The organism is Stenotrophomonas sp. (assembly GCF_032056425.1).
Classification (GTDB): Bacteria; Pseudomonadota; Gammaproteobacteria; order Xanthomonadales; family Xanthomonadaceae; genus Stenotrophomonas.
The window spans coordinates 1-56027 of the sequence record NZ_DAMBCN010000005.1; the positions used below are offsets into that span (position 1 = coordinate 1).

The window sequence follows — 56027 nt, forward strand, 5'->3', positions numbered from 1 at the left end:
CAAGCCTACAGGGACGTACTTGCGGCGTCCCCGCAATCCGACACCGCCCCGCCATCCCACGGACACCCAGCTTTTGCCGTTGCAGTTGCCGTTGCAGTGAGCAGGTGCAGGGCGCAGCCCTGCAGACCACGCCCCCATCCACGCATGGCGTGGATCTACCCCATGGCCTGCCACCACTGCGCCAGCAGTTCCGGCCTGCGCAGCCGCTCACGCCACCAGCGCAGGGCCGCGCCATCCTCTCCGGTGCGCCAGGCCAGCCAGAAGGTCTCTTCCGCCTTGGGCTCTTCCACCTCGCGGATCACCAGCTCGCCACGCGCTACCGCCGCGCGCGCGCACGGCTCGGGCAGGAAGCCGAATCCCAACCCCTGGCATTGCAGCTTCAGCTTGCTGGCCATGTCCGGCACCGTCAGGATCTCCTGCCCCATCAGCAGGCCCACGGTGCGCGGCAGCAGGCGCCGCGCGGAATCGGACACCGCAATGGCGCAATGCTCGGCCAGATGCTCGCGGCCCAGCACACCCGGCACCTGCGCCAGCGGATGATCCGGCGCCACCGCAAACACGAAATCGACGCTGCCCAGCGGCTCCACCACGTAGCCCCCACCACTGGGCCCCTCACCCGCCGCCCCCACCAGCAGGTCGGCACGACGGTCCAGCAACGCCTCCCAGGTGCCCGACAGCGCCTCGCCGAACAGCCGCAGGCGCGTAGGCGCCTCGATAGCGCGGAACGCGGCGATATCCGGCCCGAGCAACCAGGTCGGGAACATCGAATCCACCGCCAGGCTCAGCTCCGCCTCCCAGCCCGAGGCCACCCGGCGCACCCGCAGCTCCAGCTCGCGGGCAGCACGCAGCAGGTGGCGGCCCTCGTCCAGCAGCGCGCGCCCGGCCTCGGTCAGCTCGGCGCGAGGGCCCACCCGATCGAACAACTGCACGCCCAGGTCTTCCTCCAGCTTGGCCACCGTGTAGGAAATGGTGGACGGCACCTTGTGCAGGGCCTTGCCGGCCCCGGCAAACGAGCCGCGGCGGTCGATGGCGTCCAGGATCTGCAGGGCATCGAGGCTGATCTTGAGCATTCGAAAATTTCGATGATGGCTGTCAAAACTATCCGTTTTTCAAACCCGCGGCGCAAGCAGATACTTCTCTCCAACGGGTAAACACAGCGGCCACCGGCCCACCCCGCCCCATCGAAACCATCGAACAAGGAGAATCATCATGCTGCAGATCCGCAAGAGCGCTACCCGTGGCCTGGCCGAGCATGGCTGGCTGTCGTCCCGCCACACCTTCTCCTTTGCCAGCTACTACGACCCGCGCTACGTCAGCTTCGGCCCGCTGCGGGTCATCAACGAAGACAAGGTGATCGGCGGCCAGGGCTTCGGCACCCACAGCCACAGCAACATGGAGATCATTTCCTACGTGCTGGGCGGCGCGCTGGAGCACAAGGACTCGATGGGCACCGGTTCGGTGCTGCGCTACGGCGACGTGCAGGTGATGAGCGCCGGCAGCGGCGTCAGCCACAGTGAGTTCAACCACTCGGCCTCCGATCCGGTGCACTTCCTGCAGATCTGGGTCTTCCCGGACCGCGAGAACATCGAACCGTCCTACCGCGAGACCCACTTCACCCCGGAAAGCAAGCGCGGCCAGCTGCGCCTGATCGCCTCGCCCGACGGTGCCGACGGTTCACTGCGCATCCAGCAGGACGCCCGCATCTTCGCCACCATTCTGGATGGCGAGCAGAAGCTGCACCATGCCCTGGCCACCGGCCGTGGTGCCTATGTGCAGGTGGCCCGCGGCCAGCTGCAGGTGAACGGCATCACTCTGGAAGCCGGCGATGCCCTGCAGGTCATCGACGAAGCGCAGCTGACCCTGGAAAACGGCAACGACGCCGAAGTGCTGGTGTTCGACCTGCCGCTGTAAGAGACGGAAAACCTGCGGTGCCGTATGGCACCGCAGGTGCAGCGGTTCACGCCCGCCAATGCGCCTGCGCCGGCAAGCGCGGCGCTGGGCACGTCGCTGCCGGATGCTGCGCATCGCGCGCCATCCAGTCGTCCACCACACCCGCCAGCAGGTCCAGCCGCAACGGCAGGGTGATGTGGTCTTCGCCACGCATTTCGATGTAGTGCGCGCGCGGATTGGCCTGGGCCAGTTCGCGCCCCTGGCTGACCGGGATGTGCTGGTCGCCCTGGCCATGCAGCAGCAACACACAGGCACGGGTATCGGCCAGTGCGCGGGCCACGTCCACGCGGTCCAGGTCCAGGTCCAGGCGCTGCCCGGCGGCGGCCACCACCTGATCGATATCCTGGCCGCCGTAACGCCAGCGGGCATAGCCGGCGATCATCTGCGCCTTCAGCCCTTCCGGCTGCAACGCCATCAGGTGCGGAATCATCGTGCGGATGGCCACCCCCGCGTTGGCGAATGATTCCATCGCCACCACGCCTTGCACCTGGTCGCCCAGCTTGTCCGCCGCGAACAGCGCAGTGGCCGCGCCATAAGACACCCCGAACAGGTACAGCGGACCGCGTATCTCGCCGCGCGCACGCAGTGCGGCAATCACGTCCACGACATCATCGGACTCGTAGGTGCCGTAGCCGGAAGGCCCGGCACCCGACTGGCCGTGGTTGCGCAGGTCCAGGGTCACCACGCGGTAGCCCTGCCCGGCCAGCTGCAGTGACCACGGCAGCATCGAATCACCATTCATCATCCAGCCGTGCAGCAGCACCACGGTGCCGCGCGGTGCCTGCGCACGGAACGGATGCGGCAACGCCAGACTCAGCCCGGTGTCCAGTGGCAGACCGTTCTGGTGTTGCTGCGGCAGGTAGTTGTAGCGGGCGCCGTAATCGCCCGGATCGAACACCCGCCAGAAGATCGGCACGCCCTCACGACCGGCAGCGAAGCCATGTCGGGTGGGGAGTGCTGCGATGGCAGCGGCCAGCCGCGGCTGGTCCAGCAGGGTCGAGACCCCGCCCGGCGCAACCAAACGGTCGCTGAGCGAGGTGGAACCGGCATTGATCGAGGAGGAGCATGCAGCCAGCCACAGGCCGGCGCACGCCAGCAGGAGCAGCAGCAGGCGCTTCATGGGCATCAAGGGAAAGGGACGACAGCGCGACAGGCTATCTGCGTCACGGCGTGTCATCTATCGCACTGTCATGACGAGTTGATGACAACCCAGCCACGGTTCAGCCCCCGCTCTGCCCCACGGCCGCGCTGTGACCGCCGCCGCAGTGCCATCGAACCTGCGTCTTCACGTCACCCCCATGTCATTGGCGCTGCCGACACTCCCGGGCTTTCCCACCGAAGGTCCACCCTCAATGCCCATGCGTGCGCCGTTCCCCCGCCTCTCCCTGCTGGCCCTGCTGATCGCCCCCGCCCTGGATGCCATGGCCGCAGCGCCTGCGGCCGACGCCAATACCGCCAGTACCGATGCGCGCACGCTGGACCAGGTTCAGGTGATCGGCCAGGCCACCAGCTACGCCAAGACCGCGGTCAGCGCAGAATCCCTGAACCGGCAGATGGCGATGAGCAGCGTGAACGATGCGCTGAACGAAGTACCAGGGGTGGTGGTCAGCGAAGCCGACGCGACCGGATCGTCGGTGTGGGGCACCCAGATCAGCATGCGCGGCTTTGTCACCAACCGCGATACCCAGCAGATCGGCACCACCATCGACGGCCTGCCCAACGGCGGCTCCGGCTACGGCGGCGGCTCGCTGGCCAACCGCTACATCGACACCCTGGATCTGGAAACGGTGGAAGTCAGCCAGGGCACGGCCGATATTTCCTCGCGTTCCAACGAAGCACTCGGCGGCACGCTCAACTTCCTCACCAGCGACCCGCTGCACGACAGCCGCCTGCGCTTCGTGGTCGGCGCCGGTGACAACGACGCCCGCAAGTACTACGTGCGCTACGACACCGGCCTGCTGGGCGGCCACACCCGCGCCTGGATCAGCGCCTCCTCGGCCGAAGTGAACGACTGGATCGACGGCACCGGCCATGCCAGCAACGACCATATCGCCGGCAAGTTCATCACCGAACTGGATCGCTGGACGCTGACCGGCTACCTGTCCTACAACGACGCCGACGAGCCGGAGTACACCAGCGTCACCCCGCAGGGCTTCGCCACCCAGCCCAACCGCGACAATCTGGTCGGCAGCCTCACCGGCATTCCCTACCTGGACCAGAACTACCGCTCCGGTTCGCGCGCCCTGCGCGAGAACACCTTCGGCTACCTGCGCGCCGCCTTCGACGGCGGCAACGGCTTCAAGGCCTCGATGGCGGCCTACGGCCACCGCATGCAGGGCCGCGGCGACTGGCTGCCGCCCTACCTGGCCGATGTCAGCGCCGACGGCGCCGGCCGCCCGGAATCGGAATACCTGGGCGGCCGCACCGTGTACGGCGGCGGCAACCTGGGCCAGATCTACTTCGTGAACCCCGACGGCAGCGCCGCCCAGCCGATTGCCGGCTGCACGCCGCGCGCCGGCTTCAGCGCCGAGTACGATCCGAACTGCTACGCCGGCAACGTGCTGGGTGCGCAGTCCTACCGACACACCCATTACGACAACGACCGCATGGGCGTCACCGCAGACGTGGAATGGCGGCAGACCTTCGGCAGCGTGGACAACACGATCCGTGGCGGCCTGTGGGTGGAGAAGTTGGACCGTACGGCGCGCCGCGACTGGCACCGCCTGCTCAGCGTCGGCCAGAACATCGGCTTCGACCACCAGCCGTACTGGGTGCAGTTCGATGATCGTTACAAGGTCGATGAGCAGATGTACTACATCGAGGATGTGGCGCGCCTCGGCCCGTTCAGCGCACGCCTGGGCGTGAAGCAGTTCTTCGTCGACCAGTCGCGCCGGCGCACCATCGGTGCCAACGAACAGATCAGCAGCGACTCGAAGTCCGACCCGCTGCTGTCCACCGGCTTCACCTGGGCCCCCGGCCCGGAAGGCATGGAGCTGTTCGCCGGCTTCTCGCAGAACTTCGCGGCCATCCCGTCCGGGGTGCTGGGCGAGACCGACCCGCAGCGCTTCCGCAACGTGGAACCGGAAACGGCCGACAACATCGAACTGGGCCTGCGCATCAGCCGCTGGCCGCTGACCGCATCGGTCACCCTGTACAACATCCGCTTCGACAACCGCATCGTCTACCTGCCGGCCGGCCTGGTCAGTGGCATCGACTACCTGGACGAGACCGATGGCGTGTACGAGAACTTCGGCGGCGTGGAAAGCAATGGCCTGGAAGCCGCGTTCGGCTACGGCTGGGACAACGGCTGGCGGATCAATGCCGCCTACACCTACAACCGCTCCACCTATCTGGGCAGCGGTGATGCCGCCCGCGATACCGAACTGGGCATCGTCGACGGCGCCAAGGTGATCGGGCAGGCGGAAAACACCCTGGTGCTGTCGGCCGACTGGCAGGGCGCGAACTGGAACTTCGGCCTGTCCGGGCGCTACCTGGGCCGCCGCTACCTGGATGCGGCCAACGTCAACACGCTGCCCTCGGCCACCGTCTTCAACGCCAACATCGGCTTCGACCTGCAGGGCCTGTCGCCGCGCCTGAAGGGCATGGGCGCCAACCTGGTGGTGAGCAACCTGACCGACAAGCGGTATCTTGCAGGGGTGGATGGTCGCGATTCCGCCTTCATCGGCGCGCCGCGTACCGTTGGCATCTCTTTCCGTGTGGATCTGTGAGCAAACCCGTGACGGATTTCGGCCGACGCCGGTTGTTGCAGGCCGGCGTGGCTGCCGGCCTTTCCCCGCTGCTGCCCAGCATTGCCCGGGCCGCGGCGATCGCCCCGGCGGCGCATACGCGCAGCCTGCAGGACCTGCAGCACATCGTGGTGTTCATGCAGGAGAACCGCTCGTTCGACCACTACTTCGGCACCCTGCCCGGCGTGCGCGGTTTCGGTGATCGGTTCGTAGCGCCGGCACCGCCGCTGGCCGGGGCCGAGGGGCCGCGCACGCTGTGGCTGCAGCCCGATGCCGACGGCAACCGGGCGATCGCGCCCTTCGCCCTGGATACGGCCCGGCACTTCGGCTACATGCGCGTGGAAGGCACCCCGCATACCTGGCCCGACGCGCAGCGCGCCTGGGACCACGGGCGCATGGCGCACTGGCCCCAGGCCAAGCAGAACCACGCGATGGGCTATTTCCAGCGGTCCGACCTGCCGTTCCAGTTCGCCCTGGCCGAAGCGTTCACCGTCTGCGATGCCTACCACTGCGCCATGCAGGCCGGCACCAACCCGAACCGCGTGTTCCTGTGGACCGGCCACAACGATGCCTTTGCACGGGCCGGTGGCCCAGTGATCGCCAATTCCCACGACAACTTCCCCGAGTACGGCGGGCACCCGCAGTCGTACCGCTGGGCCAGCTACGTGGAACGCCTGCAGCAGGCCGGCGTGTCCTGGCAGATCTACCAGGACATGGACGACAACTTCACCGACAACCCGCTGGCCGGCTTCGAAGCGTTCCGCCAGGCCTACCGCGGCGCTGAAGGACATGACCCGCAACTGCGCAGCCGCGCGGTCAGCAGCCGCGGTCTGGCACAGCTGCGCCAGGATGTGATCGACGGAACGCTGCCGCAGGTCAGCTTCATCATTGCCGACGCCGCCGGCAGCGAGCATCCCGGACCGTCCAGCCCCGCCCAGGGTGCGGCCTACACCGCGCGCGTGCTCGATGCGCTTACCGCCGATCCTGAGGTGTGGAGCCGTACCGCGCTGCTGCTGATGTTCGACGAGAACGACGGCTTCTTCGACCACATGCCGCCGCCGGCACCGCCGTCCGCGCAGGGCGATGGCTGGGCCGGCGCTTCTGCGGTCAGTACCGAAGGCGAATACCACCTGCATCCGGCGCCGGGCGATGAGAAGTACGACGACGCCGACCTGCGCGGCCGACCCTATGGACTGGGGCCGCGCGTGCCGCTGTATGTGATCTCGCCCTGGAGCCGCGGGGGTTGGGTCGACTCGCAGGTGTATGACCATACCTCGGTGCTGCGCCTGATCGAGCGCCGCTTCGGGGTGGCCTGCCCGGACATCTCACCGTGGCGGCGCGCGGTCAGCGGTGATCTGGTCAACGCGTTCGACTTCGCCCAGCGCGACACCCGGCCGTTCGTGCGCGCCCTGCCCGATGTCAGCGCGGTGGCCGCCCGCGCCGCCACCTTGCCTGGGCGTACCGTGCCGGCATTGCCGGACGATCTGCAGCCTGCGCGGCAGGAACGCGGCGTGCGCCCGGCGCGTGCGCTGCCCTATCGCCCGCAGGTGCAGGTGCAGTCGCGCGATACCGACAGCATCGGCCTGGCGCTGTCGTGCGAAGGCGCTGCTGCCGTGCTGCACGTGTACGACCGCCTGCGGCTGGAACAGATTCCGCGGCGCTATACCCTGCTGCCGGGGAAGCCGTTGCAGGACCACTGGCCGCTGGATGCACAGGGGCGCTACGACCTGTGGGTGCTGGGCCCGAACGGCTTCCATCGCCACTTCCAGGGAAATGCGGGTGCGCCTGCACTTCAGGCGTGGGTGCAGCACAGCGACGCCAAGCTGCGGCTGTCGTTGCGCAATCCGGGCACCACTACGCAGACGGTCCGCGTGAGCGCCGGTGCCTACGCCGGCCACATGCCGGAACAGACGCTGTCGCTGGCCGCCGGTGCCGAACAGGTGCTGGACTGGAATGCCGCACCCACTGCGGGCTGGTATGACCTGCACCTGCAGGCCGGTGAGCAGCAGCTGCGCCTGGCCGGTCGCGCCGAAGATGGTCGCCCCGGCAGCAGCGACCCGGCGATGGGCAGCCAGCCGCTGCGCTTCGAGCACAGCTGAATCCCTGCGCGGGCACGCGGCGCCTGCCCTGCGCGAGCGTTCGCTCAGGGCAGGCGCCGGAACAGGTTGGTCTGCAGGATCGGCGTGCCCTCGTGGGTGTAGAACGCCTTGGTCTCGGTCATCGTCGACGGGTCGGCCGCGATCGTGTAGATGCGCGTGGACGCGGGGGCGCCATGGTCGACCAGCTGCATCACCAAGGTGGACGGCGACGGCAGCTTGAGGTTGGCCTGGTCAGCGCCGTAGGTGCCCGACAGCGGGCCCGGCGTGCCATCCAGCGACAGCGTGCCGTCGGACTTCATGGTCTTGCCATCGTGCAGCACGATGTCCACGTGCGAGCTCCAGCGGCCGCCACCGGCATCCTTGAATTCCAGCACCACCTGCTTCGGACGCTGTGCTTCCGGCAGGGCCGACGTGGAGACGTCCAGCAACCAGCGGCCCAGCAGTGGCGACGGGGAGGCATCGGCAGCGACAGCAGCACCGGCCTGCAGTGACAGCGCGGACAGCAGCACAGCGGACAACAGCTTCATGCAAGTCTCCGTTCAAGTGAAGAAGGATCTGCGGCAACCCGTGCGCACACTGGAACACAGTTTCACCCAGCCGCCTGTTCACGCTCGCGCTGGGCGGGACGTCAGCCGTTCCAGCCCAGCCCGCGCGGCTCACTGCTGAACCCCGCCGCGCGCAGCGCGTCCACGGCAAGGCCGCGGTGAACCGGCTCGGCATTGATCCGCTGCAGCGTGAAGGACAGCCGCCGACCGCGCCGCAGGCCGACGGCCAGCGCCTGTGCCGCCGCCGTCCAGCGCGCTGCAGCGCTCTCGTCCGTGTCATCGATCCAACTGGACAGCTGGCGTCCCCCTTGCGGCAGGTACAGCTGCAGCCGACCTTCACCGATCACCACCAGCGCACCGGCGCGTCGCACCGGCCGCGAACCGGCCAGGGTCTGCGGCCAAGGCAACAGGCTGCCGAACGGGTTGGCCGGATCCAGCGCGGACAGCGCAACCCATCCGCCAGGGCCATCCGCACGTTCGGCACAGACACGCAGGTGGTCGATGTCTGCGCGCTGGGCGAACTGGGCACCGCCCATCCCCTGCACGAAGCGCCCGCGCAGCAGCTGGCCCGCGTCCTCCATGCTGCGCAGCACCGGCCGCAGTGCCGGGAAGCCGCCGGCCACGGCCTCGCTCATCGCCGCGCTGCGGGTGAGCACCGTGTAGCGGTCCAGCAGCGCTTCGGTCTGCGCCAGCGCACGCACCGTGTCATTGGCCCGCTCCTGTGGCAGCAGCGACCAGCGCCCGGCCAGCGTCGGCCCCGCGCTGCTGGCCAGCGCCAGTCCCGCGCTTCCCGTCGCCAAGGGCATGAAGGCAACGTCGCGACGCCGGCGGGAAACGGACATCGGCCGCGTCCGCGCCGGGCGCACGCCGTCGGGCGCGCGCAGCGGTGCCCACAGGTCACTGCTGATCTGCCCGCGCCACGCCAGCTGCCACAGCGCCGTCTGGAAATCCTCGCCTGCACTGCCTGCATCCCCGAGATGCGGCTGTACCTGCATCGCCAGCTGGTGGGCGAAGAACGCACCGCCTGCAGCCAGCACCTTCAGGATCGCCTGCTGCATCGGCGATGGGATGTCATCGCTGTCCATGAGCGGCAGGGTTTCGGCCGCACGATCGCGTAGGTGCAGCGACACCCGTCCATCATCATCGCCCAGGCGGCCGTGGCCGGCCCAGAGCACCGTACCGGTGGCCAGTAGTTCGTCCAGCAGCGCGGGCGTGTAGCCGGGCACCCGCGCAGGCAGCACCTGCTGCTCCCACAGCGATGCCGGCAGCGGCAGCCCCGCCAGTTGCGCGATCACCTGCAGCACGGCGTCGCTGCCCCAGCCAGGCGTGGCGTTCGGCAGCACACCCTGCCCTTCCAGCAATACGCCAACATAGGCGTCCACCGGTACCGGCCGCGTTGCCTCACGGGCGGCCTGCAGCGAGCGCAGCCGCAACCGCTGCAGCACATCGGCGGCCACCCATTCATGGGCCGCGCGCGGCGAAGGCGGGGCGGCGTTGCCAGGGGGCTGGCGACGGTCAAGGCCGAAGCGCCCCCGAATGATCCGGCCCTGCTCCTGCAACAGCTGCAGCGCATCGTCCACCACCGCCACGCCCAATCCAAAGCGGGCCGCCACGCTGCCGCTGCTGAAGGGCCCAGAGTGGCGCGCGTGCCGGCCGAGCAGGTCACCCAGTGGATCCACCACCGATGCCAGGAACACCTCGGCAATGTCCGCGGGCGGTTCGATCCCGAGGGCATCGCGCAGCCGTGCGGCGTCCTCCACTGCTGCCCACTGTTCAACACCGGCAACGGTCACGCGGATGGCACGCCCAGCAGCCTGCAACACCTGCAGCCAGGCCACCACCTGCGTGGGTTCGGTGATGCGCTGCGCGATGTCGCTGGCCGGCAATGGACCAAGCTCGCGCAGCAGGTCGGCCACGCCTTCGCTGCCACGCGCGTGGCGGGGCGGGTCCAACCGCTGCAGTTCACGCGCGACGGTGGCCACCACCTCATCGTCCAACAGCTCACCGAGGTCGACCTGGCCGAGCAGCTCGGCGAGCAGGCCACTGTCGAGCGACAACACCGATGCACGGCGCTCAGCCAGGGGCACGTCGGCTTCGTACATGAACTCGGCGACATAGCCGAACAACAGGTCCGCCGCGAAGGGCGACGGCACGGCCGTCTCCACTTCGACCACCTGGACCTGTCCGGCCTGCACGCGCAACATCAGTGCATCCAGCGCGTCCAGGTCGTAGACATCCTGCAGGCATTCGCGCGCGGTCTCGACCAGAATGGGAAAACCCTCGTGGCCACGCGCGATCTCCAGCAACTGCCCCGCACGCAGTCGCTGCTGCCACAACGGCGAGCGCTTGCCCGGCGTGCGGCGCGGCAGCAGCAGGGCACGCGAGGCGCACTCACGGAAACGCGCGGCGAACAACGCAGACCCGGTAACCGACAGCGTGATGGTGCGGCGCAGGCTGGCCGCGTCGAACAGAAAGACGCCCGCGCCCGGCGCAGCGCCGCTGCGGTCAGGCATGCGCACGATGATGCCATCGTCGCTGGCCACCACGGCCGGGTCGATGCCCGCCTGCTCGCGCAGCCGCGCGGCCACCGCCAGTGCCCAGGGGTCGTGCACGCGACGTCCGTAGGGCGAATGCAGCATCAGCCGCCAATCGCCCAGTTCATCGCGGCAGCGCTCGACCACCAGGCGCAGGTCGGTCGGCAGCACGCCGGTCGCCTGCTGCTGCTCGGCAACAAGCGCCAGCATGTTGCCGATCGCACTGTCGTCCAGGCCTCGCCCGCGCAGCCGTGCCAGCAGCGCCGGTGACGGCTCGCCGGCGACGCACGGATCGGCTTCCAGTTCGGCAAGGAACGCGCCGGTGGCCTGCCCCAGTTCGGCCGGGCGCCCCATGCCCTCGCCACGCCAGAACGGCAGCCGCGCCGAGCGCCCGGGTGCGGGTGTCACCACGACCTGGTCGAGGGTGATCTGGTCGATGCGCCAGGACGTGGCGCCGAGAGTGATCACATCGTTCACCCGCGACTCGTGCACCATCTCCTCGTCCAGCTCGCCCACCCGACGCGAGCCGGCCTGCTCTTCGCCCTCGGGCAGCACCACGGTGTACATGCCGCGGTCCGGGATCGTGCCGCCACTGGTGATCGCCAGCTGCCGGGCACCGGGACGAGCGGTCAACGTGCCTGTTTTCCGGTCCCACACCAGGCGCGGGCGGAAGCCCGCGAATTCGTCGGACGGATAGCGTCCGGCCAACATGTCCAGCACCGCATCGAACGCACTGCGGGGCAACGTGCGGTAAGGCGCCGCGCGGCAGACCCGTGCAAACCAGGCCTCCGCATCGAGTGGCTCCATCGCCACCGCGGCAACGGTCTGCTGGGCCAGCACATCAAGCGGGTTGCGCGGTGGATCGATGGCTTCGATGCGGCCCTCCAGCATGCTGTCCACCACCACGGCGGCATCGACCAGGTCACGTCGTGTACGCGGGTAGAGCAGGCCGCGCGACATACCGCCCACCTGGTGTCCCGCACGCCCCACCCGCTGCAGTGCACTGGACACCGACGGCGGCGCCGCCACCTGGATGACCAGATCCACCAGGCCCATGTCGATGCCCAGCTCGAGGCTGGACGTCGCTACGACGCAGCGCAGTTCACCCGTCTTCAGCGCCTGCTCGATGGCGGCGCGCTGCTCCTTGGACACCGAGCCATGGTGCGAGCGCGCGATCACCGCGTCGGATGCCGTGACGCGGTTCACCGTGCTGCCGGTAAATGATCCGTACGCGGTTGCGGCCGCACCTTCGGTGTCGCTCGCGTTTCCCGCGCTCGTGCGCTCGGCATGCAGCTCGTTGAGCCGCGCGGTGAGCCGTTCGGCCACGCCGCGCGAATTGGCAAAGACGATCGTTGAGCGATGCTGCATCACGTTATCGAGGATGCTGGCCTCCACGTGCGGCCAGATCGACCCCACGCGTGTGCCGGCCCCTCGCCCTTGCACCGGGCCGTGCATGGCCAGGTCGGTCATGTCCTCCACCGGCACCACGATCTTCAGCTGCAACTGCCGCTGCGAAGGCGGCTGCACCACCTGCACCGGGCGATCGCCGCCGAGGAAGGCGGCCAGGCCCTGCACCGGGCGCACCGTGGCAGACAGGCCGATGCGCTGTGCGGGCACCTGCAGCAAGGCATCCAGCCGTTCCAGGCTGAGGGCCAAGTGCGAGCCCCGCTTGCCGCCGGCCACGGCATGGATCTCATCGAGGATGACCGTATGCACATCGCGCAGGATCTCCCGCGCCTGTGACGTCAGCATCAGGTACAGCGACTCGGGCGTGGTGATCAGGATGTCCGGCGGACGCCGCAGCAGCCGCGCGCGGTCGCTGCTGCTGGAATCACCGGTACGCATGGCCACGGTAAGCGCAACGGCCGGGTCGCCGCGTTCACTGCGGCGCGCACTGATGCCCTGCAGCGGCACCTGCAGGTTGCGCTGCACATCGCTGCCCAGCGCCTTGATCGGCGACAGGTACAGCACGCGCGTGCGCGATACGGGCCTGGCCGCGGGGTCGCGGCGTGCATCGCCATCGCGCTCGGCGAACACCTGATCGATCGCGTGCAGGAAGGCCGCCAGCGTCTTCCCGGAGCCGGTGGGCGCGACCACCAGCGTGTGCTGGCCTGCAGCGATCGAGGCCCACGCCTGCTCCTGCACCGGCGTCGATGCTGCGAACGAGGAACGGAACCAGTCACGTGTGGCGGGATGGAAGTTCTGCAGGGAATCCAAGGCAGTGACGGTCGCTGTGTTCGACGGTTCGATGATACGGCGAAGCTGCACAACGCCGTGAAGAGCAGCGCGCCCGGCGAGCCGCAAGTGTCGAGACATGCATGCGACAGACAGCAGCACGCAGAGAAACGCGCACAACGAAAAACGCCCGCAGATCGGAAATCTGCGGGCGCTTTCTTGTATCTGGCGGAGCGAGAGGGATTCGAACCCTCGATAGAGCTTTTGACCCTATACTCCCTTAGCAGGGGAGCCCCTTCAGCCACTCGGGCATCGCTCCGGGGTTTTCGCCGCGTCTGGTGCGTTGCACCTCAGCGGGGCGTGAATCATAACGTTAATCAGACGCGAAGGTAAAGCTTTATTCGGCAGAATTTTCGTTGCCGGTGCTGCCGGCTTCGTCACCGCGCTGGATGCGCTGGTAGATCTCTTCGCGATGCACGGCAACGTCCTTCGGCGCAGTGATGCCGATGCGCACCTGATTGCCCTTGACGCCCAGAACAGTGACGCTGACCGAGTCACCGATCATCAGGGTTTCGCCAACGCGGCGAGTGAGGATCAACATTTTTGAGAGTCTCCATGGAACCGTGTGGAAGGGTATCCCCCACCGGCTTGACGCTCCGTCAAGAAGCGCCCCCACGACAAAGGGAAAAGATTCCGCAATGGTACCGTCAGCCGTCCCGCTCCTACAAGGAGGGGGACGGCCGGGCATTCATCACAGGCGGGGGCTGACCCATTCGACGACCGCGGACAGCGCGGTAGCAAGGGCGGGCCCGTCCTCGCCACCACCCTGGGCGAGGTCCGGGCGTCCGCCGCCCTTGCCCCCGATCTGACCAGCGATATGGGACAACAGTTCCCCGGCCTTGACCTTGCCCATTGCACTGCCGTTCACGCCAGCAACCAGGGCCGCCTTGCCATCCTGGGCACCGGCGAGCACGATCACCGCGTCACCCAGCTGATGCTTCAGGCGGTCGATGGCATCGCGCAACGCCTTGGTATCGAAGCCCTCCAGGCGCGCGGCCAGCACCTTCACCCCGGCCACTTCGACCGCCTGGCTGGACAGGTCAGCGGTGGCGCCGGCGGCAACCTTGGCCTTGACCGCTTCCAGTTCGCGTTCCAGCTGCTTCTGGCGCTGGCCCAGCGCACGGATCTTCTCAACCACATCGGCAGCGCTGCCGCCCAGCAGTTCGGCCGCTTCGGCCAGGCGGGCCTCTTCGGCATCCACGTAGTCCAGCGCGCCCTGCCCGGTCACCGCCTCGATGCGGCGCACGCCGGCCGAGACACCGCCTTCGGAGGTGATCTTGAACAGACCGATATCGCCGGTGCGGCCGACATGGGTACCGCCACACAGTTCGGTGGAGTAGTCACCCATCTTCAGCACGCGCACGTTTTCGCCGTACTTCTCGCCGAACAGCGCCATGGCGCCGAAGTCCAAAGCTTCCTGCATGCCCATGTTGTGCACTTCGGCAGCATTGTTGGCGCGCACCTGCTGGTTGACCTTGCGCTCGATGACCGCCAGTTCCTCGGCCGAGATCGGCTGGAAATGCGAGAAGTCGAAGCGCAGGCGGTCCGGGGCCACCAGCGAGCCCTTCTGCTGCACGTGGGTGCCCAGCACTTCGCGCAGGGCGGCATGCAGCAGGTGGGTAGCCGAGTGGTTGAGGATGGTGGCGCCACGGCGCTCGCCATCGACCTGGCCCGCCAGCACGTCGCCCACCTTCAGACCGCCTTCGGCCAGGGTGCCGACGTGGCCATGGAACTGGCCGGCGAATTTCTGCGTGTCGGTCACGTCCAGGCGCACGCCGGCGCCGCTCAGCACACCGGTATCGCCCACCTGGCCGCCGGATTCGGCATAGAACGGGGTCTTGTCGGTAATCACGATGACCGCATCGCCGGCGTCAGCCGAGGACACCGGGCGACCATCCTTCAGCACGGCCAGCACGGTCAGGCCATCGGCCTGCAGGCGGTCGTAGCCCAGGAACGAGGTCGGGGTGAGGGTCGCCACCAGTTCGGCCGGCAGGGTCACGCCGCCACCGAACTTGCCTGCGGCACGCGCCGTTTCGCGCTGCTGTTCCATGGCCGCGTCGAAACCGGCGATGTCCACGGTCAGCTCGCGCTCGCGGGCGATGTCCTGGGTCAGGTCCAGCGGGAAGCCATAGGTGTCGTACAGGCGGAAGGCGTCGACGCCCGGAATGACGCCGTTGCCGGCCTTGGCCGCCACGTCTTCGAAGATCTTCATGCCGGCGTCGAGGGTTTCGGCGAAACGCTCCTCTTCGGCCTGCAGGGCACGGGTGACGGTGTCCACGGCGGCCGGCAGTTCCGGGTAGGCTTCGCCCATCTGCTCGACCAAGGTCGGCACCAGCTTGCTGAAGAACGGCTGGCGCACGCCCAGCATCCAGCCGTGGCGCAGGGCGCGGCGGATGATGCGGCGCAGGACATAGCCACGGCCTTCGTTGGACGGCAGCACGCCGTCGACGATCAGGAACGAACAGGCGCGGATGTGATCGGCGATCACGCGCAGCGACTTGTTTTCCAGATCGGCGGTGCCGGTCAGTTCGCTGGCCTTGCGGATCAGCGCCTGGAACAGGTCGATCTCGTAGTTGGTGTGCACGTGCTGCAGGATCGCCGCCAGGCGTTCCAGGCCCATGCCGGTATCCACGCACGGCGCCGGCAGCGGCACCAGGGTGCCGTCGGGCTGGCGGTCGAACTGCATGAAGACCAGGTTCCAGATCTCGATGAAGCGGTCGCCGTCTTCGTCCGGCGAACCCGGGGGGCCACCGGCGATATGGTCGCCATGGTCATAGAAGATCTCGGTGCACGGGCCGCAGGGACCGGTATCGGCCATCTGCCAGAAGTTGTCCGAGGCGAACGGGGCACCCTTGTTGTCGCCGATGCGCACGATGCGCTCTTCGGGAATGCCGACCATGTCGCGCCACAGCGCATAGGCTTCGTCGTCGGTCTGGTAGACGGTGACCAGCAGGCGCTCGGCCGGCAGCTTCCAGACCTGGGTCAGCAGTTCCCAAGCCCAGGCAATGGCGTCCTTCTTGAAGTAGTCACCGAAGGACCAGTTGCCCAGCATTTCAAAGAAGGTGTGGTGGCGCGCGGTGTAGCCCACCTGGTCCAGGTCGTTGTGCTTGCCGCCGGCGCGCAGGCAGCGCTGCACGTCGGCCGCGCGCACGTAGCTGCGCTTTTCCGCGCCAAGGAACACGTCCTTGAACTGCACCATGCCGGAGTTGGTGAACAGCAGGGTCGGATCGTTGCCCGGCACCAGCGGCGCGGACGGCACGATGGTGTGGCCTTTGCCCTTGAAGAATTCAAGGAAATCGCTGCGGATCTGGGAGGTCGTGAATTTGACGGATGCGTTCATTGGGGGCTGGCAGTCTGCGGGCCGGCGACCCCGCACCGCCGGCCGCACTGGCCGGGGTCGCGACGGACCGCCGAAAACCTAAAGGGTAGCAGGCCCGGCGCCGCCAGTCTCAGTCATCCGGGTCGAAGCGGGTGGCGCGGCGGATGGTGTCGCCGTCGAAGCCCCGGCGGGCCAGCAGATCGGCGGCCTTGCGGCGCTGGGCCAGGTCCTGTGGACCGTCCTCGCCGAAGCGGCGGCGGACCAGATCGCGAGCGTTCTCCTGCCAATCGCCCTCGTAGCTGTCCATGGCGGCGCTGATGGCCGCACTGTCCAGGCCATGGGTACCCAGCTCAGCGCGCACGTGGATCGGGCCATAACCGGTATTGGCGCGCATGCGTACCAGGTTTTCGGCAAAACGGGCGTCGTCCTGCCAGCCGGCCTCGGTCAGCTTGGCCACGGCGGCCTGGGCCGCCTCGTCCTCGATCCCGCGGGCGGTCAGCTTGCGGGTCAATTCCTTGCGGGAATGCTCACGCCGCACCAGCAGGCCCAGGGCGCGCTGCACCGGCGTCTGCTCGCGGGGCCGGCGCTTGCGGCCGGTGGGGACGTCGTCAGCGTCGGACATCGGTTACTCCAAGGGTGGCGCCGTCCGTGGCACCCAGCCCATCCGTGGGCGATTCGAACCTGCGGGACAGGGCAACGTCACTGACGGCGCCGCCCTGCCCCACAGCAAGACTTACTCGTCGTCGCCGTCGTCGTCGCCTTCTTCGCGCACGGCTTCGGCCGGCTGGAACTTCTCGCGCAGCTCGGCTTCCAGCTTGGCAGCCACGGACGGGTTGTCGCGCAGATAGCCGCGGGCGTTGTCCTTGCCCTGGCCGATACGCTCTTCGCCGTAGCTGTACCAGGCGCCTGCCTTCTCGACCAACTTGGCGTCCACGCCCATGTCGATCAGTTCGCCCTCGCGGCTGATGCCCTCGCCGTACAGGATTTCAGTGATGACCTGCTTGAACGGCGGCGCCAGCTTGTTCTTGACGACCTTGATCTTGGTCTGGTTGCCGATGATCTCGTCGCCCTTCTTGATCGCACCGATGCGGCGGATATCCAGACGGACCGAGGCGTAGAACTTCAGCGCATTGCCGCCGGTGGTGGTTTCCGGGCTCTGGCCCGGCATCATCACGCCGATCTTCATGCGCAGCTGGTTGATGAAGATCACCAGCGTGTTGGAACGCTTGATGTTGCCGGTCAGCTTGCGCAGGGCCTGGCTCATCAGGCGGGCCTGCAGGCCCGGCAGCTGATCGCCCATTTCGCCTTCGATTTCAGCCTTCGGGGTCAGCGCGGCAACCGAGTCGATCACCAGGATGTCCACCGAACCCGAACGCACCAGCATGTCGGCGATTTCCAGCGCCTGCTCACCGGTATCGGGCTGCGACAGCAGCAGGTCGTCCACGTTCACGCCCAGCTTGGCGGCGTAGATCGGGTCAAGGGCATGCTCGGCATCGATGAAGGCCGCGGTGCCGCCCATCTTCTGGCATTCAGCAATGGCCTGCAGCGTCAGGGTGGTCTTGCCCGACGATTCCGGACCATAGATTTCAACGACACGGCCCTTCGGCAGACCGCCGATGCCCAGTGCGATGTCGAGCATCAGCGAACCGGTCGGGATGGCTTCGACGGGCTCGACCACTCGGTCGCCCATGCGCATCACCGATCCCTTGCCGAACTGCTTCTCGATCTGGCCCAGAGCAGCAGCCAAGGCGCGCTTCTTGTTCTCGTCCATCGTATTGGTCCTTGCAGAGGTCATGTCGTTGGGGGTGCTGTCTTTGGGGGTCTTCTTTGCCATGGGTTCACTTTAAGTCGGACGTATCGCACAGGCTGAGATTCTGCCCGGCGCTCTGAAAAGAATTATCGGACATCCGTACCAACCTCAGTGGAACCAGAGAATCGCCACAAAAGACCGCGGGGAAATGTGCAGTGGAACGGGTCAACGGTTGGGCCGCAGCAGGCCGCAGTACAGACCTTCGATCGCGAAGTCCTGGTCGGGCAGGACTTCGATCGGCTTGTAGTCGGGGTTGCGCGGCAGCAGACGGATGCGGTCCTTGGCGATCTTCAGCAGCTTGACGGTGATCTCGTCATCGATGCGGGCCACCACGATCTGCCCGGAATGGGCGTCGCGGGTGCGGTGCACACCGATCAGGTCACCGTCGAAGATGCCTTCGTCGATCATCGAGTCGCCCTGCACCTTCAGCAGGTAATCCGGCGCGGGCGAGAAGAACACCCGGTCCAACACCACGAAATCGTCCGAGCCGATGTCCGCACCGATCGGCAGACCGGCCGCGACACGGCCCAGTACCGGTAGCCGCAGGACGCTGTCGGGCAGCCCCGGCTCGGCCAGCTTTTCCACCGGCGGCGCCTGCACCAGGCGGATGCCGCGGGCCTGGCCCGGGATGCGACGGATCGCCCCGGCCTGTTCCAGTGCCTCCAGGTGGTACTGGGCCGCGCGTACGCCCTTGAAGCCGAAGGCGCGTGCGATTTCAGTCTGCGACGGCGGTGCGCCCTCGCTCTCGATACGCTCGGCGATCAACTGCAGGATCGCCTGCTGGGTGTCGGTCAGGTCCATGGTTAGTAGTATTACTACTAACAAGCAGGACCGCAAGTGCCGCAGACGACACGGCGACATCTGCGGTGCCGAGCCATGCTCGGCAATGTGGCGAATGGCTGGGCTGGGCTGGACTGACCTGGGCAAGAGCAGCCGAGCATGGCTCGGCCCTACAGGAATCGCGCAGCGATTCCGCGGTAAACACACTCATGTGTGTTTACCGCTTCTCCATATCGAGAACAGGATCCACACCCCGCACAGCCCCGCACCGACGAAGCCGCACACCCCCAGGGCCAGCAGCCAGCGGCTGGAGATGCCGCCCACGCTGTGCATCACGATGGACGAGCCGATGATGAGCGCGGCGGTGACGATGCCCATCACCAGCCGGTTGGCGGCCCGGTTCACCTGATCGCCGAAACCCTGCAGGGCGCTGGTTTCCACTTTCAACTGCAGGCGACCACGGCGCGCGGCCTGCACCAGCTTGCGCAGGTCGCGGGGCAGCTCTCCGGCCAGCTCGATCATGCCCTGCAGGGAGCGGCGGCCACGCTTGATCAGCGCCCGCGGGGCGTAACGCTGCAGCACCACGCGCTCCAGGAACGGCCGCGCCGCGCTGGCCATGTCGAACTCCGGGTCCAGCTGCCGGCCCATCCCCTCCAGGGTCAGGAACGCCTTGATCATCAGCGCCAGGTCGGCCGGCAGGGTCAGGCTGTAGCTGCGCAGCAGCTGGGTGATGTCGCCCAGCATCAGGCCAATGCGCAGGTCCTTCAGCGGTACCCCACGGTACTGGTCCACGAACTGGCTGATGTCGTGCTGCAGCCGGTTTTCATCCACCTCCACGCCACCGGCCCAGTCCAGCAGCACGTCGGCCACCCCCTGCGGGTCCTGCTCCACCAGCCCGTGCAGCAGCTGGGCGACCTGGAAGCGGCGCACTTCGGACAGCGCGCCGACCATGCCGAAATCGATCACCCCGATCCGGCCGTCGCGCAGGTAGATGATGTTGCCGGGATGCGGGTCGGCATGGAAGCTGCCGTCCTCGAGCACCATCTTCAACACGATATCGGCGCCGCGCCGCGCCAATGCGCGCCGGTCAAGTCCAGCGGCGTCCACCGCGGCCAGATCGCGGCCGGGAATGCCGTCCACGAAGTCCTGTACGTTCAGGCTTTCGCAGGTCCACTGCCAGTGCACCGAGGGAACCAGGATGTCGTCGCGCCCCTGGAAATTGCGGGCGATGCGCTCGGCGTTGCGGCACTCGGCAGCGAAATCCAGCTCGCGGCGCAGCGATACGGTGAACTGCTGCACGACCTCGCCCGGCCGGTAGCGGCGCAGGTCTGGAAGGCGCGCTTCCACGATCTCGGCCAGGCGCGCCAGCAGCCGCAGGTCGGCTTCGACCACGTCACGGATGCCGGGCCGGCGCACTTTCAACACCACCTCGCTGCCGTCATGCAGGCGTGCCCTATGTGCCTGCGCCAGCGAGGCGGCCGCCATCGGCGTTTCATCCAGGAAGGCGAACACCTGCGCCGGCGGCGCCCCCAGGTCGGCCTCCAGCTGTTCACGGATGGCCGCGTACGGCAGGGCGGGAACCGCGTTCTGCAGTTCGGACAGCTCGGCGATCCAGTCCGGCGGCAACAGGTCCACGCGGGTGGCCAGCACCTGCCCCAGTTTCACGAATGTCGGCCCCAGGTCCTGCAGGGCGCTGCGCACCCGCACCGGTGCGGTCATGCGCAGCTTCTGCTGGCCTTCCTCGTTCCAGTGCAGCAGGCGGCCGGCGCGCTCCAGCACGCTGGCCAGGCCGATGCGCCGCACCACGTCACCGAATCCATGGCGGATCAGGACCGCCGCGATCTCCTGCAGCCGACCCAGGTCACGGACTGTGCCCAGTGTTTCCCACATCGCTGACGCCTCCGGTCAAGTACCGGGCCAGCATGTCACAGCTGGGCGTCGATTCCGTGCAAGGCCGCCGCCACGGTCTGCCGCCGGATGGCATCGCGGTCACCCTCGAACTGGAACAGTTCCGCGCGTGCATAGCCGCCCCGCCGCTTCCAACCGATCCAGACACTGCCCACCGGTTTGTCCGGGCTGCCACCGCCCGGGCCGGCGATGCCGGTCACCGCCACCGCGATGCCCGCGCCGGAATTGACCAACGCGCCGGACACCATTTCCAGCACCGCTTCGCGGCTGACCGCGCCGAACTGTTCCAGGGTCTGCGCGCGCACGCCCAGCAACCGCTGTTTGGCCTCGTAGCTGTAGACCACCATGCCGCAGTCGAAGAACGCCGAAGACCCGGCGACATCGGTCATGCACTTGGCGATCCAGCCACCGCTGCAGCTTTCAGCGGTGACCAGCTGCAGCGCGGCGTCCTGCAGGCGCTGCCCCAGTGCGGCGGCCTGGGCGTAGAGATCGGCATCGGTAGGAAGGGACATCGGCAGGTTTCGCGGAAACGACGGCACGTTGTACCGCAGATCCGCGCCGCTGTCCTGCCGCATCAAGGGTCGTGGTGCAGGTAGCGGGCCTGCGCCGGCAGACGCAGGCTGACCAGGAAGGCCACGACCATCATCACGGTGACGTACCAGAAGAACAGCTGCTCATGGCCCAGCTGCTTCAGCCCCAGCGCCGCGTACTCGGCGCTGCCGCCGAACACCGCATTGCCGATGGCATAGGCCAGGCCCACCCCGAGCGCGCGCACCTGGGGCGGGAACATTTCGGCTTTCACGATGCCGGAAATGGAGGTGTAGAAGCTGACGATGGCCAGCGCCAGCACGATCAGCCCGAAGGCCGCCCACGGGCTGGTGACGTGCTGCAGGGTGATCAAAATCGGCACGGTGGTGAGCGCGCCGAGCGCACCGAACAGCATCATGCTGGTGCGGCGGCCGATGCGGTCGGACAACATGCCGAACAGCGGCTGCATGCACATGTACAGGAACAACGCTCCGGTCATCACGTAACTGGCGGTCTTGATCGGCAGATGCACCGTGTTCACCAGGAACTTCTGCATGTACGTGGTGAAGGTGTAGAAGATCAGCGAGCCGCCTGCGGTATAGCCGAGCACGGTGAAGAAGGCGGCCTTGTGATCGCGGAACAGCGCGCCCAGCGTGCCCGCGTCCTTGTCATCGCGGCTCGATTCGCTCTGGGTTTCGTGCAGCGTCCGCCGCAGCAGCAGTGCCACCACGGCCGCGACGGCGCCCAGCACGAACGGAATGCGCCAGCCCCAGGCACGGATCTCGGCCTCGCTCAGCACCGATTCCATGATGACGATCACCAGCACGGCCAGCAGCTGGCCGCCGATCAGGGTGACGTACTGGAACGAAGAGAAGAATCCGCGCTGGCCACGCAGCGCGACTTCGCTCATGTAGGTGGCTGTGGTGCCGTACTCGCCGCCCACCGACAGGCCCTGGATCAACCGCGCCACCAGCAGCAGCACCGGCGCCAGCGCGCCGATGGTCGCGTAGGTCGGCAGGCAGGCCACCATCAGCGAACCGCCGCACATCATGCTGACCGAGATCAGCAGTGACTTCTTGCGCCCCAGCCGGTCGGCAATGCGACCGAACAGCCAACCGCCGATCGGCCGCATCAGGAAGCCGGCCGCGAACACGCCAGCCGTGTTGAGCAACTGCACGGTGGGATTGGAGGCGGGGAAGAACGCTCCCGCGAAGTAGATCGCGCAGAATGCGTAGACGTAAAAGTCGAACCACTCCACCAGGTTGCCGGACGAGGCCGACATGATGGCGAAGACGCGATGGCGCTTCTCCGCAGCGCTGTACTGGGGCAGATCGGCGGCCGGGGCCTGCGACATGGGGAACTCCGAAGGGGGCCGTGGGGGCCGACCTTCGGATCATCCTCCCGCCATGTGCAAGACGGTGTGCAGCATCAGGCGGCTGGCGTGCGGTAATCGGCTGGTTGTGCGACGGGGTCGGATCCCGCAAAGCGACGGGGTCGGATCCCGTTGCAAGGCAACGGGCTCTGACCCCAGCCCGGCCATCACCACTCCGGCAGTTTTTCCGGCAGCAATGCGCGGATCGGTGCGCCATCGGCGCTGGCCGCCAGCTTCTCGGCCTCGGCGATCGGCAGATCGACCTGCAGCAACCAGCCATCTTCATCGGCCTGCTCGCTGCGGATGACTTCCAGCTGGTGCAGGCGCGCACGCAGACGCCCGGCACTGGGCGGCAGACGCAGCTCGCCGGTCACGTGCTGCAGGCCCAGACGCCGGCCCAGTACGGTCTGCAGCAGCTCCAGGCCCTGCCCGTCACGCGCTGAGATCCAGACCCGCTCACGACGTGCCTCGTCGGGCACGCCGTCCTGGCCGTCGTGGCGCACCTGCGCGCCGTCAATGCGATCGATCTTGTTGAACACCAGCAACTGCGGCAGGTCGCCTGCACCCACCGCGGCCAGCACCTCGTCCACCTGGGCGATGCGCTCTTCGCGGTGCGGATCGGCCGCATCGACGATATGCAGCAGGAAATCCGCCTCGCGCGCCTCGGACAGGGTGGAGCGGAACGCCGCCACCAGGTCATGCGGCAGGTCGCGCACGAAGCCCACCGTGTCGGCCAGCACCACGTTGCCACCGGGCACCGCAATGCGCCGCACGGTCGGATCCAGGGTGGCAAACAGCTGGTCGGCCGCGTACGCCTCGGCACCGGTCAGCGCGTTGAACAGCGTGGATTTGCCGGCGTTGGTGTAGCCCACCAGGGCCACACGCGGCAGTTCGCTGCGCACGCGCGCACGGCGCATCTGGGTGCGCTGCACTTCCACCTTCTCCAGCCGCTTCTGCAGCTGTTCCACCCGCTTCTGCAGCAGGCGGCGGTCGGTTTCCAGCTGGGTTTCACCCGGGCCCCGCAGGCCGATCGAGCCACCGCGCTGGCGCTCCAGGTGGGTCCAGCCGCGCACCAGACGCGTTGCGATATGGCGCAACTGCGCCAGCTCGACCTGCAGCTTGCCTTCGTGGCTGTGCGCACGCTGGGCGAAGATGTCCAGGATCAGACCGGTGCGGTCGATCACCCGGCGTTCCAGGAACCGTTCCAGGTTGCGTTCCTGGCCCGGGCTGAGTGCGTGGTTGACCAGGATCAGGTCAGCGCCGGTCGCCTCGACCGCCGCCTTGATCTCGTCCAGCTTGCCGCTGCCGATCAGGGTGGACGGATTGGGTCGGTCCAGGCGTGCAGTGATGGTCGCGGCGATGCTGGCCCCGGCCGAGCGGGCCAGATCGCCGAATTCTTCCAGCACATCCTCTTCCAGCTTGCCGAAGTGCGGCTGGATCAGCAGGGCATGTTCGCCCCGTTTCGAGCGGTCAAACATTCACCGCTCCATTGTTACTCGTCTGCTTCATCACCCGCCTGACCATTTTCACCCGACTGCACGTAGCCGCCACCGGGGCCGACCTTGACGTTACGCGCCGGCACCACCGTGGAGATGGCGTGCTTGTAGACCATCTGGCTGACGGTATTGCGCAGCAGGACCACGAACTGATCGAACGACTCGATCGTGCCCTGCAGCTTGATACCGTTGACCAGATACACCGAAACCGGCACGCGTTCGCGCCGCAGTGCGTTCAGGAAAGGATCCTGCAGCGATTGTCCCTTGGACATTGCATACTCCTGATTATTGTTCTTATTGGGTGGCCGACACGTGCTGCGCCCCCAGGCCGCACGCCGGACCATGATGGTACACGGCCCAACGCCCGTTCAGCGTGCGACGAAGGTCGCGACTGCGTCGGCCAGCCGCTCGTGGTCGATATGAGGGTCGAACCAGCGGGCATCAAGCTCGCCGCGCAGCCAGGTCAGCTGTCGCTTGGCCAGTTGCCGGGTGGCGAAGATGCCCTTGTCGCGGAAGCCGGCAGCCGTGCCCTGCCCGTCCAGGAACTCCCAGGCCTGGCGGTAGCCGACCGCACGCACGGCGGGCAGGTCCAGCGGCGCGCTCACGGCGGCCATCTGCGGCAGGGCGCGCAGGGCGCGCACTTCGTCCAGGAACCCCTGCGCCAGCATGGCGTCGAAACGGGCTTCGATGCGCTGGTGCAGCACGGCGCGCTCACGCGGGGCCAGGATCAGCTTCAAGGTGCGCACCGGCAACGGCGCGACACCCCGTTGGCGCTGCAGTTCGCTGATCGGGGTGCCGGTCAGCCGATACACCTCCAGCGCCCGCTGGATACGCTGCGGGTCGGTGGCGTGGATACGCGCCGCCGCGGCCGGATCGAGCGCCGCCAGGTCGTTGTGCAGGGCAGCCCAGCCACGCTCGGCCGCCTCTGCCGCCAACGCTTCGCGCACACCCGGATCAGCTTCCGGCATTGGCGACAGCCCCTGCAGCAGGGCCCGGAAGTACAGGCCGGTGCCCCCCGCCAGGATCGGCGTGCGGCCTCGCGCCACGATGCCGGCCACGACGCGTGCCGCATCGGCGGCGAACTCTGCTGCCGAATAGGTCTGCCACGGATCGCGCAGGTCCAGCAGGTGGTGGGGGGCCTGCGCGCGTTCGGCGGCGTCAGGTTTGGCCGAGCCGATATCCAGCCCACGGTAGACCAGCGCCGAATCGACACTGACGATCTCGCCGTCCAACTGCTTTGCCAGAGCGATCGCGGTGGCGGTCTTGCCGCTGGCGGTCGGCCCCATCACGGCGATCGCCAGCGGTCGCCGGTCGGCGGCCATCAGTCTTCGTCCGGCCAGCGGATCGCCGGGGTGGCGTCCACGCGCGGGGCGGGCACGTCCGCGACCGCCTGCCAGATCTTCAACGCATCGACCGTGGCGGCGACGTCGTGCACGCGCACGATGCGCGCACCGCGCTGCACCGCGATCAGGTGCGCGGCAACCGACGCGGCGACGCGCTCGGATGGCACCTGACGCCCGGTCAGCTCGCCCAGGCTGCGCTTGCGCGACAGGCCAGCCAGCATCGGCACGCCCAGTTCCAGGAAGCGCTCGCAACGGGCCAGCAGGGTCATGTTGTGCGCGGTGGTCTTGCCGAAGCCGAAGCCGAGGTCGATGACCAGGTGCTTCTTGGCGATGCCGGCCATTTCGGCGGCGAACAGGCGCTGCACCAGGAAGCCATGCACCTCGGCCACCACGTCGTCGTAATGCGGTTCGGCCTGCATGTTGCCCGGCTCGCCCTGCATGTGCATCAGCACCACCGGCACCCCCGCGGCGGCGGCGGCTTCCAGCGCGCCTTCCTGGCGCAGGCCGTAGATGTCATTGATCATGCCCGCGCCAGCGGCCACGGCCGCGCGCATCACCTCCGGTTTGAAGGTGTCGATGCTGATCGGCACCTGGGTGCGGGCAGCCAGCTGCTCGATCACCGGTAGTACGCGCTGCAGTTCTTCTTGGACCGATACCGGGGCGGCGCCGGGGCGGGTCGATTCGCCACCGATGTCGAGCAGGTCGGCGCCCTCCTCCACCAGTTTCAGACCATGGGCGACGGCGGCGTCAGTGCTGTCATGCGCGCCGCCGTCGGAGAACGAGTCGGGGGTGACGTTGACGATGCCCATGACCCGGGCACGATCCAGGCGCAGGATGCGGCCGGCGCAATCGAGCTGGGGAGAGATATCGAACATGGGCGATCCTGCAGGCAACGGCGCTTAGTTTAGTGCGGCAGGGCTGCGCCCTGCACCCTTGTAGAGTCGAGCCGTGCTCGACTGAAGCAACGGCAACAGCCGAAGCAACGGCAGCAGCGGGTTTCCTGTGCGATGGCGGGGTGGGTCCGGTTGCGGGGGACGGCGCAAGTACGTCCATGTAGCCTCGGTCGCGCCATCCATGGCGCTCACGCCCCCGCAACCGGACCCACCCCGCCTTCGACGGTTTCCCGCGATCCGTCGGAACGGTACGGGGTCGGATCCCGTTGCTGCGCAACGGGCTCCGACCCCAAATGAATATCGATATCTGACAGATTCATCCACGCATGGCGTGGATCTACTGGCCGCCGGCCAACTCTCGAAGGTGGGGAGGTTTCCGGATCAGAGGTTACCCAGGCGCGCATTGTCTACCGGGGCAGCCAACCACCCAGCCAGGTCTTCGCCAATCGCGTTGACGGTGCGGTCCACCACGGTGCAGGACCCCTTGAAGCCGGCAAAGGCGCCGCCGCGGGACACCCGGCGTGCCGTGACCGTTGCGATCTGGCGACCATCCTCATACAGCACGCCACGCACTGCAGCAGACTTGAAGTGCCCGGTAAAGGCGTTGCCTGCACTCTGCGCCTCGACCAGTTCGAGCTTCAACGAGCGGCCGCTGCCGCTGTCGGCCCCTACCGGCCCGGACACAATGGTGTTGCCGTGGCGGCTGGCGTTGGAAGCCAGCGACTGCGCAAGCGTGGCGCCGATGCTGCACTCGCTCTTGATGGCCTCGGCGATGATCGCCGATTCACTGAAAGGGACCGGCTGGACGACGCGGATTTCAGCGGCGGCGGCGGGCAGAACAAGCGTCGCCAGCCCTGCCAGGGCAAGCGGAAGCAGCAGTTTCATGGTAATCCCCTGTAGACCCGGCCTCCCCCTATGGCGGCCGTGGTGGCGCATCCTGACCCGCAGCAGCGGTAAGACGCAAGGCCCGCCCAATCCACGCATGGCGTGGATCTACCGTGTCGACCAAGGTCGACACCTACCCACGGCACACGGAATCTGTCAGAGGTGGGGCGGTGGCGGATTGCGGGGTGTCAGCCGCATGGATGCGGCTGACAAGCCTTGCTCTTGCTGTTGCTTGAGGCCTCGGCGGGCACAGGGCGCAGCCCTGCCGGCAAACCCTCAGCGCGGGCGGCGGCGCTTCCGGTCGACGTACAGGGTCTTGATGATGCTCAGGACAATACCAACGCCGATGCCGACGCCGCAGCCCAGCAGCAGGTTGTCCAGGGTCAGCCCGACCACGACACCCACGATCGTGGCGATGACCATTTCAACAGTGTGCGAGATCGGCTGCGGCGGGGGAATGGACATGCGGGCTCCAGCGAAAGACAGGGGTACGGGGTGTGGCGCGGAAACAACGAGGCCGGGTTGCCCCGGCCTCGTCTGCGTTCAGCGGTGGCAGGCCGTCAGTGTGACTCGGCCGGGCCGGCGATCGGCGGCAGCGGACGGGCGTCGCCGCCCTTGTCGTTGCTGCCACCATCCTTGTTGGACTTGTTCCAACCCATCGGCGGCGGCGGGTCGCGACCTTCCATGATCGCGTCGATCTGCGGCGCGTCGATGGTTTCGTACTGCAGCAGCAGCTGCGACATGGTGTGCAGCTTGTCCAGGTTGTCGGTCAGCAGCTGCGTGGTGCGTGCGTAGGCGTCATCGAGGATGCTGCGCACTTCCTCGTCGATGCGGCGCGCGGTGTCGTTGGACACGCTCTTGTGCTGGGTGACCGAACGGCCCAGGAACACCTCGTCGTCCTCTTCGCCATAGGCGATCGGGCCGAGCTGTTCGGACAGGCCCCACTTGGTGACCATGTTGCGGGCCATCTTGGTAGCACGCTCGATGTCGTTGGACGCACCGGTGGTGACCTTGTCGGCGCCGAAGATCAGCTCTTCGGCCACGCGGCCGCCGTACAGCGAGCACAGCTGCGACTTGATCGCCACGCGGTTCATCGAGTACTTGTCGCCTTCCGGCAGGTACATGGTCACGCCCAGCGCGCGGCCGCGCGGGATGATCGTGACCTTGTAGACAGGGTCGTGCTCGGGCACCAGGCGGCCGACGATGGCATGGCCGGCCTCGTGGTAGGCGGTGAGGGTCTTCTCCTCCTCGCTCATGGCCATCGAGCGGCGCTCGGCACCCATCAGGATCTTGTCGCGGGCACGGTCGAAGTGGTCCATGCGGACATCCTTCTCGTTGCCACGCGCGGCAAACAGGGCCGCCTCGTTGCAGAGGTTGGCCAGGTCGGCGCCGGAGAAGCCCGGGGTACCGCGCGCGATCACCATCGGCTCGACGTCGTCGGCCAGCGGCAGCTTGCGCATATGCACCTTCAGGATGTGCTCGCGGCCCTTCACGTCCGGCAGGCCGACCACGACCTGGCGGTCGAAGCGACCCGGCCGCAGCAGCGCCGGGTCCAGCACGTCGGGACGGTTGGTCGCGGCGATCACGATCACGCCTTCGCCACCTTCGAAACCGTCCATCTCGACCAGCAGCTGGTTCAGGGTCTGCTCGCGCTCGTCGTGACCGCCGCCCAGGCCGGCGCCGCGATGGCGACCGACGGCGTCGATTTCATCAATGAAGATGATGCACGGCGCGTGCTTCTTGGCCTGCTCGAACATGTCGCGCACGCGGCTGGCGCCGACGCCGACGAACATTTCCACGAAATCCGAACCGGAGATCGAGAAGAACGGCACCTTGGCTTCGCCGGCGATGGCCTTGGCCAGCAGCGTCTTGCCGGTACCCGGCGGGCCGACCATCAGCACGCCGCGCGGAATCTTGCCGCCCAGCTTGGTGAACTTGGACGGATCACGCAGGAAGTCGACCAGTTCGCCCACTTCTTCCTTGGCCTCGTCGCAACCGGCAACGTCGGCGAAAGTCACCTTGATCTGGTCTTCGCCCTGCAGCTTGGCCCGCGACTTGCCGAAGGACATCGCGCCCTTGGCACCGCCGCCGCCGCCCTGCATCTGGCGCATGATGAACAGCCAGAAGCCGATGATCAGGATGACCGGCAGGAAGTTCATCAGGATGGCCGCGAAGGAAATGCCGCTGGACGGCTGTTCCTGCACGATGTCCACGTTCTTGGTGCGCAGCACGTTGATCAGGTCGCGATCAGCCGGCGCGGACACCGTGGCCGTCTGGCCACCGCGGGTGGTGTAGGTGATTTCGTTGGTCAGGCCGCGCGAGTCGCCACCGAAAGTGACCTTCTGCACGTTGCCGCTGTCCACTTGGTCCAGGAACTGCGAATACGATGCGGCCTGCGCCCCGGCCCCGGAGGACTTGGGCGAGAAGCTCTGGAAGACCACCATCAGCACGACGGCGACGACCACCCATAGCAGGAGGTTCTTGGTCAAGTCGTTCATCCTCATTGGCTCCAGCGTTCCTCTTTCAGTGCGGGCATTGCGTTGGGGTCGAGCTTACGGGTCGAGCTTACTTCATGTGGGCGCGTTTTCCCTGACCCAAGGCGTAGACCTCGGGGGAACGCTTGCGCGAGGCTTCCGGCTTGCGGATGGAGACCTTGTCGTAACGACGGCGCATGTCGCGCACGTAGTCGTCAAAGCCCTCGCCCTGGAACAGCTTGATCAGGAACGCCCCACCGGTCTTCAGGTGGTTGTCGGCGAAATCCAGCGCCAGCTCGGCCAAGTGCATCATCCGCGGCTGGTCGACCGCGCCTACACCACTCTTATTGGGGGCCATGTCCGACAGCACAAGGTCTACCGGCTGATCGCCCAGCATGGCTTCGAACTGCGATAGGACGGCTTCTTCCCTGAAGTCACCGTGAAGGAACTCCACGCCAGCCAGCGGCGGCATGTCCAGGATGTCCAGGGCGAGCACACGGCCCGTGTCGCCAATCTGTCTCCGAACCTGCTGAGACCAGCCGCCCGGCGCGGCGCCGAGATCGACCACGACCATATGCGGCTTCAGCAACCGGTCACGTTCGAGCAGTTCTTCGAGCTTGTAGGCCGCGCGCGAGCGCATGCCTTCGGCCTGTGCCTTCTTCACGAAGGGGTCGGAGAAGTGTTCCTTGAGCCAGCGCTGGCTGCTTTTGCTGCGGGTAGCCATTGGAAATAGGGGGTTACGGGGTGGTCATGATACCCTGATCACCCCATTCAACCGTGTTTTCTGCATGCCCATCGCCCTGACCGCTTCCCAGACCCGTTTCCTGCGCGGCCAAGCCCACGATCTGAAGGCACTGCTGCAGACCGGCGGCAAGGGCATCACGCCCGCGTTCATCGCCGAGCTGAACGAGGTGCTGGAGCGCCACGAACTGGTCAAAGTGAAGGTGGCCGCTGAAGATCGCGACGCCCGAGACGTGATGATCGGCGAGATCGTCGAGGCGACCGAAGCCGCGCTGGTGCAGCGCATCGGCCATGTGGCCGTGCTCTACCGCCCCAGCAAGGAACAGCGCCAGATCGTGCTTCCGCGCGGCTGATCGCCCTGCCCCATGCAGCTGAACCACGAACCGCCTGATTACGCTTACAGCCTGCGCGCGGCCGATGGCCGTAGCGCGCGGGTGAATGACCAGTCCCTGTCCAGCAGCTTCTTCCTGACCCCGGACCAGCTGGCAACGGACTGGCCGGTGCTGCGTTCCGCCGATCTGCAGGTGGCCGATCTGGAGCCCATCCTGGCGCTGAACCCGGCGCTGATCGTTCTGGGCACCGGCGATCGCCAGGTGTTCCCGCCCGCCGTGGTGATGGCCGCGTGCCTGTCGCGTGGCATCGGCCTGGAAGTGATGAACAATCCAGCCGCCGCGCGCACGTTCAACATTCTTGCGGGTGAAGGCCGCAAGGTGGCCGCGGCCTTCATCCTGGAAGGTTGATACCGGAGCCGCCGGGCGTGGCCCGGCGCTACCCGTATCTGCCCGCGCTAGCGCGCCGGCAGATATTGCTGCGGGTCGACCGGCTTGCCGTTGTAACGAATCTCGAAGTGCAGCATGTCGCGGTTGGCGCCGGTGCGGCCCATTTCCGCGATCTGCTCGCCGGCTTTCACGTTCTGCCCTTCGTTCACCAGACGCTTGCGGTTGTGGCCATAGGCCGACAGCCACTGGTCGTTGTGCTTGATGATGATCAGTTCGCCGTAGCCCACCAGGCCCGCGCCGGAGTACACCACCACACCGTTTGCCGCCGCGCGGACCGGGGCACCGCTGCTGCCGGCGATGTCCACGCCCTGCTTGGTGGCATCGCCGGCCACATAACGCCCCACCACGGCACCATCGGCCGGCCAGCGCCAGGCGATGCTGCTTTTCACCGGGGTTGCCGGGGTCGCGCTGGGCGCGGGCGTTGCGCTGCTGCCAGTGCCGGTGGCTGGACGCGGCGCGGTGACCACGGTGGTGGGCGCGCGACCGCTGCCCGCGCCCTGCGGATACAGGCGGATGACCTGGCCCGGATAGATCTGCGAGGGGTTGTCGAGGCGGTTCCAGGCAATCAGGTCGGCCGGCGTGATGTCATGGATGCGGGCCAGCGCATAGATGGTGTCGCCCTTGCGCACCACCACGGTCTGCCCCGGCTTGGGCACTGACGTCTTTGGCGTACTGGCCGCGGCGCCGCCACCCGGGCGGACCACCGTGGCGGTGCCGCAGGCAGCCAGCGAGGAAACCAGCAACGCCAGCGCGCCGATGCGCACTCCCTTGCCCAGACCTTGTGCATTCATGCGAACTTCGACCTCCATACAAGCCAGGCAACCAGCGCCACCACCATCACGGTGGCGATCCAGCCCAGCGGTTCAATCCAGCGCCGCAGCGCAGCTTCAGCGCGCGGGCCGCCAATACGGATCACAGCAGCCAGAACGTACACGCGCTTGCCACGCCCGATCAGCATGCTCAAAAGATACTGTGGCATCGGCACACCGACGATACCCGATGCCCACGTGAAGACCTTCATCGGGATCGGCATGAAGCCGCCCAGCACGAGGAAGGTAAACACTGCCCACGGCGATTCGGCCATCTTCGCCTGCACGGTGGCAATGCCGTCTTCGATCGCGGGCAACATGCCCATCAGCTCGAACAGCGGCTTCACCGCCTCGAAGGCGTAGTGGCCCAGGGCGTAACCGATGACCGCGCCCACCATCGAACCAGCCAGGCTGAGCGTGGCAAACCACCAGCCGCGCTTGGGCTGGGCCACGCACATCGGCGCCAGCATCACTTCCGGCATGACCGGGAAAATGATCGCTTCGAAGAAGCTCAGCACGGTCAGATACGTCGGTGCGCGCTCGTGCGCCGCCCATTTCATCGCCCGCTCGTACAGCGGCCCGAAAATCTTCATGCAAGCCCGCTCCCTGGATTCAATCAAGCATGCCGGACAGCAGCGGCACGAAAGTGACCGGTGCCAGCACGCGCTGTTCAATACTGCCGTCGGCCTTGCGATCCAGCTGCACCAGCGACTGCCCGCCAGGGCCACCGACCGGCGCGACCAGGCGCCCGCCCACGGCCAACTGTTCCACCAACGCCTCGACCAGAGCCGGAGCCGCTGCGGTGACCACCACCGCGTCGTACGGGCCGTGCTCGGCCCAGCCCACACGGCCGTCGTCATGCTTGGTGCGGATGTTCATGCCCAGTGCGCGGAAGCGCTTGCGGGCCTGCCGCAGCAGGTCACCAATGCGCTCCACGGTGTAGACCTCCAGCCCCACCGCGCCGAGCACAGCCGCCTGGTAGCCCGAGCCCGTGCCCACTTCCAGTACGTTCTTCGGTGATACCTGCAGCACCGCCTCGGTCATGCGTGCGACCACCCAGGGTTGCGAGATGGTCTGCCCGTGGCCGATCGGCAGCGCGGTATCTTCATAAGCCCGTGACGCCAGGGCCTCATCGATGAACAGATGGCGCGGCACCACCCGGATGGCATTGAGCGTGGTTTCGTCGGCAATGCCGGCCTCGCGCAGACGATCGACCAGGCGGTCGCGCACGCGCTGCGAGGTCATGCCGATGCCAACCGCTTCCGGCTGCAGGCGCAGGCGCGGGCTCATGCCGGCTGGTCCAGCGCGGCGCTCAGGCCACCGACCCAGCTGGCCACCTTCTCCAGAGCCTGGTAGCGGGTCAGGTCGACCTGGATGGGGGTGATCGAAATGTGCCCGGTGCGCACGGCATGGAAGTCGGTGCCGGGGCCGGAGTCCTGCTCGCGGCCGGCCGGACCGATCCAGTACACCTCGTTGCCGCGCGGATCTTTCTGCGCGATGCACCCTTCGGCACGGTGGCGGTTACCCAGGCGCGTCACTTCAAATCCCTTCACCTCACCCCACGGCAGGTCCGGCACGTTGACGTTGAGGATGGTGTCGGCCGGCAGCGGGTCGGCCTTGAGCCGGGCGACGATTTCCACGGCGGCGCGCGCGGCGGTCTCGAAATGCTTCGGATCGTGGTTGCGGCTGACCAGCGATATGGCGACCGCCGGCAGGCCCAGGAAGCGCCCCTCCATGGCGGCCGAAACCGTGCCGGAGTAGATGACATCGTCGCCGAGGTTGGCCGCGTTGTTGATGCCTGACACGACGATGTCCGGTTCGAACTCGAGCAGCCCGGTCAGCGCCAGATGCACGCAATCGGTGGGTGTGCCTGCCACCGACACCGTGTAATGGTCGATGCGCTTGAGCCGGATCGGCAGATCCAGCGTCAGCGAATTGCTGGCGCCGGACCGGTCACGGTCAGGTGCGACCACCGTCACTTCGTGGCCGGCCTCGCGCAGTACCGTGGCCAGCATCCGGATGCCAGCGGCGTCGACGCCGTCGTCGTTGCTGACCAGAATCCGCATGTTCGATTTAACCGCTTGATTTTCCAAGAATTCGATTCCATCACCTTGCCGCGTGGGCGGGACCGGCAGCCGTCCCCTCGGGAACCGGCGATCTCGCAAGTGCGCCGGCTATTGTGCCGCAAGCAGGGCGCGGGTCCTACCCTGCCAGCGGTCACGGACGCGATTGAAACGCCATAGGCACCGCAGCGCCGGCGGTTTACCCTGTGCGCATGTCGCACCCAGAAGATGAAGACCCTGCCGCACTGTTCCGCGCGGCCATCGGCGAAGTCACCCCGCTGCGCAAGGATGCCGAACCGGCTCCGGCCGCGCCACGGCCCAAGCCGCGCGCGCGCATGGCCGAACGCGACGAACAGGAAGCGGCGGGCGAGTTCGCCCGTCTGCTGCGCGACAGCAGCCCGCTGGAGGCCGGTGATACCGCCAGCTACCGGCGCGAAACGCTGCCGCCGCGCATGTTCCAACGGCTGAAGCGCGGCCAGTATTCCGTGCAGGACGAGCTGGACCTGCATGGCGCCACCGCCGCGCAGGCCGAACTGCTGCTGCGGCAGTTCCTGCTGGAAGCGCACGCGCACGAGTTCGGCTGCGTGCGCATCATCCATGGCAAGGGCCTGCAGTCCGATGGCGGTGCGCCGGTGCTGAAGAACCTGGTGGACCGCCTGTTGCGGCTGCGCAACGATGTGCTGGCGTTTCATTCGGCGCCGGCCGGCCAAGGCGGCACCGGTGCAGTACTGGTGTTGTTGGCGCGGCGGTGAAGCATTCATCCACGCGTGGCGTGGATCTACTGGGCGCGATGGGCATGAATGCGCCGCACCACCGGGACCCTACCCCTGCGAGGCGTCCTCCACCGGACCCAGCTCATGCAGCACAGCCGTGGCATAGCAGCCTGGCGGCAGCGCAAAGGACAGTTCCAGCACATCGTCAGCCAGCCAATGGTGCTGCAGCAGCGCCGGGCGCAGGCGAAGTGCACGACGCTCCTGCTTCAGGCGGGCGTCTTCCAGGCCCGCACGCAGCGCCTTGGACTCGTCATCGTCCAGCGCACCCAGTTCCAGTTCGCGCGCGGCATCGGTGCTGCGCAGCTCGCCTTCACCCCACAGCGGGGCGCTGGGGTGGATGTCGAAGCGCGCCAGGCGTTCGGCCAGGGCATCACTGTACGGTTCGGGACCGAACACGCTGCGACTGCCGTCCAGCATCCACACCTCGCCCGGCAACGGCTGGTCCCAGTTGCCCTGCTCCACGCGCGCGGCCAGCACGCGGTTGAACAGCGCCGACCGGGCCGCCGACAGCAGCAGCGAACGCTGGTCCTTGCGCATGCGCCGACCGCCGAACATGGCCAGGGCCGCCGGCACGTTGCCGCCGTCGCGACCGAAGCGCTGCTCACCAAACCAGTTCGGCAGCCCGCGCTGCGCAATATGCTGCAGCCGTTCGCTGATCGCCGCCGCGTCACCCTGCACGTCGCGCAGGACCAGCTTGAACCGATTGCCGGCCAGGGCCCCGCGCTGCAGCTTTCGGTTGTGCCAGGTGACATCGATTACTTCGATCTCATCGCTGGCCAGTGCGGCCAGGTCAGGCGCCACCCGCTTGGGCAGGTGCACGCTGAAGCGCTGCGTGGTCACCGCGTGGCGGTCCTTCATGCCGGCATAGCTGACCGCCATCTCCGGCAGGCCGGCCCACGCGGCCAGCCGCTTGGCCACGTGCACGGTGTTGGCGCCGCGCTTGCGGATGTGCAGCAGCAGGTGCTCGCCCTCGCCCGTGGCCTCGAAGGCCGGCAGTTCGTCCACCTGGAAGTCTTCCGGCGTGCTGCGGATGCGTGCGCGCAGCAACGGCTCACCGAACGCCAACGGCACGGGAATCATGCGGCCACCAGCAGCACCACGGCCTGCGCGGCAATGCCCTCGCCACGCCCGGTGAAGCCCAGCTTCTCCGACGTGGTCGCCTTCACGCTGACGGCATCCAACGGCAGCTGCAGCAGATCGCCGATGCGTTCCCGCATGGCCAGCGCATGCGGGCCGACCTTGGGGCGCTCGCAGATGACCGTGATGTCGGTGTTGCCTACCCGCCAGCCGCGCTCGCGCAGCAGGCTGTCGCAGTGGCGCACGAAGTCGCTGCTGTCAGCGCCCTTCCAGCGATCATCGCTGGGCGGGAAATGCTGGCCGATGTCGCCCAACGCCAGTGCGCCCAGCATCGCATCGCAGAGCGCATGCAGAATCACGTCGCCATCGCTGTGGGCCAGGACGCCACAGATGTGCGGCACGTTCACGCCGCCAAGCATGATGTGGTCGCCTTCACCGAAGGCATGGACGTCGTAGCCCTGGCCGATACGGACAGGCGGGAACGGAGCGGTGCTCATGGATGCAACCCTTGCAGCAGGGCCGCGCGGGCGTTCAACCGGCGCGGCGGGAGAGTACGAATTCGAAACGGTCCAGATCGGCCGGCGTGGTGACCTTGAAATTGTCCTCGCTGCCTTCCACCAGCAGTGGGCGGTGGCCTTGGCGCTCCATGGCCATGGCCTCGTCGGTCACCTCGACATCGGCAGCGGCGGCATCGGCCAGCGCGCGGGCCAGCTGGTGGCGACGGAACAGCTGCGGCGTCAGCGCGCGCCAGAGGCGTGCGCGTGGCTCGGTGGCATCGATGCCGCCGTCGTCACCTGCACGCTTGAGCGTGTCGCGCACTGGCGCGGCCAGGATCGCACCGACCGGGTCTGCACGCCCCACTTCCAGCAGCCGACCCAGATCGGCCGGCGAAAGGTTCGGGCGCGCCGCGTCGTGCACCAGCACGAATTCATCGGCGCGCACGCTGTCAGGCAGCGCCTGCAGCCCGGCCAGCACCGATGCGGCGCGGGTGGCACCGCCGGTGCAGGTCAACACCGGCTTGCCGGCCCACTCGGTCCAGCCGGGCCAGTCGGCGTCTTCCGGACCCAGCACGACCATCACCCCGGCCACCGCCGGATGCGCCAGCAGCGCATCCAGGGTGTGGGCCAGCAGGATCCTGCCTCCCACCGGCAGGTACTGCTTGGGCAGCGGCGCACCGAAACGGGCGCCACGGCCAGCGGCCGGCACCACCACCCAGATGGCCGCGCTCATGGCACGTCCGCCGGGTGGTCGCCGGTCTGTGCCGCCACCGGAGCCGGTGCCGGCGGACGCGACGCGGCGTCCTCGACCACGCGATAGAACTTCTCGCCGGGCTTGATCATGCCCAGCTCGCTGCGTGCGCGCTCTTCGATGGCGGCCTGGCCTTCCTTCAGGTCCTTTACTTCCGCAGCCAACGCATCGTTGCGCTGCTGCAGACCTTCGTTGTCCCGTTCCTGGTTGGCGACCTGGGCTTCGAGCATCATCACTTCACCCGAATTGCCCGGGCCGAACCAGAAACGGTACTGCAGCCATGCCAGCAGCAGGGCCAGCACCAGCAGCAGCCAGCGCCAATCGCGCATGGGTTCAGCGCTTCAGCGAAACGAAGGCGTCACGACCGGCGTAACGCGCGCCGGCGCCGAGGGCTTCCTCGATGCGCAGCAGCTGGTTGTACTTGGCCACGCGATCGCTGCGGCACAGCGAACCGGTCTTGATCTGGGTGGCGGTGGTGGCAACCGAGATGTCGGCGATGGTGGTGTCTTCGGTTTCGCCCGAACGGTGCGAGACCACGGCGGCATAGCCGGCACGGTCGGCCATGGCGATCGCTTCCAGGGTTTCGCTGAGCGTACCGATCTGGTTGACCTTGATCAGGATCGCGTTGGCGGTGCCCGAATCGATGCCTTCCTGGAAGATCTTCGGGTTGGTGACGAACAGATCGTCGCCGACCAGCTGCACCTGCTTGCCGATGCGATCGGTCAGCAGCTTCCAGCCGGCCCAGTCGTTCTCGGCCAGGCCATCTTCAATGGTAATGATCGGGTACTGCGCAGCCCAGTCGGCCAGGAAGTCGACGAACTGCTCGGAGGTCAGGCGCTTGTTCTCGCCCACCAGGTTGTACTTGCCGTTTTCGAAGAATTCGCTGGAGGCCACGTCCAGGCCCAGCAGCACGTCTTCACCGGCGGTGTAACCGGCCTTGCCGATCGCTTCCAGGATGGTGTCCAGCGCTTCGACGTTGCTGCGGAAGTCCGGTGCGAAGCCGCCTTCATCGCCCACGGCGGTGCTCAGGCCGTGGCCCTTCAGCACCGACTTCAGCGAATGGAAGATTTCGGTGCCGGCGCGCAGCGCTTCGGAGAACGAGGTGAAGCCGACCGGCAGCACCATGAACTCCTGGAAATCGACGTTGTTGTCGGCGTGCGCACCGCCGTTGATGATGTTCATCATCGGCACCGGCAGCGACGGCGTGGCGCCGGTCTTGCCGGCCAGGTACTGCCACAGGGCCTGCTTGCTGGACGCGGCGGCGGCGTGCGCGGCAGCCATGGAAACACCCAGCAGCGCGTTGGCGCCCAGGCGCCCCTTGTTCTCGGTGCCGTCCAGATCGATCAGGCGACGGTCCAGGCCGGCCTGGTCGGTCGCTTCAAAGCCCTTCAGCGCGTTGGCGATGGCGCCATTGACGTTGTCGACGGCCTTGCGCACGCCCTTGCCCAGGTAACGGGTCTTGTCGCCGTCACGCAGCTCCACCGCTTCCTTGGTGCCGGTCGAGGCGCCGGAGGGGACTGCGGCGCGACCGAACGAACCGTCCTCCAGGATGACTTCGGCTTCCAGCGTGGGGTTGCCACGGCTGTCGAGGATTTCACGGGCGTGGATGCTGCGGATCGTACTCATGGTCGGGCCGGTTACCTGTAAGGAGAGGAGGCGACAAAACGAATGCCGCGTGATTATCCCCGGCTGCCCGCCGCTTGCCAAATGATGTCGCCGATCACGACCGGATCCTGGCCATGCGCCAGCATCGGCACGGCCACGATCATGCCCAGCAGGGCCAGCAGCAACGCCGCCACCGCGGCCATGCCACGCCCACGCCGCAGGCGCCACGCCAGCACCGACGCGGCGCCACTGCCCAGCGCGGACACTGCCAGCACGCCGATGGCCGCAAACAGGGCCACCTGCACCGATTCCAGCGCATGGCTGCCATCGCCAGGTGAACCGATGGCCGACAGAAACACCAGCAGGCCTGCGCCCAGGGCCGCCCAGGCCAGCACGGCCAGGCCGAGCGCGCACAGGCCCCAGGGCCACGGACGGCGCGAAGCGGGCGCGGAAGATGTTGGATTCATGAGGTGAATGGGCTCCCCGCCCGGGTGAGGATCACAGCTGGATCAGCGCGACCCCGCCCAGCAGCAACGCCAACGCAATCAACAGCAGGCCTGCCAGCATGGCCGCACCACGCGCACGACGCAGGCGCCAGCCCAAGACGGTCGTGACCGCGCTCGCCACGCCCGACACGACGGCCGTGTTCAGGCACGCCCAGGCCAGCGTGTGCTGCCAGCGCGGCGCGGCGCCGTCTCCGGGCATGCGCATGCTGCCCGCTGCCAGCAGTACGGCATAGGCCAGCGCCGCCCACATCAACAGGCTGAAGGCCACGGCCACCCAGCCCCACGGCCACTGCCGCCAGTGCCGCCGGCGACGCTGGGCTTCCAGCGCCGCCCACGGATCACGACTCACGCGAAGCGCGAGAAACCGTGCTTCTTGGTCACCGCATCGAGCTCCATCAGGGTCTCGAGCAGGGCTTCCATCTGGTCCAGCGGCCACGCATTGGGGCCATCGGACAACGCCTTGGACGGGTCCGGATGGGTTTCGGCGAACAGGCCGGAGATGCCCACGGCCACGGCGGCACGCGCCAGCACCGGCACGTGTTCGCGCTGGCCACCGGAGCTGGTGCCCTGCCCGCCCGGCAACTGCACCGAATGGGTGGCATCGAACACCACCGGGCAGCCGGTATCACGCATCACCGCCAGCGAACGCATGTCGCTGACCAGGTTGTTGTAGCCGAAGCTGGCACCGCGTTCGCAGACCATGATCTGCTCGTTGCCGGTGGACTTGGCCTTTTCCACGACCGGCTTCATGTCCCACGGCGCCAGGAACTGGCCCTTCTTGATGTTGACCGGCTTGCCGGCGGCACACACCTTGCGGATGAAATCGGTCTGCCGGACCAGGAATGCCGGGGTCTGCAGCACGTCCACCACCGAGGCCACTTCGTCCATCGGAGTGTATTCATGCACGTCGGTCAGCACCGGCACGCCGATCTGCTTCTTCACTTCGGCCAGCACCTTCAGGCCCTCTTCCATGCCCGGGCCGCGGAAGGCGGTGCCCGAGGTCCGGTTGGCCTTGTCGAAGCTCGACTTGAAAATGAAGTTGACGCCAAGCTTGTCGGTGATCTCTTTCAGCTTGCCGGCGGTATCGAGCTGCAGCTGCATCGACTCGATCACGCAGGGGCCGGCGATCAGGAACAGGGGCTGGTCCAGCCCGACCTCGAATCCACACAGTTTCATGGCGTTTCCTTGTTTGTCCGCTGCGCCGGGACGACCGGCGCGCTGGGGTTGAAGCATGCAGGATGGGGGCCGCAACCCCCATTCACAAGTCAGGCGCGGGCTTCGGCCAGCAGTGCGCCACCGGCCTTGCGCTCACGCGCGGCGCGGATGAAGCCGATGAACAGCGGGTGGCCGTCGCGCGGCGTGGACAGGAATTCCGGATGCGCCTGGCAGGCCAGGAACCACGGGTGCGCATCGCGCGGCAGTTCCACCACTTCCACCAGGGTGTCGTCCATCGACTTGCCGGAGATCACCAGACCGGCATCTTCCAGCTGGGTGCGGTAGCGGTTGTTGAACTCGTAGCGGTGGCGATGGCGCTCGGCCACCACGTCCTTGCCGTAAAGCTCGCGGGCCAGGGTGCCCGGCTTAAGCCGCTGCTCCTGCAGGCCCAGGCGCATGGTGCCACCGAGGTCGCTCTTGTCGTCGCGCTTTTCGACGTCGCCGGTAGCGGTACGCCATTCGGTGATCAGGCCGATCACCGGGTCCGGCGACTGGCGGTCGTTCTCGGTGCTGTTGGCCTGCTCCAGGCCCAGCACGTGGCGCGCGTAGTCGACCACGGCGGCCTGCATGCCGTAGCAGATGCCGAAGTACGGCACGCTGTTCTGGCGGGCGAACTGCGAGGTCAGCACCTTGCCCTCGAAACCACGGTCACCGAAGCCACCCGGCACCAAGATGCCGTCGACATCGGCCAGCGCGGCCATGTCGGTGCCTTCCAGGTCCTGCGCTTCCAGCCACTTCAGGTTGACCTTGGTGCGCTGGCGCAGGCCGCCGTGCTTGAGGGCTTCACCGACCGACTTGTAGGCGTCCTGGTGGTCGACGTACTTGCCGACCACGGCGATGGTCACTTCATCCAGCGGGTGCAGGGTGGCATCGACGGCGTCTTCCCACATCGACAGATCCACCGGGCCGACCTTGTCGGCCAGCTTCAGCTGGTTCACCACGATCTCGTCCAGGCCCTGCGCATGCAGGCCCGAGGGAATGCGATACAGCACGTCCACGTCCGGCACGCTGATGACGGCGCGTTCGGAGACGTTGGTGAACTGGGCGATCTTGCGGCGCTCCGAATCGGGCACGGCCTGCTCGGAACGGCACAGCAGCACGTCCGGCTGGATGCCGATCGAGCGCAGTTCCTTCACCGAATGCTGGGTCGGCTTGGTCTTCAGTTCACCGGCGGCGCCGATGTAGGGCACCAGGGTAAGGTGCATGAACAGCGCCTTCTCCGGGCCGCGCTCGGTGCGCACCTGGCGGATGGCCTCCAGGAACGGCAGCGATTCGATGTCGCCCACCGTACCGCCGATCTCGACCAGGGCCACGTCGTAGCCCTCGGTGGCTTCATCGATGCAGCGGCGGATCTCGTCGGTGATGTGCGGAATGACCTGCACGGTCGCGCCCAGGTAGTCGCCACGGCGCTCCTTGCGGATCACGTTCTCGTAGATGCGACCGGTGGTGACCGAGTTCTTGCGGCTCAGGCGGGTGCGCACGAAACGCTCGTAGTGGCCCAGGTCGAGGTCGGTCTCGGCGCCATCGTCGGTGACGTAGACCTCGCCGTGCTGGAACGGGCTCATGGTGCCCGGGTCCACGTTGATGTACGGGTCGAGCTTCATCATCGTGACCTTCAGGCCACGCGCTTCAAGAATGGCGGCCAGCGACGCAGCGGCAATGCCTTTGCCGAGCGAGGACACCACGCCGCCGGTTACGAAAATCAAGGGAGTCATGGCTGCAAGCATCCTGTCTGGAAATGGAAAACGGCAGCACCACGCCTGCCCGGGGGGCAGACAGGGTGCAGAGAGGGGGTTTTCCGGTTCGCTGGGACAGCGAGGGAGGTGCGGACCTGGCCGGCGGCTGGCGCCGGGCGGGAACCTTCGTGCGAGGTCGGGGCGGCCGTGCCGGCCATTTCGACCGTCACCTGCGACCCGCATTGCTGGAGGCCAGACCTGGCCCTTCCAGCCCATTCGCAAAGGGTGGACACGCACTTACTCCCGGAAAGCCATAGTTTACAGATAGATGGCCGCCAACCCAAGGGGCAGATGACGGCAAGGGCAAAAGAAAACGCCCCGCAATGCGGGGCGTTCAGGATCAGAACCCTTGTACCAAAGGCCTGGCGGACCGAAGCCTCAACGCTTCTTCCGCGCTTCCTCTTCTTCTTCCTGCTGCGGGACCGGCTGGCCCTTGGCCTTCATTTCGGCATTGGCCTGGGCCCGGCGCTTGGCTTTCGCGTCCGCCTCGGACTGCGCCGCCTTGTCGGCCTGGTCGTTCTGCTGCGGGGCCGGCTGGCCGGCGTTCTGCGCCATGACCAGGGGCACGGCAACGGCGGCAGCGGCCAGGATCGCAATGGTCAGCAACTTCTTCATGGAGTCCTCCTCGCGGTATGGCTTCGACATGGGGGTGCCGGCGTCTGGATTCCAGCGGGGTCCATTTTACCCCCTCCCTGCCGCCGAGGCTGAACCGCAGGCGTGCAAAATCGCGTTCCAGACCGCACACTTGCGCGTCGCTCCAAGCTTCCGAACATAGATGAACGCCCGCTATAACGCCGCCGATATTGAAGTCCTGTCCGGCCTTGACCCGGTCAAGCGCCGTCCCGGCATGTATACCGACACCGCGCGCCCGAACCATCTGGCGCAGGAAGTGATCGACAACTCGGTGGACGAGGCGCTGGCCGGCCATGCCCGTTCGATCGAGATCACCCTGTACAAGGACGGCAGCGTGGAGGTCAGCGATGACGGCCGCGGCATGCCGGTGGACATCCACCCGGAAGAGAAGATCCCCGGCGTGGAGCTGATCCTGACCCGCCTGCACGCGGGCGGCAAGTTCAGCAACAACAACTACACCTTCTCCGGCGGCCTGCACGGCGTGGGCGTCAGCGTGGTCAATGCGCTGTCCACCCTGGTGGAGGTGCACATCAAGCGCGAAGGCGCCGAGCACCGCATCACCTTCCGCAACGGCGACCGTGCCACCCCGCTGGAAGTGGTCGGCACCGTGGGCAAGAAGAACACCGGTACCCGCGTGCGCTTCTGGCCCGACCCGAAGTACTTCGACACGCCCAAGTTCGCCGTGCGCGCGCTCAAGCACCTGCTGCGCGCCAAGGCGGTGCTGTGCCCGGGCCTGACCGTGAAGCTGACCGACGAGGCCACCGGCGAAGTCGATACCTGGTACTACGAAGACGGCCTGCGCGATTACCTGAAGCTGGAACTGGGCGAGCGCGAATCGCTGCCGGCCGACCTGTTCGTGGGCAACCTGAAGAAGGACACCGAGGTGGTGGACTGGGCCGTGGCCTGGCTGCCGGAAGGTGAGCTGGTGCAGGAAAGCTACGTCAATCTGATTCCCACCGCCCAGCACGGCACCCACGTGAACGGCCTGCGCACCGGTCTGACCGAGGCGCTGCGCGAGTTCTGCGACTTCCGCAACCTGCTGCCGCGCGGCGTCAAGCTGGCCCCGGAAGACGTGTGGGACCGCGTCTCCTTCGTGCTGTCGTTGAAGATGACCGACCCGCAGTTCAGCGGCCAGACCAAGGAACGCCTGTCCTCGCGCCAGGCCGCCGGCTTCGTCGAAGGCGCCGCCCACGATGCCTTCAGCCTGCTGCTGAACCAGAACGTGGAACTGGGCGAGAAGATCGCGCAGATCGCCATCGAGCGTGCCAGTGCGCGCCTGAAGACCGAGAAGCTGGTCGTCCGCAAGAAGGTCACCCAGGGCCCCGCCCTGCCCGGCAAGCTGGCCGACTGCATCAGCCAGGACCTGTCGCGCACCGAACTGTTCCTGGTGGAAGGTGATTCGGCAGGCGGCAGTGCCAAGCAGGCGCGCGACAAGGATTTCCAGGCCATCATGCCGCTGCGCGGCAAGATCCTGAACACCTGGGAAGTGTCGTCCAACAGCGTGCTGGCCTCGGAAGAAGTGCACAACCTGGCCATCGCCATCGGCTGTGACCCGGGCAAGGATGACATCAGCGGGCTGCGCTACGGCAAGGTGGTGATCCTGGCCGACGCCGACTCCGACGGCCTGCACATCGCCACGCTGTTGACCGCCCTGTTCCTGAAGCACTTCCCGGCGCTGGTCGATGCCGGCCATGTGTTCGTGGCGATGCCGCCGCTGTTCCGCATCGACGTGGGCAAGCAGGTGTTCTACGCGCTGGACGAGGAAGAGAAGCGTTCCATGCTGGACAAGATCGAGCGCGAGAAGATCAAGGGCGCAGTGAACGTGACCCGCTTCAAGGGCCTGGGTGAAATGAATCCGCCGCAGCTGCGCGAATCCACCATCCATCCCGATACGCGCCGCCTGGTGCAGCTGACCGTGGACGATGGCGAGCAGACCCGCTCGCTGATGGACATGCTGCTGGCCAAGAAGCGCGCCAGCGATCGCAAGGGCTGGCTGGAAAGCAAGGGCGACCTGGCTTCGCTGGAAGCCTGACCCTGGCGCGGGGTCAGAGCCCTTTCCTGCGGAAAGGGATCCGACCCCGTCCTTCCGCCGCCATCGGCAAAGCCGGCGGCGCGATAATGCGCGTTCATCTGCGTGGACCACCGTATTGCCCAGCCACTCGCTGCTGTTCCCGGGCCTGCCGCTGCACAGCGCGCGCCTGGTCCTGAGCCCGATCCGCCGCGACGACGCCGCCGCGCTCTACGCCCTGCAGTCCGATGCGGAGGTGATGCGCTGGTGGCACCACCCGGCGTGGACGCGCCCCGCAGAGGCGCGCGCGCAGATAGACGATGATCTGGCCGCACAGGCCACCGGCAGCCAGCTGAAGCTGGCAGTACGCGAATCGATCGATGGTCCATTGCTGGGCATCTGCGTGGTGTTCGCGCTGGACCGGGATGCACTGCGTGCCGAGATCGGCTACCTGCTGGCGCCGGCGCAGCAGGGCCAGGGCTACATGCATGAGGCGCTGCAGCGAGTGCTGGACTATCTGTTCCAGACCCTGCAACTGCACCGCGTGGAAGCGGAGATCGATCCGCGCAATGCGCCTTCGGCACACGTGCTGGAGCGACTTGGCTTCGCCCGCGAAGGACTGCTGCGGCAGCGCTGGCGCATCCAGGGCCAGCTGTCGGACTCTGCCGTGTACGGCCTGCTGGCCGACGACGCGCGCACGCCATAGCGGGCTTGACCGAATCTGGCCGCAACGGGCCGGATGGCGGGGCCATGCCTTTGGACACATACCCCGCGCGGCGCAGGGACCTAGCATCGCAGTCCCCTTCCGCTACCGCTCTGGTGCCATGAAGTCCCTGCTGCACACTGCCGCGCTCTGCGTCGGCCTGCTTGTCACGCACGCCGCTGCCCACGCGGCACCCGCTGCCGACGCCGCTGAAACCAAGGCGCCCGCCAACGAAATGACCGCCCTGCCGGCCGATGCTTCGGTGCGGCAGAGCATGCGCCTGGGCGGCCGCACGCTGGACTACACCGCCACTGTGGGCACCCTGCCGGTGCGCGATGAGAAGGGCAAGGTGATCGCTGATGTGGTGTTCACGGCCTACACGATGCCCGGCAAGGACCGGCCGGTGACCTTCGCCCTCAATGGCGGCCCCGGTGCCTCGTCGGTCTACCTCAACCTGGGTGCGATCGGGCCGAAGGTGGTCACCTTCGGTTCGGAAGGCGACAGTGCCTCGGCCCCCGCCACCCTGCACGACAACCCCGGCACCTGGCTGGACTTCACCGACCTGGTGTTCATCGATCCGGTGGGCACCGGCTTCAGCCGCGCACGCATCGGCGATGACGAGGCGAAGAAGCAGCTGTACACCCCCAGCGCCGACATCGAGTACCTGTCCCGCACCATCTATGACTGGCTGCTGCGCAACCAGCGCATGGCATCGCGCAAGTACCTGACCGGCGAAAGCTACGGCGGCTACCGCGGGCCGCGCATCACCCACTACCTGCAGACCCGGCTGGGCGTGGCGATGAACGGGCTGGTGCTGGTGTCCCCCTACCTGAGCCCGACCCTGGAAGACAACGCCGATGTTTCGCCGATGGCGTGGATGCAGACCCTGCCCTCGATCGCCGCCGCGCAGCTGGAGCGGCAGGGCAAGCTGACCAATGCGGCGATGCGCGAGGTGGTCGAGTACACCCGTGGCGACTACGCAACCGCGCTGATGAAGGGTCGCAGCGATCCGCAGGCGACCGAGGCGATGCTGCGCCGGGTGACTGAGCTGACCGGGCTGGACCCGCAGTTCGTGCGCCGCGCCGGTGGCCGCCTGGAAACGCAGGCGTACCTGCGCGAGGTGTTCCGTGACAAGGGCACGCTGGGCAGCCGCTACGACTCCAACGTGACTGCGTTCGATCCGTTCCCGAATGATCCGGAGCAGCGCGCCAACGACCCGCTGCTGGACAGCATCATCGCGCCGACCACCACGGCGATGGTCGACTTCGTGACCCGGGTGGTGGGCTGGAAGGTGGATGCGCGTTACCAGGCACTGAACTACGACGTGAACCGGCTGTGGGACCGCAATGGCGACCTGCGCCAGGGGGCAGTGACCCAGCTGCGCCAGGCGGTAGCGATCGACCCGCACCTGCAGGTGCTGATCGTGCATGGCTGGAACGACCTGTCGTGCCCGTTCATGGGTTCGATCCTGACGGTGGACCAGATGCCGACGATGGGCAGCAACCCGGACCGGGTGCAGGTACGCAGCTATCCGGGCGGGCATATGTTCTACAGCCGGGCCGACAGCCAGGCCGCGTTCCGTCGCGATGTGCAGGCGCTGTTCCAGCGCAACTGAGGTGGGCTAAAGGCCGGGCCTGCGGCCCGGCACCCGCTGACGGCAACGGCAACGGCAAAGGCAAAGGCCTGCATCTCGGGGGCGGCGGGATGGGGTGGGCAGGCGGGGGACGGCAAAAACCGCTCCTGCGTGCCTCGTAGAGCGCCTTGCTCGTGTGCGCTGTCCTGCGCACACGGCAAGACCGGGGTTGGGCGTCCTGCCCAACCCGCCCGGCGCATGCCCCGGGCCCATGGCGCTCTGCGCCCCCGCCTGCCCACCCCACCCCGCCGCTGACAGGTTCCTGGCGTTGTTGGTGGGTGGTCGACCGTCTGCTGCTGGTGGGTGCCGACCGTTGGTCGGCACGGGCTCTGACCCTGGCTCTGCTCTGGTAGGTGTCGACCTTGGTCGACACGATGGGTGCGGAAGAATGGTTTCGCCCACGAAAAAGCCCGCCGGAATCCGACGGGCTTTTTCTGTTTCCGGGGGTCGGAACCCTTTCCCGCAGGGAAAGGGCTCTGACCCCGGGGCTGCGGGCATCAGGCCCAGCCGGCCAGCTCGAACAGCTTCAGGATCAGGTACGCACAGCCACCGGCCGCCGGGATGGTCAGGATCCAGGCCCAGACGATGCGTTCGATCACGCCGAACTTCAGCGAACGCGGGTTCTTGGCAAAGCCCACGCCCATGATCGCGGTGGAGATGCTGTGGGTGGTCGAGACCGGCATGCCGAAGTGGGCAGCCAGGGTCAGGATGGTGGCCGAGCTGGTCTCCGCGGCAAAGCCGTGGATCGGGTGCAGCTTCACCATCTTGTGGCCCAGGGTCTTGATGATCTTCCAGCCGCCGGAGGCGGTACCGGCAGCCATCACCACCGCACAGGTCAGCACGATCCACATGGCAATGCCGTCGCCGGCGCTGGCATCGGGATGCATGAACGCCAGCCACGACGGCAGATTGTCCAGCGCGCCGGTGGCTTCAGCGCCGATCAGGGTCATGGCGATGATGCCCATGGTCTTCTGCGCGTCGTTGTGGCCGTGGGCGAAGCCCATGTAGGCCGCCGAGGCGATCTGCGCCTTGCCGAAGAAGGCATTGACGATGCGCGGACGGGCCAGGCGGCCGATGGCACCACCGACCTTGGCCAGGCCGGCGATCAGCGCCCACAGCAGCACCATCACCACGATGCCCAGCAGGAAGCCGGCGATCGGCGAGGTGATCATCGGCACGAACACCTTCCACAGCAGGCCCTTGTTCTGCGCCCAGCTGCCCAGTCGTTCGGACCAGATCAGCGCGTCCCAGTTGTTGTGGGCGGCGGCCAGGCCGGCACCACACAGACCGCCGATCAGCGCGTGCGAGGACGAAGACGGCAGGCCCTTCCACCAGGTGATCAGGTTCCAGATGATGCCGCCCAGCAGCGCGCACAGGATCACCTGCGGGGTGACATCGACCACGTTGGTGTTGAGCAGGCCCGAGGCGATGGTCAGCGCCACCGCGGTACCGGTCAGCGCGCCGATGAGGTTCATGAAGGCGGCCAGCATCACCGCCCAGCCGGGCGAGAGCACCTTGGTCGCCACCACGGTGGCAATGGAGTTGGCGGTGTCGTGGAAGCCGTTGATGAACTCGAAGACGAGCGCGGCCAGGATCACCACCAGGACAAGGGTCAACATGCGGCGGCGTCCGTCAGCTGTTCTTCAACACGATCTGGTACGCCACCACGCCGGCCTCGCGGCAACGGTCGATGGCCTTTTCCAGGATCTCGAAGAATTCCTTCAGCAGGAACATCTGCAGGTTGTCCAGGCGACCGGAGTAGATGTCGCGGTACAGCTCCAGCATCAGGCGGTCGGCTTCGTTTTCCAGCGAACGCAGCTTCTCGTTCAGCGCAGTCATCCGGTCCAGGTTCATGTGGCGCAGGTCGGCCACCATTTCCACGACCACACCGGCAGCCTGTTCCAGCATCGCCGCGCGCGGCGCGAAGTCGATGTGTTCCAGGTGGGTGGTGGCCAGGGAATAGCGATCGGCGAACTTCTCGATCTGCTTGGGAATCTTGTACAGGGCCGAGCCCAGCGCTTCGATGTCTTCGCGCTCGATGGGGGTCATGAAGCTGTCCACCAGCGCCTGACTGATCTTGTCCGACGCCGCGCGCTCGCGCAGGCGGGCCAGCTTGAAGGCGTCCAGCGCCGGCTGGCGGTCGGCCTCGCGCAGCATGGAATGCAGCGCCTTGGCGGCATCGTTGGCCGCGACGGCAGCCTCATCAAGCAGGGTGTAGAACTGTTTGCCGGAACCGAAAATGGTCTGCAGAGAGAACATTGAGAAACCTGTCAGCCGTCGCGGGAAGGACGGCACCAGAGGGAATTATGACGGCTAGATGACCATCACGGGTATACCCGCCCGCTTCCGGGGGTGGAAAACCCCCAACCTGAACAGGCAGTTGCCATCCCGCCACGCCCCTTTGCTAAGATGCCAGCGCGCCCCCGGGCGCACCTTATGGACGACGACCCTTATCCCCCCGCGCCGCGCCGGACCCCGTTCCTGAGCGCCAGCCGCCACCGCAAGCACCCGCCCTCCCTGCCACCAACCGGGGACGACGCCCGTGTTTGAAATGATCCTGATTGTCTTCGCGCTTGTTCTGCTGAACGGGTTCTTCGCCATGTCCGAGATGTCGGTCATGACCTCGCGCAAGAGCCGCCTGAAGCAGATGGCCAGCACCTCCAAGCGCGCGGCCAAGGCGCTGGAACTGTCCGAGAAGCCGGAAAGCTTCCTGTCCACCGTGCAGATCGGCATCACCGTGATCGGCGTGCTGACCGGCTACCTGGGCGGTGAAGCACTGGGCGAGGCGTTCGCCGGTTGGATCCAGGGGCTGATGCCGGGCTTTGCCTACGCCGGCAAGATCGGCACGGTGCTGGCGGTCAGCCTGATCACCTTCATCACGCTGATCTTCGGCGAACTGGTACCCAAGCGCCTGGCACTGACCCGTTCGGAGTCCATCGCCGGCCTGGTGGCCATGCCGATGAGCTGGCTGGCCAAGCTGGCGCTGCCCTTCGTCTGGCTGCTGTCCAAGACCACCCAGCTGGTGCTGAAGGTACTGGGCCTGGGCAATGACGAAGCCGCCTCGGTCACCGAAGAGGAGATCCGCATGCTGGTGGCCGAAAGCCACGAAGCCGGCGTGATCGACGCCCACGAGCGCGACATGATGAACCGCGTGATGCGCCTGGGTGACCGCACTGCCGACAGCCTGATGACCCCGCGCAACCGCATTGCTTGGCTGGACACCCAGGCTGGCCTGGAGCGCAACCTGGAAATCATGGCCGAGCACGAGTTCTCGCGCTATCCGGTGTTCCGCGACAACGACCAGGACGTGGTGGGCGTACTGGAACTGAAATCGCTGGCCACCCGCATGGCACGCGGCGACAACGCGTTGTTCCAGACCCTGCGCGAGGCGCTGTATGTGTCCGAGTCGACCCATGCGATGAAGCTGCTGGAAATCTTCCGCGAGGAACAGCAGTCGATGGCGCTGGTGGTGGACGAATACGGTGAAATCCAGGGCCTGGTGACCATCAGCGACCTGATGGGCGCGGTGGTCGGCCGCCTGCAGGCGGTGGAGAACGCCGACGAGGATGCGCTGGTGGTGACCCGCGAAGACGGCTCGCTGCTGGTGGATGGCTCGTTGCCGATCGAAGACCTGCGCGAACTGATCGGCAGCAACGAGCTGCCCGATGCCGAGGAAGGCGATTACTACACGCTGGCCGGCATGTGCATCCACTACTTCGGCCGCATCCCGCATGCGGGCGAGTATTTCGACTGGGCCGGCTGGCGCTTTGAAGTGGTGGACCTGGACGGTGCCCGCGTGGACAAGCTGCTGCTGCGCACCCTGTCGGACGAGCAGGCCGATGAGCTCACCGCCTGATCCAGGCCACGGCGCGGGCGACGAGCGCCCGAGCTATCGCAACGAGGGCATCCGCACCCTGTTGGCGATGTTCGAATTCGGTGATCCGGCCCAGCACATGAAGCTGGGCCAGATCCTGCAGGACCTGCAGCAGAGCGCGTTCGGCGTATTCCTGTTCGTGGCCATCCTGCCGGCCTTCATTCCCATTCCGGGGCTGGGCGGCGCGGTCAGCGGGCCGCTGGTCATCCTGATCGGGCTGCAGATGCTGTTCTGCATGCGCAAGCCCTGGCTGCCGGGCTTCATCGCCCGCCGCGGGCCCCGCCGCGGCACCATGCACCGGTTCCTGGACCGCATCGACCGGCCGCTGCGGCGGCTGGACCGCATGCTGAAGCCGCGCATGCCGCAGTGTGTGGCGCCAGCGCCGGCGCACGCCTTCACCGGTCTGCTGCTGGTCCTGCTGGGGCTGCTGCTGTCGCTGCCGATTCCCTTCACCAACTACCTGTTCGGGTTCCAGCTGCTGCTGTTTTCGCTGGCGTTGCTGGAACGCGATGGCGCGTTGATGCTGTTCAACTGGATTGGCGGCGTGGTGGCGGTGGCCTTCTTCGGTTTCAGTTCCGGCCAGCTGGTCGGTTACACCGCGGACCTGTTCCAGCGCTGGTTCTGAGCGTTGGCCGCAGGGCTCGCCGGGCATGGCCCGGCGCTACCCACCACGACCCGATCGGTAGTGCCGGGCCATGCCCGGCGGGGTGCCTCACCGCAGATCAATGAACCCGTTATCGCCCAACTGCGACGGATCATCCTGCACTGCCGACAACACGAAGCTCAACGCCTTGCCCAGCAGCGTGCCTGGGCCTTCCCAGTACTCGGCGGTCTCCGCACGCACCTGGATCAGGCGCAGGTTCGGATCATCCTTGCCGCCGGGGAAGAACAGCTTCATCGCCGGCGACCACAGCGCCTCGATCTTTTCACGATCGTCGACGATGCGCGCCCGGCCAGACACCGACACGTAAGTATTCTTCGACGTGGAGGCATAGGCCACGTTGACCCGCGGATTCAAGGCGATCTCGGCCACCTTCGGGCTGTCGGCGGCGGTGGCAAACCACAGGTCGCCGTCGAAATCGACCTGCTGGGTGCCCAGCGGCCGGCTGTACAGCCGACCGTCCACGCCGGTGGTGGTGAACATGGCCACCTCCACGTCCTTGATCAGTTCGGACAACTGGGCGATGTGCTCGGCACGGGTATCGGTCATGGAAGGGGCTCCGGAATCAGGAGCCCCCATCAGACCGCGTCGCCCTGCAATGCGCCGTGACGCAAACGTTCAGCCGGCGTGGCGGGCGTGCCAGGCCTGCATGGCCAGTTCGAACGAACGCAGGCGCGCGCGGTGGTCATACAGGTTGGCGGTCAGCAGCAGCTCGTCCGGCGCATGGCGGTCGACGAAGGCGGCGATCCCCTCGCCCACCTGCTGCGCATCGCCCAGCACAGTGCAGGCCAGCGCGCGTTCCACGCCCAGCTTTTCGTGCGGTTCCCAGAAGCTGTCAATGTCGTCGATCGGCGCGGGGATGCGGCCTGGGCGGCCACGGCGCAGGTTGACAAAGCTCTGCTGCTGGCTGGTGAACAACCGGCGCGACTCGGCTTCGCTGTCGCTGGCGACGACGTTCAGCGCCAGCATCGCGTGCGGCTGCTTCAGCGTGGCCGAGGGACGGAACTCGCGGCGGTAGACGGCCAGCGCTTCGTCCATCGCGTCGGGCGCGAAGTGCGAGGCGAACGCGTACGGCAGGCCCATCGAGGCGGCCAGGCGCGCACCGAACAGGCTGGAGCCGAGGATCCAGGTCGGCACCCGCAGGCCGCCACCGGGGACCGCCTGCACCGCCTGCCCGGCCTGCACCGGCTCGAAGTAATGCAGCACTTCGCGTACGTCCTGCGGGAACTGGTCGGCACTGTCGAAGTAGCGGCGCAGCGCGCGCGCGGTGGGCTGGTCGGTGCCCGGCGCACGACCCAGGCCCAGATCGATGCGGTCCGGGTACAGCGACGCCAGCGTGCCGAACTGCTCGGCCACCTGCAGCGGCGCGTGGTTGGGCAGCATGATGCCGCCGGCGCCAACGCGGATGCGGCGCGTGCCCCCGGCCACATGGCCGATCAGCACCGCCGTGGCGGCGCTGGCGATGCCGGGCATGTTGTGGTGTTCGGCCAGCCAGTAGCGGCGGTAGCCCAGCGCATCGGCGTGCTGGGCCAGTTCCAGCATGTTGGCGAAGGCGGCGGTGGTATCACTGCCCTCGCAGACCGGGGCCAGGTCGAGGATCGACAACGGGATCATCAGGCGGTTTTCCGTCACAGGATTCCCCATGGATGGGGTCGATACGGCGCCACGGCCAGTGTCGGTGGCGGAATGCTGATTCCCGCAGGACGGATCCAGCCCCCGCCAGACGCTCAGAACGCGCTGGGACGGGGCTCGGGCAGCGGCTGGTCGACCAGCGGCTTCAGCTCGGCATCCAGCGCCACGCGCTCATCGAACACGAAACAGCGGCCCTCATACCCTTCGCCGCCGACCTCCTCGAAGTAGCCAAGAATGCCGCCATCGAGCTGCAGGACGTTGTCCATGCCATCGTTGACCATCCACAGCGCCGCCTTCTCGCAGCGGATGCCACCGGTGCAGAAGCTGACCACGGTGCTGTCCTGCAGCGCCTGCCGGTGCGGCGCCAGCGCTGCAGGCAGATCGGTGAACTTCTCGATGGGCAGCACCAGCGCATCCTTGAAGGTGCCGTGGGCCACTTCCTGCAGGTTGCGCGTATCAAGCATGACCACCGGTTTGCCGGCATCGTCGTGGCCCTGCCGCAGCCAGCGCTGCACGGTGGCCGGATCCACGGCGGGGGCACGCGGATAGTCCAGCGGTTGGCCATCATCGCGGCGGAAGCTGATGATCTCGTCCTTCACCTTGGCCTTCAGCCGCGCGAAGGGCTGGTGTTCGCTGAAGCTGGTCTTGACCCGCATGCCCGCAAAGCGCGCATCAGCGTGCAGCTCCGCATAGAAGCCCCGCACCGCCTGCGGCGCCCCGGCCAGGAACAGGTTCAGCCCCTCGCCGGCCACCAGGATCGTGCCACGCAGGCCCACGGCCTCGGCCCGCGCCAGCAGCTGGTCGCACAGGGCCTGGGGGGCGTCGATGACGGTGAAATGGTAGGCAGCGGTATTGGCGATCATTCCGCCATTTTACCGCCTTCAGACATCGGGGTCAGAGCCCTGTGCGCAGCAGAGGGATCCGACCTCGTGCGGTTCCCTGTGTCGACCAAGGTCGACACCTACCAACAGCCGCGGGGAACTGTCAGAGGCGGGGCGGTGGGGGCAGGCGGGGGCGCAGAGCGCCATGGGCCCGAGGCATGCCTCGGGCGGGTTGGGCAGGACGCCCAACCCCGGTCTTGCCGGGCGCGCAGGATTGCGCGCACGAGCAAGGCGCTCTACGAGGCACGCAGGAGCAGCTCTTGCCGTCCCCCGCCTGTCCCCACCGCCCTGCCCGTTCACGGAAAACCCGCTTTTGACGTTGACGTTGACGTTGCTTCGGCGGGTGCCGGGTGCAACCCGGCCGCAACAGCCCCTACCCCCGCAACAGCATGAACGGCAGCAGCACCAGCGCCGCCGCACCCGCCATCCCCAGCAGCACCAGCACCACGAACAGCGGCCGCCGCCGCAGCAGGCTGCCGAACGTTTCGGCCGTGCCATCGCGCAGCGCCTGCTCGCGCTCAGCACGGATGCGCGGCGCGCGCTCGGCCTGGTAATCGGCCATCAGGGCCTTGGCCCGCGGCTGGTCCGCGTCATCGCGCAGCCACAGGCCGCCATTGGAAATGCCCCAGGGGCTGGGTTCGGTGCGATACCAGGCGATGCCGTGCTGGTCCAGCAGGGTGCACACATCGGCGTACTCGTCGTCGCCGACATTGCGCAGGTTGAGCAGAAGTTTGGCCATGCCACCATGATACCCGGCGCCGATGCGCTACCCTTGCCGCCCGCGAACACCCTACGGAGACGCCCGATGCGCCGCCTGCTGCTTCCCCTGCTGCTGTCCCTTGTTGCCGCCGGTTGTTCGTCCGAACCCGCCGGCCCGCCGCCGGGCGGCACCCTGACCACCTTCGAACGCATCGATACCCAGGTGGGAACCGGCGCCGAAGCCGTGCCCGGGCAGAAAGTGACCGTGCACTACACCGGTTGGATCTACGACAAGCGCACCGAGAACAAGCACGGCAAGACCTTCGACAGCTCGGTCGGCCGCGGCCAGCCCTTCGTCTTCGCGCTGGGCGCCGGCCAGGTCATCCGTGGCTGGGACGAGGGCGTGGCCGGCATGAAGGTGGGTGGCAAGCGCACCCTGATGATCCCGCCGGAGTATGGCTACGGCGACCGTGGCGTCGGCCCGATCCCGGCCGGCTCCTCGCTGGTGTTCGACGTCGAGCTGCTCGATGTCCAACCCTGATCTGCAACCGCCGCGCCGCGTCGCCGTGGTCGGCGGCGGCCCGGCTGGCCTGTTCGCCGCCGAGCGCCTGCGCGCCGCCGGTCTGGAGGTCGATCTGTACGAGGCCAAGGGCTCGCCCGGCCGCAAGTTCCTGATTGCCGGCAAGGGCGGGCTGAACCTGACCCATTCCGACGAACGGCCCTTGTTCGACAGCCGTTACCGCGAACACAGCGCCGCCGTGGGTGAGTGGCTGGACGGCTTCGATGCACAGGCGCTGCGCGACTGGGCCGCGGGGTTCGGCGTGGCCACCTACG

The 56027-nt window shown here is 67.3% G+C and carries 53 protein-coding genes and 1 tRNA gene (1 of these 54 running past the window's edge); 13 read left to right on the forward strand and 41 right to left on the reverse strand.

The features are described from left to right. Nucleotides 1–155 precede the first annotated feature (155 nt). Nucleotides 156–1070 carry a LysR family transcriptional regulator gene (locus tag RTY46_RS05380; protein WP_312707054.1) on the reverse strand — a complete coding sequence of 305 codons (915 nt, stop codon included), beginning with the start codon at nt 1068–1070 and terminating at the stop codon, nt 156–158. 139 nt (nt 1071–1209) lie between these two features. On the opposite strand from RTY46_RS05380, the gene RTY46_RS05385 reads away from it, so the two are divergent. After that, a complete protein-coding gene (locus RTY46_RS05385) occupies nt 1210–1911 on the forward strand; it encodes a pirin family protein (protein WP_312707056.1) in 702 nt (233 codons plus the stop codon). 46 nt (nt 1912–1957) lie between these two features. Here the strand turns inward: RTY46_RS05385 and RTY46_RS05390 are convergent, their stop codons facing one another. After that, the gene (locus tag RTY46_RS05390; protein ID WP_312707057.1) at nt 1958–3070 is read right to left on the reverse strand and encodes an alpha/beta fold hydrolase; all 1113 of its coding nucleotides are present in this window, start codon (nt 3068–3070) and stop codon (nt 1958–1960) included. Between the two features lie 232 nt (nt 3071–3302). Here RTY46_RS05390 and RTY46_RS05395 point away from each other — a divergent pair, with 232 nt between their 5' ends. Further along, nucleotides 3303–5678, forward strand: coding sequence for a TonB-dependent receptor (locus RTY46_RS05395; RefSeq protein ID WP_312707058.1), 2376 nt, complete (start codon nt 3303–3305; stop codon nt 5676–5678). Between the two features lie 8 nt (nt 5679–5686). Continuing rightward, nucleotides 5687–7795 (forward strand): phospholipase C, phosphocholine-specific, encoded by a 2109-nt coding sequence (locus RTY46_RS05400; RefSeq protein ID WP_312707237.1) that lies wholly within the window; start codon nt 5687–5689, stop codon nt 7793–7795. A 44-nt stretch (nt 7796–7839) separates the two neighbouring features. On the opposite strand, the gene RTY46_RS05405 is transcribed toward RTY46_RS05400, so the two are convergent. From RTY46_RS05405 to rlmE, 19 genes are all read right to left on the reverse strand, one after another. Beyond that, nucleotides 7840–8322, reverse strand: coding sequence for a LuxR family transcriptional regulator (locus tag RTY46_RS05405; protein ID WP_312707060.1), 483 nt, complete (start codon nt 8320–8322; stop codon nt 7840–7842). Between the two features lie 101 nt (nt 8323–8423). After that, on the reverse strand, nt 8424–13091 hold the full coding sequence (locus tag RTY46_RS05410; RefSeq protein ID WP_312707061.1) for an ATP-dependent helicase: 4668 nt from the start codon (nt 13089–13091) through the stop codon (nt 8424–8426). Nucleotides 13092–13275: 184 nt separating this feature from the next. Beyond that, nucleotides 13276–13368 (reverse strand) — tRNA-Ser (locus RTY46_RS05415). Between the two features lie 78 nt (nt 13369–13446). Continuing rightward, the gene (csrA, locus tag RTY46_RS05420; RefSeq protein WP_108749250.1) at nt 13447–13650 is read right to left on the reverse strand and encodes a carbon storage regulator CsrA; all 204 of its coding nucleotides are present in this window, start codon (nt 13648–13650) and stop codon (nt 13447–13449) included. Nucleotides 13651–13800: 150 nt separating this feature from the next. Next, nucleotides 13801–16449 (reverse strand): alanine--tRNA ligase, encoded by a 2649-nt coding sequence (gene alaS / locus RTY46_RS05425; protein WP_312707062.1) that lies wholly within the window; start codon nt 16447–16449, stop codon nt 13801–13803. A 109-nt stretch (nt 16450–16558) separates the two neighbouring features. Beyond that, nucleotides 16559–17050 carry a recombination regulator RecX gene (recX, locus tag RTY46_RS05430; RefSeq protein ID WP_312707063.1) on the reverse strand — a complete coding sequence of 164 codons (492 nt, stop codon included), beginning with the start codon at nt 17048–17050 and terminating at the stop codon, nt 16559–16561. Nucleotides 17051–17161: 111 nt separating this feature from the next. Next, nucleotides 17162–18199, reverse strand: a complete 1038-nt coding sequence (gene recA / locus RTY46_RS05435; RefSeq protein ID WP_312707064.1) for a recombinase RecA — start codon at nt 18197–18199, stop codon at nt 17162–17164. A 204-nt stretch (nt 18200–18403) separates the two neighbouring features. Further along, on the reverse strand, nt 18404–19039 hold the full coding sequence (lexA, locus tag RTY46_RS05440) for a transcriptional repressor LexA (RefSeq protein ID WP_005412936.1): 636 nt from the start codon (nt 19037–19039) through the stop codon (nt 18404–18406). Nucleotides 19040–19225: 186 nt separating this feature from the next. After that, nucleotides 19226–20908 carry a 2-polyprenylphenol 6-hydroxylase gene (ubiB, locus tag RTY46_RS05445; RefSeq protein WP_312707065.1) on the reverse strand — a complete coding sequence of 561 codons (1683 nt, stop codon included), beginning with the start codon at nt 20906–20908 and terminating at the stop codon, nt 19226–19228. Between the two features lie 35 nt (nt 20909–20943). After that, nucleotides 20944–21438 (reverse strand): nicotinamide-nucleotide amidohydrolase family protein, encoded by a 495-nt coding sequence (locus RTY46_RS05450; RefSeq protein ID WP_312707066.1) that lies wholly within the window; start codon nt 21436–21438, stop codon nt 20944–20946. A 62-nt stretch (nt 21439–21500) separates the two neighbouring features. After that, nucleotides 21501–22808 (reverse strand): MFS family transporter, encoded by a 1308-nt coding sequence (locus tag RTY46_RS05455; RefSeq protein WP_312707067.1) that lies wholly within the window; start codon nt 22806–22808, stop codon nt 21501–21503. 185 nt (nt 22809–22993) lie between these two features. Continuing rightward, nucleotides 22994–24304: a ribosome rescue GTPase HflX gene (gene hflX, locus RTY46_RS05460; RefSeq protein WP_108752750.1), complete on the reverse strand. Its 1311-nt coding sequence runs from the start codon at nt 24302–24304 to the stop codon at nt 22994–22996. Between the two features lie 14 nt (nt 24305–24318). Further along, nucleotides 24319–24594 (reverse strand): RNA chaperone Hfq, encoded by a 276-nt coding sequence (gene hfq / locus RTY46_RS05465; protein ID WP_079221450.1) that lies wholly within the window; start codon nt 24592–24594, stop codon nt 24319–24321. A gap of 96 nt (nt 24595–24690) precedes the next feature. After that, nucleotides 24691–25644, reverse strand: a complete 954-nt coding sequence (gene miaA / locus RTY46_RS05470; protein WP_312707069.1) for a tRNA (adenosine(37)-N6)-dimethylallyltransferase MiaA — start codon at nt 25642–25644, stop codon at nt 24691–24693. Continuing rightward, entirely contained in the window at nt 25644–26540 is an 897-nt protein-coding gene (gene folP, locus RTY46_RS05475; protein WP_312707070.1) for a dihydropteroate synthase, read from the reverse strand. The genes miaA and folP overlap by 1 nt, the downstream gene beginning before the upstream one ends. 399 nt (nt 26541–26939) lie before the next feature. After that, nucleotides 26940–27443: a hypothetical protein gene (locus tag RTY46_RS05480; RefSeq protein ID WP_312707072.1), complete on the reverse strand. Its 504-nt coding sequence runs from the start codon at nt 27441–27443 to the stop codon at nt 26940–26942. A gap of 276 nt (nt 27444–27719) precedes the next feature. Then, on the reverse strand, nt 27720–27908 hold the full coding sequence (locus RTY46_RS05485; protein WP_108749239.1) for a hypothetical protein: 189 nt from the start codon (nt 27906–27908) through the stop codon (nt 27720–27722). Between the two features lie 95 nt (nt 27909–28003). Beyond that, nucleotides 28004–29941 carry an ATP-dependent zinc metalloprotease FtsH gene (gene ftsH, locus RTY46_RS05490; RefSeq protein ID WP_312707073.1) on the reverse strand — a complete coding sequence of 646 codons (1938 nt, stop codon included), beginning with the start codon at nt 29939–29941 and terminating at the stop codon, nt 28004–28006. 67 nt (nt 29942–30008) lie between these two features. Continuing rightward, nucleotides 30009–30641 (reverse strand): 23S rRNA (uridine(2552)-2'-O)-methyltransferase RlmE, encoded by a 633-nt coding sequence (gene rlmE / locus RTY46_RS05495; RefSeq protein WP_005409014.1) that lies wholly within the window; start codon nt 30639–30641, stop codon nt 30009–30011. A gap of 64 nt (nt 30642–30705) precedes the next feature. On the opposite strand from rlmE, the gene yhbY reads away from it, so the two are divergent. Continuing rightward, a complete protein-coding gene (yhbY, locus tag RTY46_RS05500; protein ID WP_108752746.1) occupies nt 30706–31011 on the forward strand; it encodes a ribosome assembly RNA-binding protein YhbY in 306 nt (101 codons plus the stop codon). Between the two features lie 12 nt (nt 31012–31023). Beyond that, nucleotides 31024–31398 (forward strand): Mth938-like domain-containing protein, encoded by a 375-nt coding sequence (locus RTY46_RS05505; protein ID WP_312707074.1) that lies wholly within the window; start codon nt 31024–31026, stop codon nt 31396–31398. Between the two features lie 47 nt (nt 31399–31445). Here the strand turns inward: RTY46_RS05505 and RTY46_RS05510 are convergent, their stop codons facing one another. From RTY46_RS05510 to surE, 4 genes are read right to left on the reverse strand one after another with little or no spacing between them, the layout of a single operon-like run. Next, a complete protein-coding gene (locus tag RTY46_RS05510) occupies nt 31446–32228 on the reverse strand; it encodes a peptidoglycan DD-metalloendopeptidase family protein (RefSeq protein ID WP_312707076.1) in 783 nt (260 codons plus the stop codon). Next, nucleotides 32225–32839, reverse strand: coding sequence for a YqaA family protein (locus RTY46_RS05515; protein ID WP_312707077.1), 615 nt, complete (start codon nt 32837–32839; stop codon nt 32225–32227). The genes RTY46_RS05510 and RTY46_RS05515 overlap by 4 nt, the downstream gene beginning before the upstream one ends. A gap of 19 nt (nt 32840–32858) precedes the next feature. Further along, nucleotides 32859–33536 (reverse strand): protein-L-isoaspartate(D-aspartate) O-methyltransferase, encoded by a 678-nt coding sequence (locus tag RTY46_RS05520; RefSeq protein ID WP_312707078.1) that lies wholly within the window; start codon nt 33534–33536, stop codon nt 32859–32861. Then, nucleotides 33533–34312, reverse strand: coding sequence for a 5'/3'-nucleotidase SurE (surE, locus tag RTY46_RS05525; protein ID WP_312707238.1), 780 nt, complete (start codon nt 34310–34312; stop codon nt 33533–33535). The genes RTY46_RS05520 and surE overlap by 4 nt, the downstream gene beginning before the upstream one ends. Before the next feature lie 209 nt (nt 34313–34521). On the opposite strand from surE, the gene RTY46_RS05530 reads away from it, so the two are divergent. Next, nucleotides 34522–35061: a Smr/MutS family protein gene (locus tag RTY46_RS05530; RefSeq protein WP_312707079.1), complete on the forward strand. Its 540-nt coding sequence runs from the start codon at nt 34522–34524 to the stop codon at nt 35059–35061. A gap of 69 nt (nt 35062–35130) precedes the next feature. Here RTY46_RS05530 and truD read toward each other — a convergent pair whose 3' ends face one another. The 10 genes from truD to RTY46_RS05580 form a co-directional block, all read right to left on the reverse strand. Further along, entirely contained in the window at nt 35131–36162 is a 1032-nt protein-coding gene (truD, locus tag RTY46_RS05535) for a tRNA pseudouridine(13) synthase TruD (protein WP_312707080.1), read from the reverse strand. Then, a complete protein-coding gene (gene ispF / locus RTY46_RS05540; protein WP_312707082.1) occupies nt 36159–36656 on the reverse strand; it encodes a 2-C-methyl-D-erythritol 2,4-cyclodiphosphate synthase in 498 nt (165 codons plus the stop codon). Before ispF ends, truD begins: the two co-directional genes overlap by 4 nt. 34 nt (nt 36657–36690) lie before the next feature. Continuing rightward, nucleotides 36691–37389, reverse strand: a complete 699-nt coding sequence (ispD, locus tag RTY46_RS05545; RefSeq protein ID WP_312707083.1) for a 2-C-methyl-D-erythritol 4-phosphate cytidylyltransferase — start codon at nt 37387–37389, stop codon at nt 36691–36693. After that, nucleotides 37386–37736, reverse strand: a complete 351-nt coding sequence (ftsB, locus tag RTY46_RS05550; RefSeq protein WP_312707085.1) for a cell division protein FtsB — start codon at nt 37734–37736, stop codon at nt 37386–37388. The genes ispD and ftsB overlap by 4 nt, the downstream gene beginning before the upstream one ends. Before the next feature lie 4 nt (nt 37737–37740). Next, on the reverse strand, nt 37741–39033 hold the full coding sequence (gene eno, locus RTY46_RS05555) for a phosphopyruvate hydratase (protein WP_312707087.1): 1293 nt from the start codon (nt 39031–39033) through the stop codon (nt 37741–37743). A gap of 53 nt (nt 39034–39086) precedes the next feature. Next, the gene (locus tag RTY46_RS05560; RefSeq protein WP_312707089.1) at nt 39087–39479 is read right to left on the reverse strand and encodes a hypothetical protein; all 393 of its coding nucleotides are present in this window, start codon (nt 39477–39479) and stop codon (nt 39087–39089) included. Nucleotides 39480–39510: 31 nt separating this feature from the next. After that, nucleotides 39511–39867 (reverse strand): hypothetical protein, encoded by a 357-nt coding sequence (locus RTY46_RS05565; protein WP_312707091.1) that lies wholly within the window; start codon nt 39865–39867, stop codon nt 39511–39513. Further along, a complete protein-coding gene (kdsA, locus tag RTY46_RS05570) occupies nt 39864–40694 on the reverse strand; it encodes a 3-deoxy-8-phosphooctulonate synthase (RefSeq protein ID WP_108749223.1) in 831 nt (276 codons plus the stop codon). Before kdsA ends, RTY46_RS05565 begins: the two co-directional genes overlap by 4 nt. An 89-nt stretch (nt 40695–40783) precedes the next feature. After that, nucleotides 40784–42448, reverse strand: a complete 1665-nt coding sequence (locus RTY46_RS05575) for a CTP synthase (RefSeq protein ID WP_312707093.1) — start codon at nt 42446–42448, stop codon at nt 40784–40786. Nucleotides 42449–42847: 399 nt separating this feature from the next. Beyond that, a complete protein-coding gene (locus tag RTY46_RS05580) occupies nt 42848–43084 on the reverse strand; it encodes a hypothetical protein (RefSeq protein WP_108751520.1) in 237 nt (78 codons plus the stop codon). A 160-nt stretch (nt 43085–43244) separates the two neighbouring features. On the opposite strand from RTY46_RS05580, the gene parE reads away from it, so the two are divergent. From parE to RTY46_RS05595, 3 genes are all read left to right on the forward strand, one after another. Further along, on the forward strand, nt 43245–45134 hold the full coding sequence (gene parE / locus RTY46_RS05585) for a DNA topoisomerase IV subunit B (protein ID WP_108749221.1): 1890 nt from the start codon (nt 43245–43247) through the stop codon (nt 45132–45134). 115 nt (nt 45135–45249) lie between these two features. Then, nucleotides 45250–45816 (forward strand): GNAT family protein, encoded by a 567-nt coding sequence (locus RTY46_RS05590; protein ID WP_312707094.1) that lies wholly within the window; start codon nt 45250–45252, stop codon nt 45814–45816. A 118-nt stretch (nt 45817–45934) separates the two neighbouring features. Next, nucleotides 45935–47428, forward strand: coding sequence for a S10 family peptidase (locus tag RTY46_RS05595; RefSeq protein WP_312707095.1), 1494 nt, complete (start codon nt 45935–45937; stop codon nt 47426–47428). 515 nt (nt 47429–47943) lie between these two features. Here RTY46_RS05595 and RTY46_RS05600 read toward each other — a convergent pair. Both RTY46_RS05600 and RTY46_RS05605 read right to left on the reverse strand, forming a co-directional pair. Further along, nucleotides 47944–49065 carry an inorganic phosphate transporter gene (locus tag RTY46_RS05600; protein ID WP_312707096.1) on the reverse strand — a complete coding sequence of 374 codons (1122 nt, stop codon included), beginning with the start codon at nt 49063–49065 and terminating at the stop codon, nt 47944–47946. A gap of 13 nt (nt 49066–49078) precedes the next feature. After that, complete coding sequence (locus RTY46_RS05605; protein ID WP_079221423.1) at nt 49079–49705, reverse strand: DUF47 family protein; 627 nt, start codon at nt 49703–49705, stop codon at nt 49079–49081. A gap of 292 nt (nt 49706–49997) precedes the next feature. On the opposite strand from RTY46_RS05605, the gene RTY46_RS05610 reads away from it, so the two are divergent. Next, entirely contained in the window at nt 49998–51302 is a 1305-nt protein-coding gene (locus tag RTY46_RS05610; protein ID WP_108771435.1) for a hemolysin family protein, read from the forward strand. Beyond that, complete coding sequence (locus tag RTY46_RS05615) at nt 51286–51945, forward strand: exopolysaccharide biosynthesis protein (protein ID WP_108752728.1); 660 nt, start codon at nt 51286–51288, stop codon at nt 51943–51945. Before RTY46_RS05610 ends, RTY46_RS05615 begins: the two co-directional genes overlap by 17 nt. A gap of 87 nt (nt 51946–52032) precedes the next feature. On the opposite strand, the gene RTY46_RS05620 is transcribed toward RTY46_RS05615, so the two are convergent. From RTY46_RS05620 to RTY46_RS05635, 4 genes are all read right to left on the reverse strand, one after another. After that, nucleotides 52033–52530, reverse strand: a complete 498-nt coding sequence (locus RTY46_RS05620) for a pyridoxamine 5'-phosphate oxidase family protein (protein ID WP_108755889.1) — start codon at nt 52528–52530, stop codon at nt 52033–52035. Between the two features lie 69 nt (nt 52531–52599). Beyond that, a complete protein-coding gene (locus RTY46_RS05625) occupies nt 52600–53595 on the reverse strand; it encodes an LLM class flavin-dependent oxidoreductase (protein WP_108749214.1) in 996 nt (331 codons plus the stop codon). A gap of 113 nt (nt 53596–53708) precedes the next feature. Beyond that, complete coding sequence (locus RTY46_RS05630; protein WP_312707097.1) at nt 53709–54476, reverse strand: sulfurtransferase; 768 nt, start codon at nt 54474–54476, stop codon at nt 53709–53711. 391 nt (nt 54477–54867) lie between these two features. Further along, nucleotides 54868–55233, reverse strand: coding sequence for a DUF6164 family protein (locus RTY46_RS05635; protein WP_312707098.1), 366 nt, complete (start codon nt 55231–55233; stop codon nt 54868–54870). Nucleotides 55234–55299: 66 nt separating this feature from the next. Between RTY46_RS05635 and RTY46_RS05640 the strand changes: the two genes are divergently transcribed. Next, entirely contained in the window at nt 55300–55734 is a 435-nt protein-coding gene (locus RTY46_RS05640; protein ID WP_312707099.1) for an FKBP-type peptidyl-prolyl cis-trans isomerase, read from the forward strand. Further along, nucleotides 55721–56027, forward strand: the start of a protein-coding gene (locus tag RTY46_RS05645) for a TIGR03862 family flavoprotein (protein ID WP_312707100.1). Its footprint extends 944 nt past the window's final position; the window shows 307 of its 1251 coding nt (coding positions 1–307); it begins with the start codon at nt 55721–55723; its stop codon lies off the right edge, out of view. The genes RTY46_RS05640 and RTY46_RS05645 overlap by 14 nt, the downstream gene beginning before the upstream one ends.

Bases quoted from the DNA above. Each gene is read 5' to 3' on its own strand.
- RTY46_RS05515 (WP_312707077.1), bottom strand. From the start codon at position 32,839: ATGAAGATTTTCGGGCCGCTGTACGAGCGGGCGATGAAATGGGCGGCG.
- recX (WP_312707063.1), bottom strand. From the start codon at position 17,050: ATGTCCGACGCTGACGACGTCCCCACCGGCCGCAAGCGCCGGCCCCGC.
- eno (WP_312707087.1), bottom strand. From the start codon at position 39,033: ATGAGTACGATCCGCAGCATCCACGCCCGTGAAATCCTCGACAGCCGT.
- lexA (WP_005412936.1), bottom strand. From the start codon at position 19,039: ATGGACCTGACCGACACCCAGCAGGCGATCCTGCAGTTGATCGCCGAG.
- ubiB (WP_312707065.1), bottom strand. From the start codon at position 20,908: ATGTGGGAAACACTGGGCACAGTCCGTGACCTGGGTCGGCTGCAGGAG.
- RTY46_RS05635 (WP_312707098.1), bottom strand. From the start codon at position 55,233: ATGGCCAAACTTCTGCTCAACCTGCGCAATGTCGGCGACGACGAGTAC.
- recA (WP_312707064.1), bottom strand. From the start codon at position 18,199: ATGGACGAGAACAAGAAGCGCGCCTTGGCTGCTGCTCTGGGCCAGATC.
- RTY46_RS05630 (WP_312707097.1), bottom strand. From the start codon at position 54,476: ATGATCGCCAATACCGCTGCCTACCATTTCACCGTCATCGACGCCCCC.
- RTY46_RS05455 (WP_312707067.1), bottom strand. From the start codon at position 22,808: ATGTCGCAGGCCCCGGCCGCCGATCTGCCCCAGTACAGCGCTGCGGAG.
- alaS (WP_312707062.1), bottom strand. From the start codon at position 16,449: ATGAACGCATCCGTCAAATTCACGACCTCCCAGATCCGCAGCGATTTC.
- RTY46_RS05610 (WP_108771435.1), top strand. From the start codon at position 49,998: ATGATCCTGATTGTCTTCGCGCTTGTTCTGCTGAACGGGTTCTTCGCC.
- miaA (WP_312707069.1), bottom strand. From the start codon at position 25,644: ATGGCCGCCGACCGGCGACCGCTGGCGATCGCCGTGATGGGGCCGACC.
- RTY46_RS05405 (WP_312707060.1), bottom strand. From the start codon at position 8,322: ATGAAGCTGTTGTCCGCTGTGCTGCTGTCCGCGCTGTCACTGCAGGCC.
- RTY46_RS05580 (WP_108751520.1), bottom strand. From the start codon at position 43,084: ATGAAGAAGTTGCTGACCATTGCGATCCTGGCCGCTGCCGCCGTTGCC.
- ftsH (WP_312707073.1), bottom strand. From the start codon at position 29,941: ATGAACGACTTGACCAAGAACCTCCTGCTATGGGTGGTCGTCGCCGTC.
- rlmE (WP_005409014.1), bottom strand. From the start codon at position 30,641: ATGGCTACCCGCAGCAAAAGCAGCCAGCGCTGGCTCAAGGAACACTTC.
- ftsB (WP_312707085.1), bottom strand. From the start codon at position 37,736: ATGCGCGATTGGCGCTGGCTGCTGCTGGTGCTGGCCCTGCTGCTGGCA.
- hfq (WP_079221450.1), bottom strand. From the start codon at position 24,594: ATGTCCAAGGGACAATCGCTGCAGGATCCTTTCCTGAACGCACTGCGG.
- RTY46_RS05620 (WP_108755889.1), bottom strand. From the start codon at position 52,530: ATGACCGATACCCGTGCCGAGCACATCGCCCAGTTGTCCGAACTGATC.
- hflX (WP_108752750.1), bottom strand. From the start codon at position 24,304: ATGTTTGACCGCTCGAAACGGGGCGAACATGCCCTGCTGATCCAGCCG.
- RTY46_RS05600 (WP_312707096.1), bottom strand. From the start codon at position 49,065: ATGTTGACCCTTGTCCTGGTGGTGATCCTGGCCGCGCTCGTCTTCGAG.
- RTY46_RS05605 (WP_079221423.1), bottom strand. From the start codon at position 49,705: ATGTTCTCTCTGCAGACCATTTTCGGTTCCGGCAAACAGTTCTACACC.
- kdsA (WP_108749223.1), bottom strand. From the start codon at position 40,694: ATGAAACTGTGTGGATTCGAGGTCGGGCTGGACCAGCCCCTGTTCCTG.
- RTY46_RS05380 (WP_312707054.1), bottom strand. From the start codon at position 1,070: ATGCTCAAGATCAGCCTCGATGCCCTGCAGATCCTGGACGCCATCGAC.
- folP (WP_312707070.1), bottom strand. From the start codon at position 26,540: ATGTTCGATATCTCTCCCCAGCTCGATTGCGCCGGCCGCATCCTGCGC.
- RTY46_RS05575 (WP_312707093.1), bottom strand. From the start codon at position 42,448: ATGACTCCCTTGATTTTCGTAACCGGCGGCGTGGTGTCCTCGCTCGGC.
- RTY46_RS05385 (WP_312707056.1), top strand. From the start codon at position 1,210: ATGCTGCAGATCCGCAAGAGCGCTACCCGTGGCCTGGCCGAGCATGGC.
- RTY46_RS05530 (WP_312707079.1), top strand. From the start codon at position 34,522: ATGTCGCACCCAGAAGATGAAGACCCTGCCGCACTGTTCCGCGCGGCC.
- RTY46_RS05640 (WP_312707099.1), top strand. From the start codon at position 55,300: ATGCGCCGCCTGCTGCTTCCCCTGCTGCTGTCCCTTGTTGCCGCCGGT.
- truD (WP_312707080.1), bottom strand. From the start codon at position 36,162: ATGATTCCCGTGCCGTTGGCGTTCGGTGAGCCGTTGCTGCGCGCACGC.
- RTY46_RS05480 (WP_312707072.1), bottom strand. From the start codon at position 27,443: ATGAAACTGCTGCTTCCGCTTGCCCTGGCAGGGCTGGCGACGCTTGTT.
- ispF (WP_312707082.1), bottom strand. From the start codon at position 36,656: ATGAGCACCGCTCCGTTCCCGCCTGTCCGTATCGGCCAGGGCTACGAC.
- RTY46_RS05485 (WP_108749239.1), bottom strand. From the start codon at position 27,908: ATGTCCATTCCCCCGCCGCAGCCGATCTCGCACACTGTTGAAATGGTC.
- RTY46_RS05510 (WP_312707076.1), bottom strand. From the start codon at position 32,228: ATGAATGCACAAGGTCTGGGCAAGGGAGTGCGCATCGGCGCGCTGGCG.
- RTY46_RS05450 (WP_312707066.1), bottom strand. From the start codon at position 21,438: ATGTCCCTTCCTACCGATGCCGATCTCTACGCCCAGGCCGCCGCACTG.
- RTY46_RS05595 (WP_312707095.1), top strand. From the start codon at position 45,935: ATGAAGTCCCTGCTGCACACTGCCGCGCTCTGCGTCGGCCTGCTTGTC.
- RTY46_RS05560 (WP_312707089.1), bottom strand. From the start codon at position 39,479: ATGAATCCAACATCTTCCGCGCCCGCTTCGCGCCGTCCGTGGCCCTGG.
- RTY46_RS05615 (WP_108752728.1), top strand. From the start codon at position 51,286: ATGAGCTCACCGCCTGATCCAGGCCACGGCGCGGGCGACGAGCGCCCG.
- parE (WP_108749221.1), top strand. From the start codon at position 43,245: ATGAACGCCCGCTATAACGCCGCCGATATTGAAGTCCTGTCCGGCCTT.
- RTY46_RS05395 (WP_312707058.1), top strand. From the start codon at position 3,303: ATGCCCATGCGTGCGCCGTTCCCCCGCCTCTCCCTGCTGGCCCTGCTG.
- surE (WP_312707238.1), bottom strand. From the start codon at position 34,312: ATGCGGATTCTGGTCAGCAACGACGACGGCGTCGACGCCGCTGGCATC.
- RTY46_RS05390 (WP_312707057.1), bottom strand. From the start codon at position 3,070: ATGAAGCGCCTGCTGCTGCTCCTGCTGGCGTGCGCCGGCCTGTGGCTG.
- csrA (WP_108749250.1), bottom strand. From the start codon at position 13,650: ATGTTGATCCTCACTCGCCGCGTTGGCGAAACCCTGATGATCGGTGAC.
- RTY46_RS05505 (WP_312707074.1), top strand. From the start codon at position 31,024: ATGCAGCTGAACCACGAACCGCCTGATTACGCTTACAGCCTGCGCGCG.
- yhbY (WP_108752746.1), top strand. From the start codon at position 30,706: ATGCCCATCGCCCTGACCGCTTCCCAGACCCGTTTCCTGCGCGGCCAA.
- ispD (WP_312707083.1), bottom strand. From the start codon at position 37,389: ATGAGCGCGGCCATCTGGGTGGTGGTGCCGGCCGCTGGCCGTGGCGCC.
- RTY46_RS05520 (WP_312707078.1), bottom strand. From the start codon at position 33,536: ATGAGCCCGCGCCTGCGCCTGCAGCCGGAAGCGGTTGGCATCGGCATG.
- RTY46_RS05625 (WP_108749214.1), bottom strand. From the start codon at position 53,595: ATGATCCCGTTGTCGATCCTCGACCTGGCCCCGGTCTGCGAGGGCAGT.